51 protein-coding genes and 2 pseudogenes (1 of these 53 cut by a window edge) are annotated in these 55,872 nt (G+C 71.9%); 23 read left to right on the plus strand and 30 right to left on the minus strand.

Translation table 11 applies throughout. The features are described 5' to 3' along the window. Window positions 1–11 precede the first annotated feature (11 nt). Window positions 12–986: a pyridoxal-phosphate dependent enzyme gene (locus ABZT12_RS18030; protein WP_356384762.1), complete on the minus strand. Its 975-nt coding sequence runs from the start codon at window positions 984–986 to the stop codon at window positions 12–14. 128 nt (window positions 987–1,114) lie between these two features. Between ABZT12_RS18030 and ABZT12_RS18035 the strand changes: the two genes are divergently transcribed. Beyond that, window positions 1,115–1,816: an SDR family oxidoreductase gene (locus ABZT12_RS18035; protein ID WP_356384765.1), complete on the plus strand. Its 702-nt coding sequence runs from the start codon at window positions 1,115–1,117 to the stop codon at window positions 1,814–1,816. 280 nt (window positions 1,817–2,096) lie between these two features. On the opposite strand, the gene ABZT12_RS18040 is transcribed toward ABZT12_RS18035, so the two are convergent. The 4 genes from ABZT12_RS18040 to ABZT12_RS18055 form a co-directional block, all read right to left on the minus strand. Beyond that, complete coding sequence (locus ABZT12_RS18040) at window positions 2,097–2,423, minus strand: hypothetical protein (RefSeq protein ID WP_356385024.1); 327 nt, start codon at window positions 2,421–2,423, stop codon at window positions 2,097–2,099. Between the two features lie 402 nt (window positions 2,424–2,825). Continuing rightward, window positions 2,826–4,229, minus strand: coding sequence for a HupE/UreJ family protein (locus ABZT12_RS18045; RefSeq protein ID WP_356384768.1), 1,404 nt, complete (start codon window positions 4,227–4,229; stop codon window positions 2,826–2,828). Continuing rightward, complete coding sequence (locus ABZT12_RS18050) at window positions 4,226–5,233, minus strand: DUF3500 domain-containing protein (RefSeq protein ID WP_356384771.1); 1,008 nt, start codon at window positions 5,231–5,233, stop codon at window positions 4,226–4,228. The genes ABZT12_RS18045 and ABZT12_RS18050 overlap by 4 nt, the downstream gene beginning before the upstream one ends. A gap of 253 nt (window positions 5,234–5,486) precedes the next feature. After that, the gene (locus ABZT12_RS18055; protein ID WP_356384774.1) at window positions 5,487–7,169 is read right to left on the minus strand and encodes a carboxylesterase family protein; all 1,683 of its coding nucleotides are present in this window, start codon (window positions 7,167–7,169) and stop codon (window positions 5,487–5,489) included. A gap of 452 nt (window positions 7,170–7,621) precedes the next feature. Between ABZT12_RS18055 and ABZT12_RS18060 the strand changes: the two genes are divergently transcribed. Continuing rightward, window positions 7,622–8,362: a class I SAM-dependent methyltransferase gene (locus ABZT12_RS18060; RefSeq protein WP_356384777.1), complete on the plus strand. Its 741-nt coding sequence runs from the start codon at window positions 7,622–7,624 to the stop codon at window positions 8,360–8,362. 156 nt (window positions 8,363–8,518) lie between these two features. On the opposite strand, the gene ABZT12_RS18065 is transcribed toward ABZT12_RS18060, so the two are convergent. Next, window positions 8,519–9,559 (minus strand): epoxide hydrolase family protein, encoded by a 1,041-nt coding sequence (locus ABZT12_RS18065; protein WP_356384780.1) that lies wholly within the window; start codon window positions 9,557–9,559, stop codon window positions 8,519–8,521. A 48-nt stretch (window positions 9,560–9,607) separates the two neighbouring features. Here ABZT12_RS18065 and ABZT12_RS18070 point away from each other — a divergent pair, with 48 nt between their 5' ends. After that, entirely contained in the window at window positions 9,608–10,168 is a 561-nt protein-coding gene (locus tag ABZT12_RS18070) for a helix-turn-helix domain-containing protein (RefSeq protein ID WP_356384783.1), read from the plus strand. A 165-nt stretch (window positions 10,169–10,333) separates the two neighbouring features. After that, a pseudogene (locus tag ABZT12_RS18075) lies at window positions 10,334–10,495 on the plus strand (chloramphenicol phosphotransferase); the annotation flags it as partial. Between the two features lie 52 nt (window positions 10,496–10,547). Here the strand turns inward: ABZT12_RS18075 and ABZT12_RS18080 are convergent. Further along, on the minus strand, window positions 10,548–11,111 hold the full coding sequence (locus tag ABZT12_RS18080; protein ID WP_356384786.1) for a dihydrofolate reductase family protein: 564 nt from the start codon (window positions 11,109–11,111) through the stop codon (window positions 10,548–10,550). Window positions 11,112–11,244: 133 nt separating this feature from the next. Further along, a complete protein-coding gene (locus ABZT12_RS18085; RefSeq protein WP_356384789.1) occupies window positions 11,245–12,120 on the minus strand; it encodes a helix-turn-helix transcriptional regulator in 876 nt (291 codons plus the stop codon). A gap of 113 nt (window positions 12,121–12,233) precedes the next feature. Between ABZT12_RS18085 and ABZT12_RS18090 the strand changes: the two genes are divergently transcribed. Beyond that, a complete protein-coding gene (locus ABZT12_RS18090; protein ID WP_356384792.1) occupies window positions 12,234–12,932 on the plus strand; it encodes an SDR family NAD(P)-dependent oxidoreductase in 699 nt (232 codons plus the stop codon). A gap of 153 nt (window positions 12,933–13,085) precedes the next feature. On the opposite strand, the gene ABZT12_RS18095 is transcribed toward ABZT12_RS18090, so the two are convergent. Both ABZT12_RS18095 and ABZT12_RS18100 read right to left on the minus strand, forming a co-directional pair. After that, window positions 13,086–14,438, minus strand: a complete 1,353-nt coding sequence (locus ABZT12_RS18095) for a VWA domain-containing protein (protein ID WP_356384795.1) — start codon at window positions 14,436–14,438, stop codon at window positions 13,086–13,088. Then, window positions 14,435–15,292: a MoxR family ATPase gene (locus ABZT12_RS18100; protein WP_356385027.1), complete on the minus strand. Its 858-nt coding sequence runs from the start codon at window positions 15,290–15,292 to the stop codon at window positions 14,435–14,437. Before ABZT12_RS18100 ends, ABZT12_RS18095 begins: the two co-directional genes overlap by 4 nt. 143 nt (window positions 15,293–15,435) lie before the next feature. On the opposite strand from ABZT12_RS18100, the gene ABZT12_RS18105 reads away from it, so the two are divergent. Further along, complete coding sequence (locus ABZT12_RS18105; RefSeq protein WP_356384798.1) at window positions 15,436–16,044, plus strand: TetR/AcrR family transcriptional regulator; 609 nt, start codon at window positions 15,436–15,438, stop codon at window positions 16,042–16,044. 179 nt (window positions 16,045–16,223) lie between these two features. On the opposite strand, the gene ABZT12_RS18110 is transcribed toward ABZT12_RS18105, so the two are convergent. Further along, window positions 16,224–17,534 (minus strand): FtsX-like permease family protein, encoded by a 1,311-nt coding sequence (locus ABZT12_RS18110; protein WP_356384801.1) that lies wholly within the window; start codon window positions 17,532–17,534, stop codon window positions 16,224–16,226. Between the two features lie 3 nt (window positions 17,535–17,537). Further along, the gene (locus ABZT12_RS18115) at window positions 17,538–18,326 is read right to left on the minus strand and encodes an ABC transporter ATP-binding protein (RefSeq protein ID WP_356385030.1); all 789 of its coding nucleotides are present in this window, start codon (window positions 18,324–18,326) and stop codon (window positions 17,538–17,540) included. Window positions 18,327–18,607: 281 nt separating this feature from the next. Here ABZT12_RS18115 and ABZT12_RS18120 point away from each other — a divergent pair, with 281 nt between their 5' ends. Further along, the gene (locus tag ABZT12_RS18120) at window positions 18,608–19,186 is read left to right on the plus strand and encodes a hypothetical protein (RefSeq protein WP_356384804.1); all 579 of its coding nucleotides are present in this window, start codon (window positions 18,608–18,610) and stop codon (window positions 19,184–19,186) included. A 180-nt stretch (window positions 19,187–19,366) separates the two neighbouring features. Here ABZT12_RS18120 and ABZT12_RS18125 read toward each other — a convergent pair whose 3' ends face one another. From ABZT12_RS18125 to rhaI, 6 genes are all read right to left on the minus strand, one after another. Continuing rightward, window positions 19,367–20,014: an LUD domain-containing protein gene (locus tag ABZT12_RS18125; RefSeq protein ID WP_356384807.1), complete on the minus strand. Its 648-nt coding sequence runs from the start codon at window positions 20,012–20,014 to the stop codon at window positions 19,367–19,369. Further along, on the minus strand, window positions 20,011–21,525 hold the full coding sequence (locus tag ABZT12_RS18130; RefSeq protein ID WP_356384809.1) for a LutB/LldF family L-lactate oxidation iron-sulfur protein: 1,515 nt from the start codon (window positions 21,523–21,525) through the stop codon (window positions 20,011–20,013). The genes ABZT12_RS18125 and ABZT12_RS18130 overlap by 4 nt, the downstream gene beginning before the upstream one ends. Before the next feature lie 25 nt (window positions 21,526–21,550). Next, window positions 21,551–22,306, minus strand: a complete 756-nt coding sequence (locus ABZT12_RS18135) for a (Fe-S)-binding protein (protein WP_356384812.1) — start codon at window positions 22,304–22,306, stop codon at window positions 21,551–21,553. Between the two features lie 73 nt (window positions 22,307–22,379). Next, the gene (locus ABZT12_RS18140) at window positions 22,380–23,843 is read right to left on the minus strand and encodes a rhamnulokinase family protein (RefSeq protein WP_356384815.1); all 1,464 of its coding nucleotides are present in this window, start codon (window positions 23,841–23,843) and stop codon (window positions 22,380–22,382) included. Continuing rightward, window positions 23,840–25,879, minus strand: coding sequence for a bifunctional aldolase/short-chain dehydrogenase (locus ABZT12_RS18145; protein ID WP_356384818.1), 2,040 nt, complete (start codon window positions 25,877–25,879; stop codon window positions 23,840–23,842). The genes ABZT12_RS18140 and ABZT12_RS18145 overlap by 4 nt, the downstream gene beginning before the upstream one ends. 75 nt (window positions 25,880–25,954) lie before the next feature. Then, window positions 25,955–27,115: an L-rhamnose isomerase gene (rhaI, locus tag ABZT12_RS18150; RefSeq protein ID WP_356384821.1), complete on the minus strand. Its 1,161-nt coding sequence runs from the start codon at window positions 27,113–27,115 to the stop codon at window positions 25,955–25,957. A 260-nt stretch (window positions 27,116–27,375) separates the two neighbouring features. Here rhaI and ABZT12_RS18155 point away from each other — a divergent pair, with 260 nt between their 5' ends. The 9 genes from ABZT12_RS18155 to ABZT12_RS18195 all read left to right on the plus strand — a co-directional run bounded on the left by ABZT12_RS18155 (window position 27,376) and on the right by ABZT12_RS18195 (window position 36,486). Beyond that, the gene (locus ABZT12_RS18155) at window positions 27,376–28,893 is read left to right on the plus strand and encodes a sugar ABC transporter ATP-binding protein (protein WP_356384824.1); all 1,518 of its coding nucleotides are present in this window, start codon (window positions 27,376–27,378) and stop codon (window positions 28,891–28,893) included. Then, entirely contained in the window at window positions 28,890–29,930 is a 1,041-nt protein-coding gene (locus ABZT12_RS18160; protein ID WP_356384827.1) for an ABC transporter permease, read from the plus strand. Before ABZT12_RS18155 ends, ABZT12_RS18160 begins: the two co-directional genes overlap by 4 nt. Then, window positions 29,923–30,909 carry an ABC transporter permease gene (locus ABZT12_RS18165; RefSeq protein ID WP_356384830.1) on the plus strand — a complete coding sequence of 329 codons (987 nt, stop codon included), beginning with the start codon at window positions 29,923–29,925 and terminating at the stop codon, window positions 30,907–30,909. Before ABZT12_RS18160 ends, ABZT12_RS18165 begins: the two co-directional genes overlap by 8 nt. Window positions 30,910–31,003: 94 nt before the next feature. Then, window positions 31,004–32,089, plus strand: a complete 1,086-nt coding sequence (gene rhaS, locus ABZT12_RS18170; protein WP_356384833.1) for a rhamnose ABC transporter substrate-binding protein — start codon at window positions 31,004–31,006, stop codon at window positions 32,087–32,089. Window positions 32,090–32,106: 17 nt separating this feature from the next. After that, window positions 32,107–32,427: an L-rhamnose mutarotase gene (locus ABZT12_RS18175; protein WP_356384836.1), complete on the plus strand. Its 321-nt coding sequence runs from the start codon at window positions 32,107–32,109 to the stop codon at window positions 32,425–32,427. A gap of 19 nt (window positions 32,428–32,446) precedes the next feature. Beyond that, complete coding sequence (locus ABZT12_RS18180; RefSeq protein ID WP_356384839.1) at window positions 32,447–33,862, plus strand: BNR repeat-containing protein; 1,416 nt, start codon at window positions 32,447–32,449, stop codon at window positions 33,860–33,862. A gap of 79 nt (window positions 33,863–33,941) precedes the next feature. Continuing rightward, the gene (locus tag ABZT12_RS18185) at window positions 33,942–34,967 is read left to right on the plus strand and encodes a LacI family DNA-binding transcriptional regulator (protein ID WP_356384841.1); all 1,026 of its coding nucleotides are present in this window, start codon (window positions 33,942–33,944) and stop codon (window positions 34,965–34,967) included. 53 nt (window positions 34,968–35,020) lie between these two features. After that, window positions 35,021–35,650, plus strand: a complete 630-nt coding sequence (locus ABZT12_RS18190; RefSeq protein ID WP_356384844.1) for a hypothetical protein — start codon at window positions 35,021–35,023, stop codon at window positions 35,648–35,650. A gap of 20 nt (window positions 35,651–35,670) precedes the next feature. Then, a complete protein-coding gene (locus ABZT12_RS18195) occupies window positions 35,671–36,486 on the plus strand; it encodes a pentapeptide repeat-containing protein (protein WP_356384847.1) in 816 nt (271 codons plus the stop codon). Here the strand turns inward: ABZT12_RS18195 and ABZT12_RS18200 are convergent. Beyond that, a complete protein-coding gene (locus ABZT12_RS18200) occupies window positions 36,454–37,977 on the minus strand; it encodes a cytochrome P450 (RefSeq protein ID WP_356384849.1) in 1,524 nt (507 codons plus the stop codon). The genes ABZT12_RS18195 and ABZT12_RS18200 overlap by 33 nt on opposite strands. A 108-nt stretch (window positions 37,978–38,085) precedes the next feature. On the opposite strand from ABZT12_RS18200, the gene ABZT12_RS18205 reads away from it, so the two are divergent. Together ABZT12_RS18205 and ABZT12_RS18210 are read left to right on the plus strand one after the other, a co-directional pair. Next, window positions 38,086–38,694, plus strand: a complete 609-nt coding sequence (locus ABZT12_RS18205) for a TetR/AcrR family transcriptional regulator (RefSeq protein ID WP_356384852.1) — start codon at window positions 38,086–38,088, stop codon at window positions 38,692–38,694. Window positions 38,695–38,801: 107 nt separating this feature from the next. Next, on the plus strand, window positions 38,802–39,524 hold the full coding sequence (locus ABZT12_RS18210; RefSeq protein ID WP_356384855.1) for a DUF2470 domain-containing protein: 723 nt from the start codon (window positions 38,802–38,804) through the stop codon (window positions 39,522–39,524). Here the strand turns inward: ABZT12_RS18210 and ABZT12_RS18215 are convergent. The 3 genes from ABZT12_RS18215 to ABZT12_RS18225 all read right to left on the minus strand — a co-directional run bounded on the left by ABZT12_RS18215 (window position 39,492) and on the right by ABZT12_RS18225 (window position 42,768). Next, the gene (locus tag ABZT12_RS18215) at window positions 39,492–40,691 is read right to left on the minus strand and encodes a lactonase family protein (protein WP_356384858.1); all 1,200 of its coding nucleotides are present in this window, start codon (window positions 40,689–40,691) and stop codon (window positions 39,492–39,494) included. The genes ABZT12_RS18210 and ABZT12_RS18215 overlap by 33 nt on opposite strands. Before the next feature lie 227 nt (window positions 40,692–40,918). Further along, window positions 40,919–42,166 (minus strand): FUSC family protein, encoded by a 1,248-nt coding sequence (locus ABZT12_RS18220; protein ID WP_356384861.1) that lies wholly within the window; start codon window positions 42,164–42,166, stop codon window positions 40,919–40,921. 107 nt (window positions 42,167–42,273) lie between these two features. Beyond that, on the minus strand, window positions 42,274–42,768 hold the full coding sequence (locus ABZT12_RS18225; protein ID WP_356384864.1) for an FBP domain-containing protein: 495 nt from the start codon (window positions 42,766–42,768) through the stop codon (window positions 42,274–42,276). 135 nt (window positions 42,769–42,903) lie between these two features. Here ABZT12_RS18225 and ABZT12_RS18230 point away from each other — a divergent pair, with 135 nt between their 5' ends. From ABZT12_RS18230 to ABZT12_RS18245, 4 genes and pseudogenes are all read left to right on the plus strand, one after another. After that, a complete protein-coding gene (locus tag ABZT12_RS18230) occupies window positions 42,904–43,875 on the plus strand; it encodes a DUF3626 domain-containing protein (protein WP_356384867.1) in 972 nt (323 codons plus the stop codon). Window positions 43,876–44,104: 229 nt separating this feature from the next. Continuing rightward, window positions 44,105–44,293: pseudogene (locus ABZT12_RS18235) on the plus strand (aminoglycoside phosphotransferase family protein); the annotation flags it as partial. Between the two features lie 194 nt (window positions 44,294–44,487). Then, complete coding sequence (locus ABZT12_RS18240; RefSeq protein WP_356384870.1) at window positions 44,488–45,780, plus strand: ROK family transcriptional regulator; 1,293 nt, start codon at window positions 44,488–44,490, stop codon at window positions 45,778–45,780. Between the two features lie 74 nt (window positions 45,781–45,854). Beyond that, the gene (locus ABZT12_RS18245; RefSeq protein WP_356384873.1) at window positions 45,855–46,529 is read left to right on the plus strand and encodes a M15 family metallopeptidase; all 675 of its coding nucleotides are present in this window, start codon (window positions 45,855–45,857) and stop codon (window positions 46,527–46,529) included. On the opposite strand, the gene ABZT12_RS18250 is transcribed toward ABZT12_RS18245, so the two are convergent. From ABZT12_RS18250 to otr(A), 6 genes are all read right to left on the minus strand, one after another. After that, a complete protein-coding gene (locus ABZT12_RS18250; RefSeq protein WP_356384876.1) occupies window positions 46,526–47,485 on the minus strand; it encodes an SDR family NAD(P)-dependent oxidoreductase in 960 nt (319 codons plus the stop codon). The two genes, ABZT12_RS18245 and ABZT12_RS18250, sit on opposite strands and share 4 nt — an antisense overlap. A gap of 317 nt (window positions 47,486–47,802) precedes the next feature. Next, window positions 47,803–48,825: a PHP domain-containing protein gene (locus ABZT12_RS18255; protein ID WP_356384879.1), complete on the minus strand. Its 1,023-nt coding sequence runs from the start codon at window positions 48,823–48,825 to the stop codon at window positions 47,803–47,805. A 126-nt stretch (window positions 48,826–48,951) separates the two neighbouring features. Then, the gene (locus tag ABZT12_RS18260; protein WP_356384882.1) at window positions 48,952–50,193 is read right to left on the minus strand and encodes a family 16 glycosylhydrolase; all 1,242 of its coding nucleotides are present in this window, start codon (window positions 50,191–50,193) and stop codon (window positions 48,952–48,954) included. Between the two features lie 132 nt (window positions 50,194–50,325). Next, complete coding sequence (locus tag ABZT12_RS18265; RefSeq protein ID WP_356385033.1) at window positions 50,326–50,814, minus strand: VanZ family protein; 489 nt, start codon at window positions 50,812–50,814, stop codon at window positions 50,326–50,328. A 312-nt stretch (window positions 50,815–51,126) separates the two neighbouring features. Continuing rightward, a complete protein-coding gene (locus ABZT12_RS18270) occupies window positions 51,127–51,792 on the minus strand; it encodes a DUF4230 domain-containing protein (RefSeq protein ID WP_356384885.1) in 666 nt (221 codons plus the stop codon). Window positions 51,793–51,974: 182 nt separating this feature from the next. Then, window positions 51,975–53,861 (minus strand): tetracycline resistance ribosomal protection protein Otr(A), encoded by a 1,887-nt coding sequence (otr(A), locus tag ABZT12_RS18275; RefSeq protein WP_356384888.1) that lies wholly within the window; start codon window positions 53,859–53,861, stop codon window positions 51,975–51,977. 196 nt (window positions 53,862–54,057) lie between these two features. On the opposite strand from otr(A), the gene ABZT12_RS18280 reads away from it, so the two are divergent. Then, the gene (locus tag ABZT12_RS18280; protein ID WP_356384891.1) at window positions 54,058–55,017 is read left to right on the plus strand and encodes a ribose-phosphate diphosphokinase; all 960 of its coding nucleotides are present in this window, start codon (window positions 54,058–54,060) and stop codon (window positions 55,015–55,017) included. A 57-nt stretch (window positions 55,018–55,074) separates the two neighbouring features. Here the strand turns inward: ABZT12_RS18280 and ABZT12_RS18285 are convergent, their stop codons facing one another. Both ABZT12_RS18285 and ABZT12_RS18290 read right to left on the minus strand, forming a co-directional pair. Continuing rightward, window positions 55,075–55,455: an anti-sigma factor antagonist gene (locus ABZT12_RS18285; RefSeq protein WP_356385036.1), complete on the minus strand. Its 381-nt coding sequence runs from the start codon at window positions 55,453–55,455 to the stop codon at window positions 55,075–55,077. A 158-nt stretch (window positions 55,456–55,613) separates the two neighbouring features. Beyond that, window positions 55,614–55,872 carry the 3' portion of a MarR family transcriptional regulator gene (locus ABZT12_RS18290; RefSeq protein WP_356384894.1) on the minus strand. It continues 191 nt past the right edge of the window, so 259 of the gene's 450 nt are visible here — the last part of the coding sequence; its start codon lies off the right edge, out of view; its stop codon occupies window positions 55,614–55,616.

Genomic DNA, 55,872 nt, shown 5'->3' on the forward strand with positions numbered 1-55,872 from the left:
CTAGGACGCCGTCATACCTCGAAGGGGACGACCTGTCCCTCCGCGTGAGCGACGGCCTCCGCGTGCCCGAACAGGCCGGGCAGGCCGCCCGTGTGGACGAAGACGGTCCGCTCGCCCGGCCTGACGTCACCGTCCCGGACGGCCGCGATCAGGCCCGCCATCGCCCGTCCCGTGTACGTCGGGTCGAGCACCAGTCCGGCGGTCCGGGCGGCCAGGGTCACGGCGGTCGCGGTGGCCGCGGTGAGCGTGCCGTAGCCGTCGCCCACCTGGTCCCGGCGTACCCGCAGCGACTCCTGCGGCACCGGCGTCGACACGAGCGGCTGCGCGAACTCCCGTACCGCTGAAGCGGGTTCGGGCAGGGCACCCACATCGACCCCCAGCACCGCGTCCGTGCCCAGCGACGCCACGAGCCCGGCCATCGTGCCGCCGGAGCCGAGCGCCACGACGGCCGTACGCAGACCGGGCACCTGCCGGAGCAACTCCTCGCCGCACCGCGCGTAGCCCCGAGCGCCCAGCGTGCTGGAGCCGCCGAACGGGATGAGCGCGGGCCGCGCGCCGCGACTGCCCAGCACCTCGCAGACCTCGGCCGCGACGCGGTCCAGTCCGGCCCGGTCCACGTTTCCGGCCCAGGCGATCCGGGCGCCGAACAGGCCGTCGAGGGCCAGGTTCCCCGAGCGCGCGCCGGCCGGTGACCCGCGCAGCACCAGCACCACGTCCAGTCCGAGCCGGGCGCCGGCCGCCGCCGTCAACCGGGCGTGGTTGCTCTGCGCGGCGCCCGTGGTCACCAGGGTGTCCGCACCCTCGGCGAGGGCCGCGCCGACGGTCCACTCCAGTTTCCGGATCTTGTTGCCGCCGCCCCCGAGGCCGGTCAGGTCGTCGCGCTTGACCCAGAGGTCGTCGGGGTTCAGCCCGATCGCGACGGCCAGCCTGGGCGCCGGTTCGACGGGGGTGGGGAAGGTGGCCAAGGCCACATGCGGCTCGTTCATGGCATACATCCTCGCGCGCTTGCTCGCGGAAACCGATCGGTTTACGGTGGGACAAGAACGGAAACCGATCGGTTTCCGATCCGGTCCGCTGCGTTCCGATCGCCGCGCCTCGCCCTCAGGAGATCTCCATGACACGCATCGAAGGTTCCGTCGTCCTCGTCACCGGCGGCAGCCGCGGCATCGGCCGCGCGCTGGTCGCGGACCTGTACGAGCGGGGCGCCAAGAAGGTGTACGCCACCGCCCGCGACCCGCGCACCGTCACGCACCCCGACGCGATCCCGCTCGCCCTGGAGGTGAGCGACCCCGCGTCGGTCGCCGCCGCCGCGGAGCGGGCGCAGGACGTCACGATCCTCATCAACAACGCGGGCGCGTCCGTGAACGCCAACTTCCTCGACTCGCCCGTCGAGGACGTACGACGCGAGTTCGAGACCAACTTCTACGGCCCGCTGTTCGTCACCCGCGCCTTCGTGCCGATCATCGAGCGCAACGGCGGCGGCCACCTCCTCAACGTCCACTCGGTGGCGTCGTGGCTCGGCATCCTCAACTCCTACAGCGCGTCCAAGGCCGCCCTCTGGTCCCAGACCAACTCCTTGCGCCTGGACCTGAAACCGCGCGGCATCGACGTCACCGGACTGCACGTCGGCTACGTCGACACCGACCTGGCCGCGGGTGTCGACGGCCCCAAGTCCACTCCCGAGAGCGTCGCGTCCCAGGCCCTGGACGGCATCGAGTCCGGCGCCTTCGAGGTACTGGCCGATGACCTGACCCGCCAGGTCAAGGCCGGCCTGGCGGCGGATCCGGCCGCGCTGTACCCGCAGTTGGCGGCCTAGGCGGCGCCCGCGAGGGCGACGCCGGACGGCGCGTTCACCTCGCGGGACCCGTCCGAACAACCGGTCAGGAGCGCTTCAAGGCGTCGGTCAGAAAGGGTGGTGCACGCGCGGCGCAGCGAACTCCGCTGGCCGGCGCCGAGGTTGGTCGCCTGGGGGCTCCCCGTTCAGCGGCGGCGCATGTCCGCCGAGAACGAAGGCGGCCTCGACCACCGCCAAGTCCGCTGTCCGCAGGGCCCGATGAGCCCGCACCGTCCTCGCGATGGGGGCCGCGACCCGCAGATCAGACTTGGGCGGTGCCGGGACCTTCGAGGAAGCGGAGCAGCACGGCGGCCTCCGCGCGGAGCCGCGCAGCTCGGTCGGCGTGCGCGGGCGCGGTGAACTGCGCCGCGACCTCCAGCCGTTCGGTGGCCTCGGCTCGTACGACATCGACTACGTCGTCCTCGCTCAGTTCACGCCGGGCCGCTTCGGTGGTGCCGACACCGACCGGCGACTGCTCAAGGGCGACCCCGCGAAGCTGTGTCTCGTCGGCGGGCACCGCCTCGGCGTTGTCCAGCGCCGCGAGGGTCGAGCGCAGGGCGCTCACCGCGGCCTTGTCGCGGGCGCGCATCGCTTCCGGCAGTGCTTGACGCATACGTAGACGTAGAGACATGTAGGTGACCTTATGGCGGTGCCCCAGGACCCACAACGCGGTATGCGAGCGGTACCGGACCGCTGACTGTCAACCGGGATGCGATATGGCCGGTTTACGTAGAATTGCACCCTCGGTGCGAGGGGCGTGACGGGAACTGCCGTATCCGCGAACCGAGTTGCGGGAGTGGGCCACCGTCACCACCTGTACCTGTACGACGTCCTACGACGTCCTCGGCATCGTAGGAATATGCCGATCGGGTAGGCATGAGGCCGGAGGGCCGGGGTACCCGTCCGGAGCCGGCCAGGGAAGGGCGATGAAGCCTGGGGAGGTCGAAGGGTCTTTCCCTGGCGGCCACCTCGGTTCCCCTTCCTCCTTCGGTCAGGTCTTGGCGGTGCTGATCGGGTGTGCCTCGCGGTGAGGTTCGGCGGCTGCGGTGTCGTTCCCCGGCCTGCCGGTTCGTAGGCCCGGTACCGACCAGCTGGCTGCCGCGACGGCCGCGAGCGCTCCGGCGACGAGGAACGGGTGCCTGATGAGCGCGTCCGGGATGGGGCTGAGCGGGTTGCTCGGGAGCAGCGTGGTGCGTTCGGCGAGCCACGCCGCGGCCAGCACGATGCCGACCGTCGCGACCGTGAGACGCGCCGCCGGGTAGACCCGGGTTCGGCTGAGGACCAGCAGCGACGGCATGAGCAGGGCGACGACCATGAGCTGGGTCAGTTCGATGCCGAGGTTGAAGCCGAGCAGGGTCGCTACCAGCGATCCGCGGCCGAGGTCGAGGCCGTTGAGCAGTGCGGCGAAGGCGAGGCCGTGCATGAGCCCGAAGCCGGCGGCGATCCACGCCTCACCGCCGGGGACCAGTGGCCGGATGGCGTGGATGCCCGAGACCAGGATGGACAGGGCGATCAGGCTCTCCACCACTCGGGTGGGGGCGCTGACGTAGCCGAGGGCGGCCAGGGCGAGGGTGATCGAGTGTCCGATCGCGAAGGCGGTGACGACGTGGATGACCCGCCCACAATTGCGGCGCAGATCAGGGGCGTTGGTCCATCGGCCGGTGCGGGCGAGGAGCGGCGCGGGCAGCAGGAGCATGACCAGGAAGAGCAGGTGGTCGGCGCCTTCGGCGATGTGCCGGATGCCCAGGTGTACGGCGGCGGCGAACCCGTGCTCGGTGGAGGCGCCCGCGGCGGGTACCGCGATGGTGTGCTGCTGCCAGTCGAGCACGCCCAGGGTGGTGTAGCCGTGCGAACCGTCCGGGCGCAGTGAGACGAGGATCTGGTGGGACAGCAGGTGGTGGACGATCGCGTCGTAGGTGAGCCGGAAGTCGTGCACCGTGCCGTTCGGCGGCCGGAAGGCCAGGCTGAAGACCAGGTGGTCGACACCGTCGATGTTCTCGACGCGCCCGCCGGTGACGCGGGTGGTCCACCGCGTGCCGTCGGGGTCGGCCGCGGAGGTGTGGCTGAGCACGTAGCGGCGCAGCTCCGCGAGTTCGGCCGGTTCGACGACGGTCTTCGCGGTGAGCGGCTGGTCCAGGGCGAGGGCGAGCCGGTCGATGGGCAGTTCCACCTTGCCGGTCACCTGGTCGGGTGCCGCGTCGAGCAGGATGGCGGTGGTGCTGAGCGGGTGGGCGTCCGCGCGGGTCGGTGCCATGACCGTCACCGCGGCCGTCAGGGCGGCGAGACAGGCGAGCAGTGTCCCGACGCGGGCCGCCCACCTGCCGAGCGGGCCGCGCCCGGGGGACTGCCTGGGGCGGGGCGCCGCTCGGGGAGGTGTGAGGGTGTGCGTGCTCACTTCGGCTTGCTGCTGCCGTAGTCGTTGGTCTTGTCCCGGTACACCGAGTGGTAGTGGATGTCGGGTGTGCTCTGGCTGCGGGTGTTGATGAACTCGATCCACACACTGGGGCCGTCGATGCGGATGTAGCTGTTCTCGTCGGTCGGGCCGGTGTTGTTGGACCAGCCGATGCGGGTCTTGTCCAGCTCGGACTCGTACTTGGCCATCAGCTCGGTGGCGGCCGTGCTGTTGAGGTCGCCGGCGTACGTCTTGATCGCGGCGGTCACCAACTTCTTCTGTGCGGCGGTGAGTTGGGACGCCAGTAGCCCCTCGGAGGTGGGGAAGGTTCCCGAGTCCTTGCCGGGGCCCATGACCAGGTCGTCGAAGGTCCCCGAGGTGATCTCCGCGGCCTTCTTCTGCTGGGAGGTGAGCCCCGCCAGCATGCCGAACATGGCCGTCGACTCGGCCTTGACCGGCGCGACTGTGGCATCGCCGGACTTGAACGACGCGGGCTCGGAACCGACGAACTGCGGGGTCTGGCTGACCTTGTCGCCGTTGTAGGTGAGGTTGCGGGCCAGGTGATGGCCACCGAACTGGACCATGAACGGCTGTGTCGTCGACGGCGTCCCGTACACGGCGAAGTAGTAGTCCTTCAGGCTGCCGAAACCGTCGGCGCCCTGGCCTCCGAGGCTGTTCAGCTTGTTGTCGGCCTTGCGGATGTCGGCGTCCTCCTGCGCGCCGCTGGGGCTCAGCGCCACCTTGAGTACCGCGTCGGCGGCCGTCTGCTGTGCGGTGCTGAGGCTGGACATCTCGATGCCCTCGCGCGGCACGGTCGTCGCGGGGAAGTTCGACCAGGTCTGGCGCGCCTTGTTGTCCGAGAAGTCGTACTCGACCTTGTCCCGCGCGGTGTCGTCGAGCGTGGCAAGGAACGCCTTCACCGCCTTCACTACCGCAGCGGTGTTGGCGCCGCCGGGGCTCGCCCCGTCGGTGTTGAGATCGACCGCCGTGACCTGCTGCATACCCATGCCCCCTGGGCCCCCTTGACCGGCGCTCTGCTGCGACGAAGGGCTTGAGGACGACGACGACGTCGAATCGCCTGCACCGCAGCCGCCGGCGACGAGAGCCGCCGACAGTACGGTGCCGGTTGTGAGGGCCAGGTTCTTGCGCATGGTCGGGAAGATCTCCAGCTGTCGTGGGGGAAGGGCAGGGGGAGGGCAAGGAGGAGTGGATCGGTTCTCCGTGCTCGCGACGGAGGGGCCGATGCCGCGGCGGTGAGGATCACCAGGCGGTGCCGCCGGGGAAGTACTCCCTGACGTAGAAGTCCAGTTGGTCGCGGGGGGCGTCGGCGACGGGGCCCCAGCTGTCGCCGAGCTCCATCGTGGTGTACGCGTCCCGGCGGGCGGGTGCCCAGTGCGTGAGGCCCTTGCCGTTGGGGTCGCCGTGGGTAACGAAGTTGACCACGTAGTCGGAGAGCGTGTCCGCGATCTCCTGGTCGGTGTCGGTCCAACCGCTGCCGCTGGAGTAGAGGTTGTCGAAGACGTACTGGATCTCCGAGCCGTGGAAGGCACCCCTGTCCTGTCCGGGCGGGGCGTGCGTCCAGAAGTAGGTGAACACCGGGCTCTTGGCCTTGCTCAGCCACTCCGTGGCCCACAGCGAGGTGGAGATCCGGGAGCTGTCCCGGGCGGAGGCGTTGGTCTGCTCCCAGGCCTCGGTGTCGGTGCTCGCCGGGTACAGCGCGAGGAACTGTGACTCCAGGGAGCCGTACTTGGTCTTGGCCATCGCCTGGTACGCGGCCAGTGTCGTGTTCGCGGTGGGAGTGGCGCCGCTCTCGTCCTTGTTGTTGCCGGTGATGATCGGGACGTCGTTGTGCCGGCCGAGAGAGAGCGCCTCCTGGTAGCTGCGGGGCTGCACATAGCCGTCCAACACCGGCCGGAACAACGGGGGGTTGCCGTTCATCGGCGCGGACACCGTGGTGTCGTTGGCGTTCTCGCCCGCTATCACCTTCGTGTAGTCCAGGGCGCGGGCCTCGGCGATGGTGGTGACGCCGAGCTGCTGGAGATAGGCGCTGCCTTGCGTCTCGGCGCCGGAGAGGGTCGGGCGGTAGGAGGTGGCCAGTCCGGCGGTCTCCGGGTCGCGCGGGTAGCGTGCCCCGCTCTCCGCGATGGCCCCGTGGAACAGTCCCCTGCCCAGTGGGGAGTACACCAGCTCCAGGACGGAGGCGGAGCCCGCCGACTGCCCGGCGATGGTCACCTGGTCCGGGTTGCCGCCGAAGGCGTGGATGTTGCGCTGGACCCATTGCAGTGCCGCGATCTGGTCCAACAAGCCGTAGTTCCCGGAGGAGTTGTGCTCGTCCTCGGCGGTCAGTTCCGGGGTGGCCAGGAAGCCGAGGGCGCCTTCGCGGTAGTTGAGGGTCACGACGACCAGACCCTTGGCGGCCAGGCCCGCCCCGTCGAAGGTGGGGTCCGCGCCGGAGCCGAGGGCGAAGCGGCCGCCGTAGATCCAGACGAGGACCGGACGGCGCTCGTGCGAGGACGTGGCCCCGGTCCACACATTGAGGTTGAGGCAGTCCTCGCTCTGCGCCGGGCCGGAGGAGGAACCCCCCGGTCCCATCGACTTCTGCGGGGGGATGTCACCGAAGGCGTCGGCCTTGCGTACGCCCGACCAGGCGGCGGCCGGCCGCGGCGGTCGCCAGCGGTTCGCCCCGGCCGTGGACGCCGCGTAGGGGATGCCCAAGTAGGCGCTGACGCCCGAGAGTTGGGCGGTGGTCCCGGAGAGCAGGCCGTTGTCGATCCGCACCGGGCCGGGCAGGGGCCCGGCGCCGCTCGACGTGGTGGCGGCGACGGCCTGGTTCGCGCCTCCGGCGAGTGCGCCCACTCCCGCGGCGGCGGCCAGCGTGCCACCGAGGAACCGGCGCCGGCTCACCAGGCCGTCACGGAAACGCTGCGTGTTCTCCGAGGTCAAGGAATTCTCCTAGTAGTAGGTGCCGGTCGGTGTGAACAGACCGTGATTTCCTAATGTTCTGTGCGGACAGAGAGGATTGGCTGAATTCAATGCAGGGTCTTGAAGCCTTCCCGGGACGGTAGACCCGTCGGCGGCACGGAGCAAGCTGAAAGCCGGGGGATTTCTGTATTCTCAGGAAATCGATAACTACTTCACAGGATGGCGTCGGAGAAGCCGCTACCAGGCCAGCGTTCTGTCCCGCGAATCAACATCGGTGAGCCATTGCGAGTGATGCGCGACACGCAAGCTTAGGTTTCGGGAAATGCCGGAGTACCTGGTCGAGCCGGAATGGGCAGGGAGAATCCATGTCCCTACGAGTCGCGCTGTCCGCCGCCGGTGTCGTCGTCCCGGCGGCGACGTGGAGCGGCGAAAATCAGGTGCGCGCCAGTGGAAGGTGGTGGCACGCTGCGCCGATGAATCGCGAAGAGATCTCCCGAATCGCTCATGCCGAGCATCCGATAAAGGCTCCGCTCGATGACGACTCGGTGCGCCGGCTGCTGGAGCGTTGCGTTCAGCGCGGCGACGAGCGTGTCCTTGACCTTGGCTGCGGTGGCGGGGAGTGGCTGCTGCGCGCCCTGTCCACGTGGCCGCGCCTACTGGCGGAGGGCGTCGACCTCTCCGAGGAAGCCCTGGCGCAGGCCCGGCAGGGAGCCGAACGCCTCGGGGTGCGGGAGCGCCTCGTTCTCCATCACCAGGACGCCGCGGAGTTCGCCTCCCCCCGGTCGTTCGACCTGGTGCTGAGCGTCGGTGCCACGCATGCTTTCGGCGGACTGCTTCCCACACTCGCCGCAGCCGGCCAGAACCTGGCCCCCGGCGGCCACCTACTCATCGGTGACGGGTTCTGGGACCGCGAGCCTTCCCGGGAGGCTGTCGACATGCTCGGCGACTTCACCGACCTGGCGACCACCCTGGACAGGATCGCCGCCGAGGGGTGGACACCTGTCCACGGGCATGTCAGCACGCGCCACGAGCTGGATGACTACGAATGGAACTGCTGGGGATCACTGGCCACTTGGGCCCTCGATCGCCCAGCCGGTCCCGACAGCGCGCACGTGCTGGAGACGGCCGCGGTCCGGCGCTCCGAATGGCTGCGGGTCTACCGGGACACCTGGGGGTTCGTCAGCCTGGTCCTGCGTCGTACGGCGTCCGCCTGACCCGGCCCAGCCGGGGACACCCGACGGATGGCCGACTTCCGGTCGGTGCAGCACGACGGAACTCCCGGGCGGGCATAACGAGTTCGCGGACATGGCCAGGAGCAGAACATGGGCAGGACATGGGCAGGGGTGGTGTATCCACCCCCAAGTTCCAGGTCAGACGCCCAACTTGACCGCACGGAGTACGTCGTCGGCGTAGGCCTCGGGCTGTTCCCAGGCCGCGAAGTGGCCACCGGCGCTGTGTTCCACGTAGGCGCACACGTTCAGGAACGCCTCGGCGTAGCTTCGCGGCTCCGGTTTGAGGTCGCGCGCGAACACGGAGAGCACCGTCGGCGTCTCGATCCGGGCGGGGAGGGCGGCCGGTTCGGCGTAGGCGGTGAAAGAGGTGCCGATCGTGCCGGTGACCCAGTAGGCGCTGACCCAGGTGAGAAGCTCGTCCGGCGTGAAGGCCGACCCGTCGGACCATGCCTCCAGTTTCTCGACGATCCATGCCGCGAGGCCGGCCGGTGAGTCGCCGAGGGCGACGGCGAGCGTGTTCGGCCGGGTCGACTGCTCCGCGATGTACCCGCCCTCGGACCGGAACCACTGTGCCGACCGGCGGAGGTAGGCCGCCGCGTCCGGTGCGAACATCGACGGGTCCGCCGTGAGCGCACGCTGCGGGGCGACGTTGGTGAGGTGCAAGGCGGCCACCCGGTCCGGGTGTTGGGCCGCGAGGATCTCCGCGACGGTGCCACCGACATCGCCGCCGGAGACCGTGTACCGCGGATGGCCGAGCTCATCGAGGGCGTCCGCGACGATCCCGGCCATCCGGTCGACCGACATGCCGGGGCCGGTGAGCGGGGCCGCGAACGGGAAGCCCGGCAGTGCCGGCACCACCACGTGCGCCTCCGTCAGCAGAGGCAGGACGCGTTCGAACCGCAGCACCGAGTCCGGCCAGCCGTGCAGCAGTACGACCACGGGGGCGCCGGGGTCCGCGGACCGCTGGTGGATCAGCCGCAGGTCGGTGTCGCCCGCCCGCACCGTGACCCAGGGGTACTCGCCGATACGGCGCTCGTGGACGCCCCAGTCGTACCCGCTCGCCCAGTGTTCGAGCAGTGCGTCAAGGCGGTTACCGGTGATGCCGCGTGTCTCGTCGTCACTCCACGGGGTCGTGACGCGCCGCGTCCGCTGGAGTCGTTTCCGCATCTCATCGTTCATGTGTATCAGCGTACACATGAACGGGACGTGATGTGTATGCTGATACACATGACTCTGCGCGACGCGACCGCCACCCGGCAACGGATCCTGGAACACGCGCGACGCCAGTTCGCGCGGCACGGGTACACGGCGATCACGGTCAAGGGCGTGGCTGACGCGGCCGGTGTGTCGCCGAACCTCATCACGCGGTACTTCGGCGGCAAGGAAGGGCTCTTCCTGGCGGCGACGCGGGTGGAGATCCCGGTCTCCACCTCCTTCGACGGCGAACGTTCCGAGCTGGGTGCGCGCCTCGCGGCGAGCATCGTCCAGCGCTGGTTCGGCGCGCCGGGGGAGGACCCGCTGCTCGTACTGCAACGCGCCTCAGGCGAACGTCCGGAGGCGGCGGAGGCGCTGGCGGCCTTCCTCGACGCGAACTCGCTGGAGCCGCTCCACCGCTACCTGCGCGACAGCGGCCTGGACGACGCGGACGCCCGCCGCCGAGCCGCCGCGATCGACGCCTTCGTGCTCGGTGTCTCGACCCGCCGCCGGGTCCTGCGTGCCGAACTCGGCGACCCCGCTGATCTCCAGGCCTGGCTGAGCGCCACCATCCAACGCCTCGCCGACGGGTGACACACGACAGCGAGCAGGACCGCGACTCCCCGTCCGGTCAGCACCTGCGGTCCCGTGTCCGCCCGTCATGGACAGTGGCCGGCCCGCCGGCCGTCGCGGTCACGGCGTGGGGCCGGGGAGAACCCGTTTCGAGCGCCGCCCCGGTGCCCTCACTGCGGCGCGGTGATGACTCAGGTGATCGTTGTCAGCGGCGGTTCGAGCTCGGGGAAATCCGCGATCGTGGGGTGTCCGCAGGCGGTGCTGCCGGAGCCGTGGCCGGCCCTCGGGACGGACACGCTGGTCGAGGCGATGCCCGCGTCCATGCGGGCGTCGGACGGCGGGACCGAGTGCGCGCCGGACGGCGATCCCCTTCTCCCCCGGGGCACGGCGGACGAGCCCGCTAACGCACCACGCGGTGGCGGAAGCAGACGACGTTCGAACCCATGGTGCGGCTCTCGAGGAGTTCGAGATCCACCCGGCGTTCGTGCCGTGGAAAGAACGGGATGCCACCGCCGAGCAGTACCGGGTAGACCCTGGGCCGGTACTCGTCGATCAGATCCAGAGCGGCCGCCTCGGCGGCGAGGGTGGCGCCACCGATCGCGATGTCGCCCGTTCCCGGCTCGGCACGCAACCGCTCGATCTCCTCCGCCAGGCCGCCGGAGGCCAGGCGGGCAGTGCCCCGCACCGCCGACAGCGTGGTGGAGAACACCACCTTCGGCAGCGGGTTCCAGAGCTCGGCCCACTCAAGCATCGAGTCGTCGAGCGACGCATCCTGGTCGGCGGTCTCCCAGTACAGCATCGTCTCGTACAGCCGTCGTCCCATCAGGTGGACGTCGACCTGCCGGATCTCGTCGGTGGCGAGGCGGAGGATCTCCTCGTCGGGCGCCGTCCAGTCGAAGCCGCCGTCCGGCCCGACGATGTAGCCGTCGAGTGAGACGCTCATCGAATAGGTCACGCTGCGCATCAGAGGTCCTCCTCGGTAAGGGGTTCGACGGTAGGACCGCCGGACGTCGCCGAACTCATCGCGGCGCGCGGTTCCTCCTGGGGAGAGTCGCGTCGGTACGGGCCCACTGATCGAAGAGTCGACCCGTGCCGGATCAGGAGTGCATGGGGTACGGGTGGGCCGCCGGGCCGGTGACGGCGGTGAGGCGGAGTTTTGTCTCGTCGTCGCTGCCCGGCACGCAGGTCAAGATGACGATCTTGAGTTCGGAGTCGCCGTCGGTCAGGGTGTCGCAGTCCACCGTGACCGGTCCCACCGAGGGATGGTCGATCGTCTTGTGGTCCTCGCGGTGCGTGGCCACCGCTCCGGTCGCCCACAGCTCCGCGAACCGCCGGTTGCCCGCGGTCAGTTCGCGGATCAGCCCGGCCAGTCGGCGGTCCTCGGGGAAGCGGCCGGTGGCCCGGCGCAGATCGGAGACGACGGCGGTGTCGGTGGCGTCGCGGTCGGCTTCGGTCACCGGCCACCGTGCGAGGCTCGCGGGGGTGCCGTTCACCGGGAACCTGTCGCGGGCGAAGTTGCGCAGCCGTGGCGGTGCGGCCGAGGGGTCACCCAGCAGGGCGGCCCAACCACGGTTCCACCACACCAGCTGCCAGTCCGCCGCGAACACGGCGACCGGCACGTCCCCGAGGCGGGCCAGCACCCGCTGCACACCCGGCGGCAGATGGTCGGAGACCGTGCCGTCGGCCGGTGGCACGAGCCGGGCCAGCCGGTACAGGTGGTCCCGCTCGGCGCGGGAGAGTTGCAGGGCGCGTGCCAGGGCCGCCACCACCGACGCCGAGGGTGTCGTCGCCCGGCCCTGTTCCAGGCGTACGACGTAGTCGACGGAGACTCCGGCCAGGTCGGCGAGTTCCTCGCGGCGCAGTCCGGCGGCCCGGCGGCCCCGGGCCGCCGGCAGTCCGGCGGCCGACGGGGGCAGTCGCTCCCGCCAGACGCGGATCATGGCGCCCAGGCCGGTTCCGGGTGTCGTAGGCATGATCCCCATCCTTCCGCATCCCCGGCCGGGCGGGCGGCGCGAAGGTGGTACTGGTCCTCCTACCGTCGGGACGTCCCTGGCCCCTCCGTCCGGTCGGGACCAGTATCTAGGCCATGACGATCACCTTCATCACCGGAGCCAACAAGGGTCTCGGCCGCGAGACCGCCCGCCGCCTGATCGAGTACGGCCACACCGTGCTCGTCGGAACCCGCGACCGCGAGCAGGGCGAGGAGGCCGCCGCCGTGCTCGGCGCGCGCCATGTCCTCATCGACGTGACCGACGACGCCTCCGTGGCCGCCGCCGCGGCGGACGTCGCCGCCCACGAGGGCCGGATCGACGTCCTGATCAACAACGCCGGGGTGCCGGGTCCCTTGGGCGACCCCAGTGAGCTCACCGCGGCCGACGCCCTCGCCGTCCTCGACGTCAACGTGATCGGCGTCGTCCGCACCACCACCGCGTTCCTGCCGTTGCTGCGCCGCTCGGACGATCCGGTGATCGTCAACGTCAGCAGCGGCATGGGTTCGCTCGCCCTCACCCACGATCCCGGCCGGCCGGAGTCGCGCGTCGTCGCGCCGCTCTACACCTCCTCCAAGGCGGCGGTGACGATGCTGACCACGCAGTACGCGAAGGGCCTCAAGGACATCCGCGTCAACGCCGCCGACCCCGGTTACACCGCGACCGATTTCAACGGCCACAGCGGGCACCAGACGGTCACCGAGGGCACGGACGCGATCGTCGCCCTCGCCACCGAGGAACCCGGTGCCGGCAGCGGTCGGTTCGTCTCGCGGGACGGCGAGATCACCTGGTCCTGACCGCCTGACCGCCTGACCGCCTGACCGCCTGACCGCCTGACCGCCTGACCGCCCGACCGCCCGACCGCCCGACCGCCCGACTGTCTGCCCGCCTGGTCCCGACCGTCTGCGTCCGGTCGCGAGGGCGGCTTCACCGGGTACGCCCGAGCCTGGTCAGATGGGCAGCAACCGCCCGATCAGCGAACCGAGTTGGCGGGCGTTGCGGCACTCGTGCATCTCGGCCAGTTCCGCGTAGGCGAGGGCGGCCGAGTCGCCCGTGCCCCACTGGGAGCGCTGCTCGGGGTTGAACCAGTAGACGCGGCGGGCCCGTTCGGTCAGGTGCCGGACGGCCGGCAGGTTCGGGTCGCTCATGTTCGTACGGGCGTCTCCGAGGACGAAGACCGTCGTGCGCGGGCCGACCGTGTCGCCGTACCGCTCGGTGAACTCGCCCAGGGCGACGCCGTAGTCGCTGCTCCCGTGCCAGCCGGTGAGGGTGGCCTCCGCGCGGATGCGGGCGCCGAGGCCCTCCGGATCGGCGCGGCCGTGCACGAGGAGGCCGGTCACCTCGTCGATCCGGTTGACGAAGGCGAAGACCCGCACCTTGCTGAACTGGTCGTGCAGCGCCTGCACCAGCAGCATCGTGAAGTCCGAGAAACCCGCCACCGAGCCCGACACGTCGCAGAGCAGCACCAGTTCGGGCCGGACCGGGCGGCGCCGGCGCAGCACCGGCCGCATCGGCACCCCGCCCGTCGACAGCGAGCGGCGCAGGGTGCGCCGCAGGTCGATGGTGCCCCGGGCGGCCCGGCGGCGGCGCGCCGCCAACCGGGTCGCCAGCTTGCGCGCCAGTGGCTGAACTGTCCTGCGCAGCTCGGCCAGTTGGGCCCGTCCGGCGATCAGGAAGTCGACCCGGTCGGTGGTCGGCGCCACCGCGCGCCGGGCGATCTCGTCGGTGCCGCGCCGCTCGGCGACCCGGCGCCGGGCCTCCGCGGCGACCTGTCGGCGGAATCCCTCGATACGCTGCCGGATCTCGTCGTCGAGCAGCCGGTCGGTGAACCCCGTGTGTCCGCCACGGGCCCGGATGTCGGCCCGGACCCGGGCCAGCAGCGTCCGCGGTCGCAGCCGGTCCAGCGTCTGGTACGAGGACCAGCCGTCCGACGCGGGCGAACTGCCGTAGCCGCCGAAGCCGTCGACCGCCTCGGCCGCCAACTGCCCGAGCAGTGCCGTGTCGTTGGCGACGAGCGCCGCCGCGAGCCGGTCGCGGAGGTTCTCCCGGTCGGCGGGCTCGCCGCGCGGTGCCCCTGTGCCGCGCGGGAAGTAGAGGTCGAAGACCGGGTCGAACACCGGGCGTTGGGCCACGCCGTGCAGCAGGGTCGCGGCCAGCCCCTCGCGCAGCAGTTCGCGGTCGGCCAGGCCGAGCGCGGCCACGGCCCGCGCCGCGTCCACGGTCTCGCCGGTACCGATCCGCAGCCCGTGCGCGCGCAGCGCCCCGACCAGCCCGGTAAGCCGCTCGCCGACACCGGCGGTCACACGGCGTCCAGGTCGAGCTTCGCAGACGCCTTGAGGACATCGTCCTGGTGCTTGAGCAGCACGCCCAGGGTGTCCCGTACGACCTTCTCGTCGAGGGTGTCGGCGCCGAGCGCCAGCAGGGTGTGCGCCCAGTCGACGGTCTCGGCCACCGAGGGGACCTTGCGCAGGTCCATCTCCCGCAGTGCGCCGACCACCCGGACCACCGACCCGGCCAGCGCCTCGCCGAGCTCCGGCACCTTCAGCCGTACGATGCGGCGCTCCAACTCCTCGTCGGGAAAGCCGATATGGAGGAAGAGGCAGCGGCGGCGCAGCGCCTCGGAGAGTTCCCGGCTCGCGTTGGAGGTGAGGACCACGAAGGGGCGGCGGGTTGCGGTGATCGTGCCCAGTTCGGGGACCGTGACCTGGAAGTCGCTGAGCACCTCCAGCAGCAGGCCCTCGACCTCGACGTCGGCCTTGTCGGTCTCGTCGATCAGCAGGACCTTGGGGTCGTCGCCGCGGATCGCCGTGAGCAGCGGGCGGGGCAGCAGGAACTCCTCGCTGAAGATGTCGGTGCGGGTCTCGTCCCAGCTCTCATCGCGGCCGGCGGTGATGCGCAGCAGTTGTTTGGCGTGGTTCCACTCGTACAGCGCCCGGGACTCGTCCACCCCCTCGTAGCACTGCAACCGGACCAGTCGGGCCCCGGCGACCTCGGCGACGGCCTTGGCCAGTTCGGTCTTGCCGACGCCCGCCGGGCCCTCCACCAGGAGCGGTTTGCCGAGCCGGTCGGCGAGGAAGACGGTGGTGGCGACCGCGGGCGAGGCGAGGTAGCCGGTCTCGGCGAGGCGCGCGGAGACGTCGTCGACGGAAGTGAACAGCAACGGGGCCTCCAGCGCGCACGGACGTGATCGGTACCTGCCCACCCACTCGGCACTCACTATCTAAGCGCTTGTTCACCACCTCTGTCACCCTGGTACACCGATCGGTTTCCTCTCCGTCCGTTCCGCGCTAACCTGGCTGCATGGCCACGACAGACAGGGCGTCCACCCGCGACCGGCTGCTCGACGCAGCCGCCGACCTCTTCTACCGCGAGGGTGTCTCCATCGGCGTCGAGACGCTGTGCCGGACCGCCGGCGTCTCCAAGCGGTCGATGTACCAGCTCTTCGAGAGCAAGGACGACGTCCTCGCCGCCAGCCTGGAGCGCCGCGCTCCCGGCTACGCGGCACAGCTGACGCCGGCGGAGCCGGACGCCGCGACACCCCGCGAACGGATCCTGGACACCTTCGCTCGGGCCGAGCGGCTGTCGGCCGCGCCCGAGTACCGGGGCTGTCCCTTCCTCGCCGCGCTGGTGGAGCTGAAGGACCCCGGCCATCCGGCCAGCGTCGTCGCCCGGGCCGCCAAGGACCGGCTCAAGGACGCCTTCCGGGACCAGGCGGAGCTGGGCGGGGCGCGCGATCCGGAGCTGTTGGCCCGCCAGTTGATGCTGGTCTTCGACGGCGCGAGCGCTCGGGCCGGCGCCGGGATCGAGACACTGGACGGACTGACCACGGCGACCGTGACGACCCTGCTGGACGCGGCGGGCGTGGCCCAGCCGGTCGAAAGCGACCGCGGACGGACCGGCGTGGCGTAGCCGGCCGGGAATCGGCGCGGTGGGGGAATCGGCGTGGGCGGCGTGGGCAGCGTCACGGGTTGTCACGGGATACGGCCGAGAGGTGGTCACGGCCGAGAAGGGCGTCCGCCGTGGCGACCGCCCCACCTCGTGCCGCAGGGGCGTCCGCCGTGGCGAACGCCCCCATCCTGACGCCTCGTTCAGGCCGCCAGGGTCACCGCCGCCACCGCCGGAGTGCGTAGCACCCGCCAGGCTGTTGCCAGGCTCGTGCCCAGCGTCACGGCTGTCGCGACCGCGATCACCGCCAGCCAGGTGCCGAGGCTCTGGTGGGGCAGGACCGTGCCGGCACGGACGACCGTGAAGGGGACGATGCCCGCGAGTGCCGCCAGGGTGCCCAGCACGATCCCGGTGAGGGTCAGGACAGCGCCCTCGACCGCCACCGCGCCCAGCACCTGGCCGGGCGTCGCGCCGGCCAGCCGTTGCTGCCCGAACTCCCGGGTGCGGTAAGTCGTCGCCGCGTAGAGGGAGTTGATCAGCATGACGCAGACGAAGGCGACGATGATGGCGACGACCGTGAAGTTGAGCGTCTGGAGGTTCTTGGCGTCGACCGACTTGGTCAGGCCGGATGCCGCGACGGCGTCCGATTCCACCGCCTGCATGGACAGCGTCGCGGTGGCGACCGCGGTGAACAGGATCAGCGACATCAGGATCCCGGCGAGGTGCTCGGCCCGCTCCCGCAGATTGCGTACGGCCAGCCAGCCGCTCGCGCCGTCCGGGCGCAACCGGTCCAGCACCCCCTTCATCAGCCGTGAGGCCAGCAGCGCGAACCCCACCGAGAGCAGGATCGCCCCGTAGGCCGGCGCCGCCATCAGCCACTCGTCCGTGGCCTTGAAGGTGAAGGTCGCCAGCACCGACACCGCGCCGGCGAGCAGCGCCGCGTAGGCCAGGAACCGCCGGGCGCCGGCCGGCCGCCGGCCGTCGTGCCGGGCCCGTCGCAGGGCGAGGAAGGCGGCGCCCGCCGCGGCCACCAGGGTCACGCCGACGCCCGACACGAGCGCGACCGGACCGAAGGAGTAGCCGACGGAAGCGGCGACCTGGCCGCTGTCCCGGAACATCCCCAGCAGCGCCCGCCCGCAGAGCATCGCCGGGCCGATCGCCAGCGCCGTGCCCGCCAGTGCCACGGCCACCGCCTCACCCACGACCATCCGCCCCAGCTGCCCCGGCGTCGCCCCCGAGCAGCGCAGCAGCTCCAGTTCGGCGGCCCGCTGGCGGACGTTCACCGTCAGGGTCGAGGCGACGGCGAAGAAGACCAGGAGCGTGCCGTAACCGCCCACGACGCTCGCCGAGACGGACAGCGTCTGCGCACTCACGTGGTCGACCCCGGGGCCGGCCGCCGTGTCGTGCAGCGAGTTGAACGTCATGATGACCATGGCCCCCAGGAACGCGGAGAGCAGGGTCGCGAGAAAGCGTCCCGGACGGTGCCGGACCGAACGCATCGCCAGTGTGAACATCGCTCACACCCCCGCCAGCACGTCGTCGCCCAGGTGCGCGAGGCGCTCGGCGACCGCGTCGACGGTGGGCGTCCGCAGCCGGCCCGCGAGCCTGCCGTCCGCCAGGAAGACCACCGAGTCGGCGAAGGAGGCGGCGACCGGGTCGTGCGTCACCATCACCACGGTCCGGCCGTGCACCCGCACCGCCTCCTGCAACAGCAGCAGCACGTCCCGCGCGCTGCGGGTGTCCAGGGCGCCCGTCGGCTCGTCCGCGAAGATCACCCGCGGTTCGGTGACCAGGGCGCGGGCGATCGCCACCCGTTGCCGCTGACCGCCGGAGAGCTGGTCGGGCCGGTGCCCGAGCCGGTCGCCGAGCCCCACCGCCGTCAGCACCTCCTGGACCCGCCGACGGTCGACCCGCCGTCCGGCGAGCTTCAGCGGAAGCACCGTGTTCTGCGCGACGGTCAGCGTCTCCAGCAGGTTGTACTGCTGGAACACGAACCCGATCCGCTCCCGCCGGAACCGGGTCAGCCGCGCCTCCGAACTCCCCGTCATCTCCGCACCGTCGACCATCACGATCCCGCTGTCGGGCCGGTCGAGACCTGCCGCGCACTGCAACAGCGTCGACTTGCCGGAACCCGACGGCCCCATCACCGCCGTGAAGGTGCCCCGCTCCAGACTCAGCGTGACGCCGTCCAGCGCGGTCACGGCGCCGTCGCCGCTGCCGTAGGTCTTGCCGACCTTCACCAGCCGCAGCGCCTCGGCGGAGGCCGGTCCCATGTCGTACGGCCGCTGTGTGTCCCTGCGGAACATCGTCATCACCCTCTTCGACGGCACGCCCTGCGCCGTACCCATGACGCTACGGAGCCGGCGGCCGCAGCACACGGGGCGCAGAACCCGTATCGCGGGGTGTACCCAGCGACACCCCGTCGGACGGGTTCAACTCCGGTCTAGCACCGTCTACTTGACGCCCACGCGCCAACGGGTGTGCGGGCGGCGCCGGTTGGCACCCCGGGCGCTGACCTGCCTCCGGTACAGGGGACTGCCGAAGTGGGCCGGCGGGCGTTGTCAGAGGCGGCTTGTACCGTGCGGGCATGGGTGTCTATCTGGTCGACGTCGACGCGGGGGAGTGGTCCGGTGCGGACGCTGGGGAGGGGGGAATGGGCGCGATCGCCAGGGGGCTCGACGCGGAGCTGGCCCGGCGCGGGCTGCCGCCGTACCGGCCCGTGCCGCGGCGGACGACGGCGGCGGGGTTCGAGGAGAAGCTGAGCCCCTCCATGCTCGGCTTCGACGCCCTGTGCCGGGCCCGACTGACCCCGGCGGAGCACGACTTGATCGGCAACTGGTCGGTCCTGGTGCCGCTCTCCCTCGACGAGGTGGTACGGCTGCCGGTCGGCTCCGCCTACACCGACGAGACGGTGATCGCGGGGGCGCCCCAGGTGCTCGCCCTCGCCGAGCGGCTGGCCGCGGCGGCCGGACTCCCCGACGACGTACCTGAGGCGTCCGGGAACCTCGCCCTCACCTTCTGGTTCCTGGAGGGCGAGGCGGAGGAACTGGCCGCCGCCCGCCCCGGCCGCTGGAGCGAGGACCTCGACACGGCCTTCTACGTGGCCCTCTACCTGCGGGCGGCCCGGTACTCGCTGCGGCGGGGGTGCCCCATGACCTACGCGTGAGCCGTGGAGCGCCGCGCAGGCGGTACGCCACCCCGAGCCGAACTCCCGCTTCCGGTGCGGCACTTCGCGTGTTCGCGTCCGCGTCCGAGTCCACCGGCCGTCGCGGGTGCCGGCACCGGCACCGGCGGCACCCGGAGCGAGGACCGGACCGTCCCGCTCCGGGTCGTCAGGTCCGGCTGCTCACCGGTCGCTCACCAGCACCACTTCGAGGGTGCGCGGGCCGTGCACCCCCTCGACGCGGTCCAGTTCGATGTCGCTGGTCGCCGACGGCCCGGAGATCCAGGTCAACGGACGCGTGGGATCGAGCTGTTCGAGGGCCTGCGGCACCGAGGACACGACCTGGTCCGGAACCCGTACGACGCAGATGTGGTGGTCGGGGACGAGCGTGATCCGGCGGCGGCCCTGGTCCGATCCGCCGTCCAGCACGAGGGTCCCGGTCTCGGCGACGGCCACCGCGCAGGCGGTGACCACGCTGTCCACGCGGTCGAGTTCGTACGGGGTGCTGTCGGCGCGGTCCTCGACCCGCTCGGCACCGGTGGAGGTGAGCCAGTCCGGCTCCAGCCCCTGCGGCACGAGAACCGTCCTGGAGCCGCGCGCCGCGAGCAACTGGCCGATCACCCCGGCCAGTTCACCCGCCGTGCAGCGGTGCACCAGCGCCCGGTAGTCGGCCAGGTTCTCGGCCAGCAGCTCCACCGTCTCCTCGGTGCTCCGCGCGCCGTGCTCGCGCAGATAGCCGCGCTCGACGGCCCGCTCGTACGGGGTGTCGTCCGGCGGAACGTCGGCGAGAGCGCGCCGTACGCGGCCCAGAATCCGTTCCCTGTCGCTCACTTGACGTCTCCCCTCGCGCTGTTCCCGCCGGTCCGGCTGTCCCCGCCGTGGGTGCGCTGCCACCAGTCGCGGAACGGCTCGGCGGGGAGCACGGGCAGGTCCCGGGTCGCCGTCCACGCGGCGCCGGGGCCCGGCAGGGTGCGCGGCCGGAAGCGCCGTCCGCGCGCGGCGAGCCGCTGACCGGCGCGCAGCGCGCCGGGGTGGGTGAACGTCCAGCGGGCCGCCCGCATCGCCGCGCGCTCCGCCGCGTGCCCCTTGGCGGGCCGCAGCACCACCTTGTTGCCCTCCCGGGTCGCCGGGCCGCCCTGGACGACCCGCTCGCGCAGGTGCACCAGCACCTCGGGGATGTCGATGGCGACCGGACAGACCTCGTAGCAGGCCCCGCAGAGACTGGAGGCGTACGGCAGCGAGGCGTCGATCTCGCTCGCGGTGCCCCGGAGTTGGGGGCTCAGGATCGCACCGATCGGGCCGGGGTAGACCGAGCCGTAGGCGTGCCCGCCGGCCCGCTCGTACACCGGGCAGACGTTGAGACAGGCCGAGCAGCGGATGCAGCGCAGGGCCTGGCGGCCGACCTCGTCGGCGAGGGTGTCGGTGCGGCCGTTGTCGAGCAGCACCAGGTGGAAGGTGCTCGGGCCGTCGCCGTCGGTCGTGCCGGTCCAGGTCGAGGTGTAGGGGTTCATGCGCTCGGCGGTCGAGGAGCGGGGGAGGGTCTGAAGGAACACCTCCAGGTCTCCCCAGGTGGGCACGATCTTCTCGATGCCGACCACCGAGATGAGGGTCTCGGGCAGGGTCAGGCACATCCGTCCGTTGCCCTCCGACTCCACGACGACCAGGGTGCCGGTCTCGGCGACCATGAAGTTGGCGCCGGAGACGCCGACCTTGGCGCGCAGAAACTTCTCGCGCAGGTGCAGGCGCGCGGCCTCGGCGAGTTCGGCCGGGGTGTCGGTGAGGCCCTCGGGGGCCGGGCGGCCCCACTCGCCCATCTCGCGGGCGAAGATGTCGCGGATCTCGCCCCGGTTGCGGTGGATCGCCGGGACCAGGATGTGCGAGGGCCGGTCCTTGCCCAACTGGACGATCAGTTCGGCGAGATCGGTCTCGTAGGCGCGGATGCCCGCCGCCTCCAGGGCCTCGTTGAGCCCGATCTCCTGGGTGGCCATCGACTTGACCTTGACGACCTCCGACTCCCCGGTCGCCCGCACCAGTTCGGTGACGATGCGGTTGGCCTCGTCGGCGTCGGCGGCCCAGTGCACCACACCACCGGCCGCAGTGACCGTCTCCTCCAACCGCACCAGGTAGCGGTCGAGATGGCGGAGGGTGTGGTCCTTGATCTGCTTGCCCGCCTCGCGCAGCGCGTCCCAGTCGGACACCTCCGCGACGGCCTTCGCCCGCTTGGCGCGGATCGTGTGGGTGGCGTGCCGCAGATTGCCCCGCAGGGTCTGGTTGCCCACCGCCTCGCGCGCGGCCTCCGGGAAGGCCGGGAACGCCGGCATGCCGACGAACGTGCCGCTCACGTGCCCGCCTCCGTATCGGTGCCGCTCATACGCCCGCCTCTTCTTCCGTGCCGGCCAGGATCTCCGCGATGTGCACCGGCCGCATCTCCGTCTCCAGCCGGGTCATCGTCCCCCCGATGTGCATCAGACAGGAGTTGTCGGCCGCGCACAGCACCTCGGCCCCCGTCGACTCGGCGTTGCGCACCTTGTCGGCGCCCATCGCCGCCGACACGTCCGCGTTCTTCACCGCGAACGTGCCGCCGAACCCGCAGCACTCCTCGGCACCCGGCAGCTCGACCAGCTCCAGCCCCTTCACGGCCTGGAGCAGCCGCCGGGGCCGGTCCCCGAGCCCGAGACCGCGCAGCCCGTGGCAGGTGGGGTGGTAGGTCACCCGGTGCGGGTAGTACGCGCCGACGTCCGTCACCCCGAGCACGTCCACGAGGAACTCGGTCAGCTCGTACGTCTTGGGGACCACCGGCGCCAGGGTCGCGGCGAGGGAGTCGCCGCGACCTTCCGCCCGGGCCCGCTCGCCCATGCGCGGGTACAGCTCCCGCACCATCGCGCCGCAGGAGCCGGACGGGGTGACGATCGCCTCGTACTCCCCGAATACATCGGAGAAGTGCCGGGCGAGCGGCTCCGCCTCATGGCGGTAGCCGGTGTTGTAGTGCGCCTGGCCGCAGCAGGTCTGAGCCATCGGGAAGTCGACCTCGACACCCAGTCTGGTCAGCAGTTTCACCACGGCGCGCCCGGTGTCCGGATAGAGCGTGTCGTTGACACACGTCAGGAACAGGGCGACACGCATCGCGGCTCCTAGAGTTCGGTCATCGGATGAGTGAAGGGTAGTCGGCGGGCAGCGTCTCCGGGGAGACCCCCGTTCACCGCGCGGCGAGCCGGGACTCGGCGGCCCGCCAGCGTGCCGTGTCGCCCCGGGGTTCGTACCGCGTGAGCGGCTGGGTGGCGGTCAGCAGTCGCCGCATGTCGGCCCGGTCGCCGACGAGTCCGTGCGCGCGGGCCTGGACGAGCACGTTGCCGAGGGCCGCGGCCTCCGCGGGGCCGGCCACGACGGGCAGTCCGCAGGCGTCCGCCGTCAGCTGGCACAGCAGCGCGTTGCGGGTGCCGCCGCCGACCACGTGCACGGTGTCGACCGAGTGGCCGGCGAGCCGCTGCGCGTCCAGGACGGCTTTGCGGTGGGCGAGGGCGAGCGAGTCGAGGACGCAGCGGGTGACCTCCGCGCGGGACTCGGGCACCGGCTGCCCCGACCGGCGGCAGGCCTCGGCGATCCGCTCCGGCATCCGGCCCGGCGCGAGGAACGCCGGGTCGCCCGCGTCCACCACCGACCGCAGCGCCGGCACCTCCGCCGCCCCGCGCAGCAGCTCGCCCAACTCCGGGTTCCCCCAGGCCCGTACGGACTCCTGGAGCAGCCACAGGCCCATGATGTTGCGCAGATAGCGGACCGTGCCGTCCAGCCCGAGTTCGTTGGTGAAGTTGGCGGCGCGGCTCTCCTCCGTCAGTACCGGTGCCTCCAGTTCCAGCCCGGCCAGTGACCAGGTGCCGGTGCAGATGTAGGCGAACCGCTCCCCGGTGGCGGGCACGGCGGCTACCGCGGACGCCGTGTCGTGCGAACCGACCGCCGTCACCGGTACGGGACCGCGCAGACCGGTCTCGTCGAGCACCTCCGGCAGCAGGACACCCGCCGGGTCGCCCGGCCGCCGCAGCGGCGCGAAGAGCCCGAGGTCGATCCCGAGCCGCTCGGCGACGCCGTGGGCCCAGTCGCCCGTGGCGGGGTCGACGAGCTGGGTGGTCGAGGCGTTGGTCAGCTCGGTGCCCTGCTCGCCGGTGAGCCAGTAGGAGAGCAGGTCGGGGATGAGCAACAGCCGTGTCGCGTACCGCAGTTGGGCGGAGTCGCGGGCCGCGGTCAGCTGGTACAGGGTGTTGAAGGGCGCGTACTGGAGTCCGGTCGCCGCGTACAGCTCGGCGGCGGGCACGGTGGCCCACACCTTCTCCGCGACGCCCTCGGTGCGGGCGTCGCGGTAGTGGACGGGGGCGCCGAGCAGCGCCCCGTCCGCGTCCAGCAGGCCGTAGTCGACGGCCCAGCTGTCGAGGCCGGCCGAGTCGAGCCGGCCGCCGGTGAGCGCCCCCGCCGCCCGCAGCCCGTCGAGGACGCCGGCGTAGAGCGCGAGGATGTCCCAGCGCAGCCCTTCGGGCACCCGCACGGGCCGGTTGGGGAAGCGGTGTGCCTCGGTCAGCTCCAGGGTGCCGGGTCCGACGCGGCCGACCATGACCCGCCCGCTGGACGCGCCGAGGTCGACCGCCGCGTACGACTTCACGGGCGCGCTCACCGCAGGAAGGCGGCCGCAACGCCGGCGTCGACCGGGATGTGCAGCCCGGTGGTGTGCGTCAGCTCTCCGCCGGTCAGGGCGAAGACGGCGTTGGCGACATGCTCGGGCAGCACCTCGCGCTTGAGGATGGTCCGCTGGGCGTAGAACTCCCCCAGCTTCTCCTCCTCGATGCCGTAGGTCGCCGCGCGCTGGGCACCCCAGCCGCCCGCGAAGATGCCGGAGCCGCGTACCACGCCGTCCGGGTTGATCCCGTTGACCCGGATCCCGTGCTCACCCAACTCGGCTGCCAGCAGCCGGACTTGATGGGCCTGGTCGGCCTTGGTGGCGGAGTAGGCGATGTTGTTGGGGCCGGCGAAGACCGCGTTCTTCGACGCGATGTAGATGATGTCGCCGCCCAGGCCCTGCGCGGTCATCACCCGGGCCGCCTCGCGCGAGACGAGGAAGGAACCGCGCGCCATGATGTCGTGCTGGAGGTCCCAGTCCCGGGCCGTGGTCTCCAGCAGGGGCTTGGAGATGGAGATCCCGGCGTTGTTGACGACGAGGTCGACCCCGCCGAACGCGAGCAGCGCCGCCTTGAACGCGTCGGCGATCTGCTCCTCGGAGGTGACGTCCACGGAGACGGCCACGGCCTTGTCCGGACCGCCGAGTTCCTCGGCGACGGCGGCGGCGTTCTCGGCGTTGAGGTCGGCGATGACGACACAGGCCCCCTCGGCGACCAGCCGCTGGGCGATGGCCCGGCCGATCCCGCTGCCCGCGCCGGTCACCAGCGCCACCCGGGTGGCGAGGGGCTTCGCCTTGGGCATCCGCTGGAGCTTGGCCTCCTCCAGCGCCCAGTACTCGATGCGGAACTTCTCCGACTCCTCGATCGGCGCGTACGTGGAGACGGCCTCCGCCCCGCGCATCACGTTGACGGCGTTGACGTAGAACTCGCCGGCCACGCGCGCGGTCTGCTTGTCCTTGCCGAAGGAGAACATGCCCACGCCCGGGATCAGCACGATCGCCGGGTCGGCGCCGCGCATCGCGGGGGAGTCGGGCAGGGCGTGCCGCTCGTAGTAGGCGGCGTACTCCTCGCGGTAGGCGGTGTGGAGTTCCCTCAGGCGGGCGATCGCCTCGTCCAGCGGGGCGCCCGGGGGCAGGTCGAGGACGAGCGGCCGGACCTTCGTCCGCAGGAAGTGGTCGGGGCAGGAGGTGCCGAGCGCGGCGAGCCGGGGGTGTTCGGCGCGGGCGAGGAAGTCGAGGACGACGTCGGTGTCGGTGAAGTGCCCCACCTGCGGCCGGTCCTGGGAGGCGAGAGCCCGGACGTACGGCGCGAGAGCCGCCGCCCGCTCCCGGCGCCCGGCCTCGGACAGCGGCGCGTACCCCTCGACGACGGGTCCGAACGGCTCCGGCCTGCCACGCTCGGCGAGGAACGCCTCGGCGGTCCGGATGATGTGCAGCGAGTTGCGCTCGCACTCCTCGGAGGTGGCACCCCACGCGGTGATGCCGTGCCCGCCGAGGACACAGCCGATCGCCTGCGGGTTGGCCTCCTTGACGGCCGCGATGTCCAGCCCGAGCTGGAAGCCGGGGCGCCGCCACGGCACCCACACCACCGTGGAGCCGAAGCACTCGGCGGTCAGCTTCTCCCCGTCCGCCGCGCACGCCAGCGCGATACCGGAGTCGGGGTGCAGGTGGTCGACGTGGGCGGCGTCGACCAGACCGTGCATCGCGGTGTCGATGGACGGGGCCGCGCCGCCCTTGCCGTGCAGGCAGTAGTCGAACGCGGCGACCATCTCGTCCTCGCGCTCCACCCCCGGGTAGACGTCGACGAGCGCCCGCATCCGGTCCAGCCGCAGCACGGCGAGCCCGGACTCCGTCAGGGTGCCGAGGTCGCCGCCGGACCCCTTCACCCACATCAGCTCCACGTCGCCACCGGTCACCGGATCGGTGTCGCTGCCCTTGGCGGACGTGTTGCCGCCGGCGTAGTTGGTGTTGCGCGGATCGGCGCCGAGCCGATGGGAGCGGCCGAGCAGGGCGGCGGCTTCGGGGTGGGGTGCCATGAACGTTCGGTCCTTACTTCCAGAGAGGGCGACTGCGTGCTGGGGGAGGCGTGTCCTACGGAATCCGGCGGAGGCTCAGGCGCCCCACCCCGCCTGCTGCCCGCCCACCCGCTCGGCGGTGATCCGCTCCTGCCACCCGGTCGCGCGGTACGCGGCGATCGGATCTGCGTCCAGACCCATCTCCTCGCGCACCTCGGCGAGCAGCGGCCGCACATCGGTGTTGTAGGCGTCCATGATCACGGCGTTGGCGCCGAGCACATCGCCGGACCGCTGAGCGACGGCGAGTGCTTCCCGGTCCACCAGGAGCGCCTTCGCCGTGGCCTCCTGCACGTTCATCACCGAGCGGATGATCGCCGGGATCTTCGCCTCGATGTTGTGGCACTGGTCCAGCATGAACGCGACGTCGGCCGTGAAGCCCCCGCCGCGGAGCACCTCGTACATGATCCGGAACAGCTGGAAGGGGTCCGCGGAGCCGACCATCAGGTCGTCGTCGGCGTAGAAGCGGGAGTTGAAGTCGAAGGCGCCGAGCTTCCCCTCCCGCAGCAGGGTGGCGACGATGAACTCGATGTTGGTGCCCGGCGCGTGATGCCCGGTGTCGACCACGACCTGCGCCTTCGGCCCCAGCTTCAGGCAGTGCGCGTAGGCGGTGCCCCAGTCGGGCACGTCGGTGGCGTAGAAGGCCGGCTCGAAGAACTTGTACTCCAGGAGCATCCGCTGCCCGTCGCCGAGCCGCTCGTACACCTCGGCGAGTGCCTCGGCCAGTCGGTCCTGCCGCTCGCGGATGTCGTCCTGGCCGGGGTAGTTGGTGCCGTCGGCGAACCAGAGCTTGAGGTCGGCGGAGCCCGTCGCGTCCATGATGTCGACGCACTCCAGCAGATGACCGATGGCCTTGCGCCGTACCGCCGCGTCCGGGTGGCAGACGCTGCCGAGCTTGTAGTCGTCGTCCTGGAACGTGTTGGAGTTGATCGCGCCGAGCCTGACCCCGCGCTCCTCGGCGTACTTCGCCAGCGCCCCGAAGTCCTCGACCCGGTCCCACGGGATGTGCAGGGCGACGGTGGGCGCCACGCCGGTGACGGCGTGCACCTGCGCCGCGTCGTCGAGCTTCTCCCGCGGGGTGCGGGGCACGCCCGGCTGGGCGAACACCTTGAACCGGGTCCCCGAGTTCCCGTACGCCCATGACGGCGTCTCGACTGCCTGGGTCTTGAGAGCGGCCTTCACCGCGGCGAGATCGGTCACTTGAGGCTCCTGTGACATGCGACGGGACAACGTGAGTATGAAACGATTCAGAAAGGGAAGCTATGAGCCTCCCCGAGGGGTGTCAAGCCCTACGGCACAGTCGGTCCTCCGTGACTCCAATGTGACCTTTGGCTATCGAAACTTTTTCGATCCGGACCCATTGACGCGACAAGGCGGACGCGCCTAACGTCCCGGCAACCAAGTTGAAACCTTTCACGACGCCGTGATGGTCACCCGCCGGTGTCGTCGAGGAGCCCCTCATGACCCACCCGTCCGACACGGGTCCTGCCCCGGTGCTGGCGCTCAAGGGCATCTCCAAGTCCTTCGGCGCGGTGCGCGCTCTACGAGAGGTGTCCCTGGAACTGTTCCCCGGCGAGGTGCACGCGCTCGCCGGTGAGAACGGAGCCGGTAAGTCGACTCTCATCAAGACCCTCGCGGGGGTCCATCGGCCCGATGCCGGGCAGGTGCTGCTCGACGGCGAGCCCGTCGTGTTCCACGGACCGGGCGACGCCCGGGACGCGGGCATCGCCGTCATCTACCAGGAACCCACGCTCTTCCCCGACCTGTCGATCGCCGAGAACATCTTCATGGGCCGCCAGCCGCGGCTCACCCTCGGCCGGATCGACCACAAGGCCACCCGGGCGGCCACCGCCGCCCTGATGGCACGCCTCGGTGTCGCACTCGACCCCGACCGCCCGGCGCGTGGACTCTCCATCGCCGACCAGCAGATCGTGGAGATCGCCAAGGCGCTCTCCTTCGACGCCCGCGTCCTCATCATGGACGAACCGACGGCCGCCCTCACCGGCAGCGAGGTGGCCCGTCTCTTCGGCGTGGTCAGCACCCTGCGCGACCAGGGCGCGGCCGTCCTCTTCATCTCCCACCGTCTGGAGGAGATCTTCCGCATCTGCCGACGCGTCACCACCCTGCGCGACGGCGCCTGGATCTCCAGCGAGCCGGTCGAGGGCATGACCGAGGACGACCTCGTACGCCGGATGGTCGGCCGCGACCTCGACGAGCTGTACCCCAAGCAGGACGTGGAAGCGGGCGAAGTCGCGCTCAGCGTGCGGCGGTTGACCCGCGAGGGAGTCTTCACCGACGTCTCCTTCGACGTCCGCCGCGGCGAGATCGTCGGTCTCGCCGGGCTCGTCGGCGCCGGCCGGACCGAGGTGGCGCGCGCCGTCTTCGGCATCGACCGGTGGGACGCCGGCGAGGTCGAGATCGACGGCCGGGCGCTCACCAGCGGCGCGCCCTCCACGGCGATGGCCGCCGGACTCGCCCTCGTCCCGGAGGACCGGCGCGCCCAGGGTCTGGTGATGGACATGTCCATCGAACGGAACATCGGCCTGACCGGGCTGCGCACCACCGTCCGGGCCGGCCTGATGGACCGGACCGCCGAACGCAGCCGCTCCCTCGACTGGGCCGTCAAACTCCACGTCAAGTACGCCCGGATCGCCGACACCGTCAACACGCTCTCCGGCGGCAACCAGCAGAAGGTCGTCCTCGCCAAGTGGCTCGCCACCGGGCCGAAGGTGCTGATCGTGGACGAACCGACCCGGGGCATCGACGTCGGCACCAAGGCCGAAGTCCACCGGCTGCTCAGCGAGTTGGCCGCCGACGGGGTGGCCGTCCTGATGATCTCCTCCGATCTGCCCGAGATCCTCGGCATGGCCGACCGTGTGCTCGTGATGCACGAGGGCCGGCTCACCGCCGAGATCCCCCGTTCCGAAGCCACCGAGGAAACCGTGATGGCCGCAGCCACCGGGAGGGCCGCCGCATGACGGTGACCGCGCCCAATCCCGCGCCCGCCGCCGAGGCGCCCGAGTCCAGCGGCGCCCGCCTGGTCGACCGGGTCTTCAAGATGCGCGAACTCGCCATCCTGGTCGTCTTCCTGGTGATGATCGGCGTCACCCAGGCGGGCAACAGCGAGTTCCTCTCCGAGCAGGGCATCAAGGACCTGCTGCTCAACGCGACCATCCTGGTCCTCGTCGCCACCGGCCAGTCGCTGGTGGTCATCACCCGCAACGTCGACCTGTCGGTCGGCTCGACGCTCGGCATCAGCGCCTTCGCCACCGGCCTCTACCTCCAGGGCGGCGGCAACCCGGTCATCGCCATCGTGCTGGCGGTACTGCTCGGCATCGGCCTCGGCCTGCTCAACGGACTGCTGGTCAGCCTCGGCCAGGTGCCCGCGCTGGTCGTCACGCTCGGCACGCTCTACATCATCCGCGGCGTCGACTCCATCTGGGTCGGCTCCCGGCAGATCACGGCGGCCGATCTCCCGGGCGGATTCGTCGACTTCGGCTCCGGCGGCCTGTCGGCCGTCCCCTGGCTGGCCCTCATCGCCCTCGCCGTACTCCTCGCCACCGCCTACTACCTCAAGCACTTCGGCAGCGGCCGCGAGCTGTACGCGCTGGGTTCCAACCCGGAGGCCGCCCGGCTCGCCGGCATCCCCGTCCGCAGGCGGACCCTCGCCGCGTACACCTTCTGCGGCGGCCTCGCCGGCCTCGCCGGCGCCATGTACCTGGCCCGCTTCGGCAACGTCGACTCGGGCACCGGCACGGGGTACGAACTCACCGTCGTCAGCGCGGTCGTGGTCGGCGGCGTCGTCTTCACCGGCGGCTCGGGCAGCGTCTACGGCGCCGCCCTCGGCGCCCTCCTGCTGACCTCGGTCAACAGCGTGCTGCCCGCCCTCGGCGTCAGCTCCGTCTGGGTGCTCGCCATCAACGGCGTCCTGCTCATCCTCGCCATCGCGGTCGACCGGGTGGTCGCGCTGCGCGTCGCCACCGCACTGAAGAAGAGGAACGCCCGCCATGCCTGAGTCCGCGTCGCTTGCGAACCGCGCGATCCGCTGGGACACGGTCGTCGGCGCCCTCCTCATCGTCCTGCTGCTGTTCTCCTTCTCCTTCGTGGACGGCTTCGGCAACGCCCTCAACCTGTCGTTCCTGATCGGCAACACCCTGCCGATCGCCCTGGTCGCCCTCCCGATGACGCTGCTCGTCGTGGCCGGCGAGATCGACCTGTCGGTCGCCTCCACGGCGGGCCTGTCGGGCGCGGTGATGGGCAAGCTGTGGGACGGCGGCATGACCATCGAGATGATCATCCCGCTCTGCCTGCTGCTCGGTGTGGTGTGCGGGCTGGTCAACGGAGTGCTGGTGACCCGCCTCGGGCTGCCGTCCCTCGCCGTCACCATCGGCACCCTCGCCGCCTACCGGGGTATCGCCCAGATCGTCCTCGGCTCGGACGCGGTGACCGACTTCCCCACCCAGTACCTGGACTTCGCGTCCGGGCGGCTCGGCGACACGTTCCTGCCGCAGGCGCTCCTGCCCTTCCTCGTGCTGCTCGCGATCGCCGTGGTCGCCCTGCACGCGACGCCGTTCGGCCGGTCGCTCTTCGCGATCGGCGCGAACGAGGAGGCCGCCAGGTTCGCCGGGATCAGGGTCAGGCGGCAGAAGCTGATCCTCTTCGCCCTGACCGGAGTGATGGCCTCGCTCACCGGTGTCTTCTGGGCCCTGCACTACGCCAGCGCCCGCTACGACAACGCCACCGGGCTCGAACTCTCCGTCGTGGCCGCCGTGCTGCTCGGCGGCATCGACTTCGACGGCGGCCGGGGCACGCTGGGCGGCGCGATCGCGGGAGTCTTCCTCCTCGGCGCGCTGCAGAACGTGATGAGCCTCCTCAACGTCTCCGCGCAGTCGCAGATCGTCGTGACGGGTGTGCTGCTCGTGGTCTCCGTACTCGGCCCCCGGGTCGCCCAGCAGATCTCCGTGGCCAGGGCCGCGGCCCGCTCCACCGGATAGGCCGTCCGGCGCCCGCGCGGACTTCCGCGCACCGACCGACCCAGTCCCGCGCCCCCTCGGGGACGCGCCAACCGCACCTCGTAAAGGATTCGCCATGCGTAAGTCGTCCCTCCGCCGCGCCTGTGTGGCCCTCGCGGCCGTCAGTTCCCTCGCCCTCGCCGCCACCGCGTGCGGCGGCACCACCAAGAACGACGTCAAGAGCGAGAACACCGGCGCCGCCGCCGCGGGCGGCAAGGCCGACCCGAGCGCCGCCCTGAAGAAGGGGCTGACCGTCGGGTTCCTGCCCAAGCAGGTCAACAACCCCTACTTCACCTCCGCCGACAAGGGCGGCCAGAGCGCCCTCACCGCGCTGGGCGAGAAGTACAAGGAGGTCGGGCCGAGCAGCGCCACCGACACGGCCGGCCAGGTCAGCTACGTCAACACGCTCACCCAGCAGCAGGTCAACGCGATGGCCGTCTCCGCGCAGGACCCGGGTGCCCTGTGCACCGCGCTCAAGCAGGCCATGAAGAACGGGATCAAAGTCGTCACCTACGACTCCGACACCCAGGCCGACTGCCGCAACGCCTTCGTCTCCCAGGCCAGCGCCGAGGACCTGGGACGCACCGAGGTGCAGCTGCTCGCCAAGCAGATCGACTACAAGGGCGAGATCGCGATCCTGTCGGCCGCGCAGACCGCGACGAACCAGAACACCTGGATCGGCTTCATGAAGGAGGAGCTGAAGGACCCGAAGTACAAGAACGTCAAGCTGGTGAAGGTCGCGTACGGCAACGACGACGCCCAGCAGTCCTTCCAGCAGACCCAGGGCCTCCTCCAGGAACACCCGAACCTGAAGGGGATCATCTCCCCGACCACCGTCGGCATCAAGGCCGCGGCCCAGTACCTGTCCGGCTCGAAGTACAAGGGCAAGGTCAAGCTGAGCGGCCTCGGCACCCCGAACGACATGCGCAAGTACGTCAAGAACGGCACCGTCGACGGCTTCGAGCTGTGGGACCCGGCGAAGCTCGGCGAGCTGGCCGCCCGCACCGCCGTGGCGCTGTCCTCGGGCCAGATCACCGGCGCGCAGGGGGAGACCTTCAAGGCCGGCGACATGGGCACGTTCACCCTCGGCAAGGACGGCGTGATCAACCTCGGCAAGCCGACCGTCTTCGACGCGAAGAACATCGACCAGTTCAACTTCTAGCACCAGCAGGAGTGTTGATGCAGCGCGTGTGCTTCCTGCTGAAGGTCCGGGCGGACCGCCTCGACGAGTACCGCGAGCGGCACGCCGCCGTGTGGCCCGAGATGCTCGACGCACTCTCGGCCACCGGCTGGCACAACTACTCGCTCTTCCTGCGCGAAGACGGCCTGCTGGTCGGCTACTTGGAGACCGAGGACTTCGCCGCCGCCCAGACCGCCATGGAGGCCACCGACGTCAACGCCCGCTGGCAGGCGGGGATGGCGCCGTTCTTCGAGTCACTGGACGGCGCCCGGCCCGACGAAGCGATGCAGCCCCTCACCGAGGTCTTCCACCTCGCCTGACCCCCCACGGGAGCCGCACATGAGAAGACGCGCCGTGCTCACGACCGCCCTGCTGGCCGCCGTGGCCGCGCCGGGCACCACCGCCCGGGCGGCCACCCCCGGCCCGTCCGTCACCGAGAAGGGCACCACTCGACTCGACAGCCAGGCCGTCTACTTCGTCTCCTACGACGGCTTGGTCAACAACAACTCGTTCCAGCAGAACGGGCTGTTGACCTACAAGGGCTACCAGTACGCGGTCTGGTACACCGCCACGCGCAACGCGGTCGTCGGCCGACGTGCCCTCGGCGCCACCACCTGGTCAAAGGCCACCCTCTCGCACACCCTGAAGAGCGACGACTCCCACAACGTCATCTCGATGGGCGTCTCCAGGACCGACGGCCGCCTGCACCTGAACATGGACTCCCACAGCGACGGCTTCTTCTACGTCAAGTCGGCCGCCGGCCTCGTCGACAACCCGGCGTCCACCGCCTGGAGTTCGGGCGTCTTCGGCGCCGTACAGACGACACTCGACGGCGTCGCCCCCACCACCCAGTTCACCTACCCGCAGTTCATCGCCACCCCCGAGGGCAGGCTCCAGCTCGGCTACCGGGCGGGAATCTCCGGCAACGGCCGCAACGCCCTTGCCGAGTACGACGGTTCGGCCTGGACCGCGCTGGGGGAGTGGACCTCCTCCACCGGCACCTACACCAGCGCGCACGGCTCCAGCACCGCCCGCAACATGTACCTGCACGGCATCGACTACGACATCAACGGGCGGCTGCACGCCTTCTTCACCTGGCGGGAGCAGTCCGCCGCCGTGATGTGCGGCGCCGGCGGCATCACCAACCACGACACCGGCTACGTCTACTCGGCCGACCGGGGCCGCACCTGGCGCAACGACGCCGGCACCGTCGTGGGAACGACCGGAAGCACCGACCGGGTCGCCGTCACCGACGCGGGACTCGTCGTCGACCCGCTCGACCCCGACCACTCGCTGATGAACCAGGAGAGCCAGGCCACCGATTCCGCCGGGCTGCCGCACGCGGTCATCAGCTACGTACCCGGCCGCTTCGGCCAGTGCACCACCGACTACGTCGCCGACCGCACCGCCAACGGCCGCGCCTTCCACCTCCGCAAGAACGCCGCCGGCAGCTGGCGGAAGACCGAGATCCCCGTCGCCCTCGGCTCCAGCCAGCGCACGAAGCTCGTCCTCGACAGGTACGACAACGTCTACGCCGTCCTCCCGTTCGGGCGGATCGCCGCCGCCTCGAAGTCCTCCGGGTACACCGACTGGGCACTTCTGTACGACGCGAGCGGTCTGAACGCCTTCGGCGAGGTCGTCGTCGACGCGACACGGGTGGCACAGGACGCCGTCCTGTCCTTCATGTACCAGGAGAAGTCCAGCGGTACGACCCCCTCGGCGCTCCGCGTCATCGACTTCGCGCTCCCCGCGTGAGGGGCGCGGACGTGCGCGGACATGACGGTACTGTGAGGGCCTTCCCGCCGCCTGATGTCACTTTGGAGGTCTCCGCCTGATGGCCCAGTCGGTGGGTATCAAGGACGTCGCCCGCGCCGCCGGAGTCTCCGTCGGCACGGTGTCGAACGTCATCAACCGTCCCGAGAGCGTGGCCACCGAGACCCGCGCCCGGGTGCAGTCCGCGATCGACCGGCTCGGCTACGTCCGCAGCGAGTCCGCACGCCAACTGCGCGCCGGCCGCAGCCGGATCATGGGGCTGCTCGTCCTCGACATGGGCAACCCCTTCTTCGTGGACGTGGCCCGGGGCGCCGAGCGCGCCGCCCGTGACGCCGGACTCGGAGTGATGGTCTGCAACAGCGGCCAGAGCCCCGGCGAGGAGGCCGAGTACCTGTCGCTCTTCGCCGAACAGCGGGTACGGGGCGTCCTGTTGAGCCCGGCCGACGCGACCGGACGGAACATAGACTCCTTCCGTCGCCACCACATCCCGTTCGTCCTGGTCGACCGGGTCGGTGACGGCACCACCGAGTGCTCGGTCTCCGTGGACGACGTCGCGGGCGGCGCGCTGGCGGTACGGCACCTGATCGACGCCGGGCACCGCTCCCTCGCCTACGTCAGCGGACCGCCCGGATTCACCCAGGTGCGGGACCGCCGTACGGGCGCCCTGAGCGCGCTCGCCGAGGCGGGGCTCGGCCCGGACCGGCTGCGCGAGCTGCCCACCGAGCGGCTGGACGTGGCCGCCGGCCGGGACGCCGGAGCGCGCCTGCTGGGCCTCTCCGACCGGCCCACCGCCGTCTTCTGCGCCAACGACCTCCTCGCTCTCGGCGTCCTCCAGGCCCTGTACGCGGCGGGGGTACGGGTCCCGGAAGACCTGGCGATCGTGGGCTACGACGACATCGAGTTCGCCGCCGCCGCGGCCGTGCCCCTCACCTCCGTCCGCCAACCGGCCGTCACCATGGGCGCCCTCGCCGCCGGGCTGCTGCTGGAGGAGACGGAGGCCGAGACCGCCTCCCGCCCCCACGAGCACCGGCGGGTGGTGCTCCAGCCGGAGCTCGTGGTGCGCCGCTCCAGCCTGGCGGCCCGCTGATCGGGCGAGCGACGACATGCCGGGGCCGGAATCCCGGCATATGGTTCATTTCGATGAACCTCATGTCGCCCCGCAGGGGCCGCCCAGCCGCCGTGACCCTGGCCGCCGCCCTCGCCGCCGCGGGCACGCTCACCCTCGTGTCCTGCGGCGACGGCAGTGGCAGCAACGGTTCCGGCCCGACGGTGAGCACCCGGCCGTCCGCGCCCGACACGGCGTCCTTCTCCGGGATGCCACCGTCCGCCCTCGCCTCCTCCGCCGCGTCGGCCGTCGCCTCCGCACGCGCCGCCGCGTCCTCGGCGGCCTCCTCGGCGTCGGCCGCCGCGTCCTCCTTCGACGCCTCGGTGTCGGCGGCGACCGCCCGCGCGAACAAGGACGCCGAGAACGAGCTGAAGAAGGTGCCGGGCCGGGGCGACGCGCTCTCCGACGTCACCATGACCGGGGCACCGCGCGCCCGGACCGGCGGCCTGCTCGCCGTTGTCGTCACCATCACCAACAAGACGTCGGAGAAGGCGAGTTACGCCGTCCAGGTCGACTTCCTCGACTCCTCGGGCAAGGCGGTCGAGACCCGGTACGTCGGCGCCGAGAACCTCGCTCCCGGCGCGCGGGCACAGCCGATCGCGATCAGCCGCAAGCCGCCGCAGCCGGTGCTCACCCCGAAGCTGGCCAAGGCACAGCGCTACTGAGAGGTCAGTAGGCTGGTGCCATGGACGAACACCCGGCCGACCTGCGCGGCGACTGCGAACAGTGCGTGGGGCTGTGCTGTGTCGCGCTGCGCTTCGCCGCCTCCGCCGACTTCGCCATCGACAAGGACGCCGGACAGCCCTGCCCGGAACTGCGCCCGGACAACAGGTGCGGCATCCACACCGAACTGCGGCAGCGGGGCTTCGGCGGCTGCACGGTCTACGACTGCTTCGGCGCCGGGCAGAAGGTCTCCCAGGTCACCTTCGCGGGCCGGGACTGGCGCACGGCGTCCAGGGCACACGCCCGGCTCATGTTCGACGTGTTCCCCGTCGTCCGCCAGCTGCACGAACTGCTCGTCTATCTGACCGAGGCCGTCGCCCTGCCCGCGGCCGGCCCGGTCCGGGCGGAGCTGCGCGGCGCCCTGGACAGGACCGAACGGCTCACGCGCGGGACGCCCGCGGAGCTGGGCGCGCTCGACGTCGGCGCGCACCGGGAGGAGGTCAACGTCCTGCTGCTGCGGACCAGCGAACTGGCCCGGTCCGGCGCGAAGGGCAGGAAGAAGGACCGCCGGGGCGCCGACCTCTTCGGCGCCCGCCTCAAGGGCGCCGACCTCAACCGGGCCAGCCTGCGCGGCGCCTGTCTCATCGCCGCCGACCTCACCGGCGCCGACCTGCGGGGCGCGGACCTGATCGGCGCGGACCTGCGTGACGCCGACCTCACCGACGCCGACCTGACCGGTGTCCTCTTCCTCACCCAGCCGCAGGTGAACGCCGCCCGCGGCAGCGCCGGCACCAGGCTCCCGGCGTCAGTCACCCGCCCCGCGCACTGGACAGCGTGACTCCGCCGGGCCCTCCTCGGTGACCGCGGCCGGCGCGGGAGTGCCCGCCGTGCGCCGGTCCAGACGCAGCCGCAGTCCCTCCGGCATGAGGGTCAGCCGCTCGGCCACCCGCAGCCGGTACGCCGGGTCGGGGCGGAGTTCGTAGCGGCGCAGCAGCAGGCCCAGCACCAGCGTCGCCTCGTGCAGCGCGAACTGCCGGCCGATGCAGGCCCGTGCCCCGGTGCCGAACGGCTTGAAGGTGTGCGGGGGACGGGAGCGTACGGCCCCGGCGTCGAAGCGGTCCGGGTCGAACTCCTCGGCGTCGGGGCCCCACGCCTCGGGGTCGCGGTGCAGCATCGGCGTCAGGACCAGCGCCCAGGCGCCCCGCCGCATCGGGTGGGTGCCGGCCAGCACGGTGTCCCGGGTGGCCTCGCGGGCGTAGGCGGGCGCCGTCGGCCACAGCCGTAGCGACTCGTCGAGCACCCGCCGTACGTACCGCAGCCGGGCCACCCGGTCGTAGGCCGGGGCCTCGGTGCCGCCCCACACCTGGTCGACCTCGGCGCGGGCCCGGGCGGCGACCTCCGGGTGGCGGGAGAGGTAGTGCAGGGCGAAGGAGAGGGCGCCCGAGGTCGTCTCGTGACCGGCGACGAGGAAGGTGATGACCTGGCGGCGGACGTTCTCGGGGGAGAGCCGCTCGCCGGTCGTGGGATGGGACGTCTCCAGCATCCGGTCGAGCAGGTCCCCGCTCCCGTCCCGGCCGCCCGCGCGCCGGGTGCGGACGAGGTCGTCGACCGTGCGGTCGAGGTAGGCGATGTCGGCGGTGTTGCGCCGGACGGCACCGCGCAGCAGCAGCGGGGCCAGCGCCGAGGGCACGCTGTTGAGCCGCTGCGCGTGGCTGAGGGTGCCCACCATCGCTGTCACGAAGGGGTGCGGACGGGCGCGTTCGAAGGAGCCGAAGTCGTGCCCGAAGCCGGTGCGGGCGATCGTCTCCAGGGTCAGCTTCGTCATGTCCCCGGGCACGTCGACCGACCGCCCGGCCGCGAGCGCCCGGTCCCAGCTGTCCGTCAGCCGTTCGGCCACGGCGAGCATCATCGGGTGGTAGCCGGCCATCGCCTCCCGGCTGAACCCGGGGGCCAGGACGTCGTGCGCCCGTCGCCAGTTGGGCTCGTGGTTGTACGCCGTGAAGAGCCCGTCCCCGGCGACCGGCCGCAGATTGGCGACCCCGAGGCCGACGTGTTTGGCGAACCGCTCCTCGTCCGCCAGGTCGGCGACCAGTCCGGTGCCCCAGACGAACACGAACTCCTTGCCGAACGCCCGGCGCCGGAAGATCGGCCCCAACTGCCGGGCGTAGCGCAGCGAGTCCTGGACCGGGGTGCGCCGGTCGACGCCGATCACGTCACCGAGGAGCGGCAGCCGGTGCGGGGGGCGCGGAATCAGGTCGAGCCGGGGCCAGCCCGCCTCGGCACCGCGGAATCCCCTGGGCAGCGCGGCCCCCGTAGCCGTCTCCGCCATGCGCGATCTCCCTTGCTGCCGCCGCACGTCGAGCATGTTGTACGTGGGTTCAATAGCGTGCCGTCAGTCTGGTCCCGCTGTTGAACCGACGTCAAGTAAAGTGCGGGGATGGCCGCGAACCCGGGCGAGCGCACCCGCCGCAGACTCAGCACGGGGGAGCGCCGCGACCAGCTTCTGACGGTCGGCGCGCGGCTGTTCTCGGAGAGTCCCTACGACGAGGTCTGGATCGAGCGGGTCGCCGAGATCGCCGGAGTCTCGCGCGGCCTGCTCTACCACTACTTCCCGACCAAGCGGGACTTCTTCGCGGCCGTCGTCGAGCGGGAGAGCGAGCGCATGCTGCGGATGACCGCGGCCGTACCGGGCGTTCCGGCGCGCACCCAGCTCGGCGCGGGTCTCGACGTGTACCTGGAGTACGTGCGGACCCACGCGCACGGCTACCGCGCCTTCCATCGCGCCGACGCGGCGGGCGACCGGAGCGTACGGCGCGTCTACCAGCGGGCGTTGGCCGCCCAGGAGCGGCAGATCCTCGCCGCGCTCGCCGCCGACCCCGAGTTCGGTCCGGCCGTCGGGGCGCGGCCCGGGACGAAGCTCGCCGTGCGCGGCTGGCTCGCCTTCACCACCGCGGTCTGCCTGGAGTGGCTGCGCGACCCGGAGTTGAGCCAGGAACAGGTGCGCGACCTGTGCGCCCGGGCGCTGTTGGGTGTCATCTCTCCCTGAGTCCCCTTGCGTAGGGAGGAAGGCGTCGCGGAGTGCGCGGGGCGCGGTTGGCGTGCGCCCCGGTCTCGGATAGGTTAGGTGAGGCTTACCTAATGAGGAGGTTCGGGATGGGTGACAGCCAGACGTGGACGGCCGCGCCTGCCGCGGCGCAGCGGGCCCGCTCGGTGCTAGCGTCCGCATGGTCCTGCGCGGTGACGGCGGCGGGCGGTCGCGAGGAGTTCGTCGGCGCGCACAGCGTCGAGGCGGACGGCCGGGTGCTGAGGGTACCCGACGACAGCGCCCGGCACACGGCCGCGATCCTCGCCCCGCGCGGCGAGCCGTCCGCCGTCCTGGAGTTCGCGGACGTCGCGCCCGTCCCCGTCCGCGACCGCATCCGCGGCCGGCTCTGGCTCGCGGGCCGGTGCGTGCCCGAGGACGGGCGGCTCGCGTTCCGGGCGACCCGCGTGGTGCTGCGCCCGCCGTCCGGCGCGGTCGTCGTCGCTCTCGACGACTTCGCCGCCGCCGCACCCGACCCGCTCGCGTCGGCCGAGGCAGGCGTGCTGACCCACCTCGCCGACCGCCACTCCGACGCGGTCGAGCGGCTCACCCGGCTCGTCCCGCCCGAGACCCTGCACGGCGCGGTACGCGTCCAGCCGCTCGCCATGGACCGGCACGGACTGACGCTGCGCATCGAACGCCGCCGCGCCCACGGCGACGTACGCCTGCCCTTCCACACGCCCGCCGACGACCTCGGACAGCTCACCGAGCGGGTGCACGCGCTGCTCGCGCAGGCGACCGCCGCCGGCTGCCCCCGCGCCCTACAGCGGCAGCGCGCAGACGGCGACCGGTGACGCGAACGGCTCGCCCGCCAGGCGCAGTCGGCCACTGGCCGGGTCCACCCGGAAGACGCTGACGGTGCCGGAGCGCTGGTTGGCGGCGAACAGCAGCGATCCGTCCGGCGAGAAGGCGATCTGCCGGGGAAAGTCGCCGGAGACGGGCACCGTGTCGAGCAGCCTGAGACGGGCACCGTCCGCCTCCACGGCGTACCGCGCCAGGCTGTTGTGGCCGCGGTTGGCGAGGTAGGCGTACGCGCCGTCCGACGTCACCAGGAACTGTGCCGGGTAGTTGGTGCCCTTGCCGCTGCCCGTCGACTGCGGTGTCCCGATGGTGAGTTGGCCGCTCGCCGGGTCGTACCCGCACACCGTCGCCGTGTCGTCGACCTCGTTGGCCAGGTAGGCGTGACGGCCCCCCGGATGAAAGGTGAGGTGGCGCGGGCCCGCGCCCGGACGGGCGTGTGCCCGCGCCACCTCGGTGAGCGTGCCGTCGGTGGTGTCCAGGCGGTAGCTGTAGACGGTGTCGGTGCCCAGGTCGACGGCGAGCAGGTGGCCGCCGTCCGGACTGGTCACGAACTGGTGCGCGTGCGGCCCCTGTTGACCCGGGCCGGGCCGCGGGTCGGAGTGCGTGACCAGGTCGGTGTGCTCGCCGAGCGCGCCCGAACCGTCCACCGGGTGCACGGCCACACTGCCCGACCCGTAGTTCGCGCTCAGCAGCCAGCGACCGCCGGGATGCACCGACAGATGACAGGGACCGGCCCCGCCGGTGGACCGCGCCCCCAGGATCTTGCGGTCCGCCAGACGTACGGCGGTCACCGCGCCGGAGGTCCGCTCGTCGACCGCGTAGAGCGTGCGCCCGTCGGGGTGGACCGCGAGATACGAGGGGTCGCCGATCCCGGTGAGCGTGCCCGCCGCGGTGATACGGCCGGTCGAGGGGTCGTAGGTCGCGAGGCCGATGCCGTTGCCGCCGCCGTCGACCGAGGTGTACGTGCCCAGGAGGAGCGGGCGGGGGCCGGGCGGGCCGGCCTTGCGGCGGGGCGCGGACCGTTCGACGGCCGGCGGGGCGGCGGCGCGGTGCGGGGCCGCAGGTGCCGGGACCGTCGCCACCGCCGCGGCTCCCGCCAGCGCGCCGACGAAACGGCGTCTGCTCCAGCCGCCCCGCGGCGCGTCCGTACCCCTGTCCATGCCCACACCTCACGGTCGTCGCCCGTCCCGGTCGTCACAGCCACCTTGACGCGGACCGGCGGTCCGGCGCAAACAAGCGAACGCGACAGGCAGGGCAAGCAAGGCAGGCAGCGCAAGCAAGGCAGGCAACGCGAGCAAGGTAGGCAGCGCGAGCAAGGCAGGCAACGCGAGCAAGGCAGGCGAGGCGGGCCCGCTGGCGGGTCGTGCACGCGGGTGGCGGGCGGGGGCTAACGTCCGCGCGGTGTGACCCGGCTCCTGCGCAGCCGGTCCGGCACGCCGACGCGCTCCCGCACCCAGGTCAGCCGGGGCATGCGTTCCCGCTGTTCGCGGGCGCAGCGGTCCAACTCCTCCAGGAGGCGGTGCGAGCGGTGTTCGGTGTCCATCTCGTCCAGGATCCGGTTCACCTCGGCGAGCGTGGCGCCGAGCAGCTGCCACTGGGCCGCGTCGTGCTGGACCTCCTCCAGGAGCAGCTGAGCCAGCTTGTCGCGGGTGGCCGCGGCGGTGTGCAGTTCGGCGGCGAGCCGGGACTCGGCCGACTCGGCGCTCACGCTGACATCGGTGGTCACCAGCACCGCGAAGCTGACCACGGCGTCGGCGATCTCGGAGAGCAGCTGCTCCACGGCGGCGCCCGTCGCCGGACCGAACAGCGGCTCGGGGTCGCGCTCCTTGGCCAGGTCGGTGAAGGTGCGCGCGAGGACCCGCAGGACGACCGTACAGATCTCCAGTGTGTCCAGGCCGGTCCGCAGCACGATGCGGTGCAGCAGCCCCTCCCGCACCCGCGGATTGAGCCGCAGGCTCTCCTCCGCCTGCCGCAGGTCCGCGTCCACCGCGACGATGTCGTGGTCGAGACGGCGCGCCTCGTGCAGCCGGGCGGTGGCATGGTCGACGGACGTACGTCCCGCCGCCTCCTCGCCCATCCGCAGCATGAGCCGGCGCAGTCGCCGGGCCAGCTCCTCGATCGACTCCCCGGCCTCGTCCACCCACACGGGGGGAGCGAACAGCAGATTGCATCCGAGCCCCACGACCGCGCCGATCAGGGTCTCCAACACCCGTGCCCAGGCCGTGTTCCCGACCGAGGTCACCCCGAGGACCAGCATCGCGCTGATCGCGACCTCGGGCACGTACTCGTCGACCCGCACCAGATGCCCCACGCCCAGCGCCGCCACGATCACCAGGGCCAGGCTCCACCAGGTGAGCCCGACCAGCAGGCTGAACGCGATGGCGACCAGGACACCGGCGACCACCGCGGTCACCCGGCGGATGCCGTTGGTGATGGTGGCGTACAGGGTGACCTGGACGACGAGCAGGGCGGTCAGGGGCGCGGTGAGCGGCGCCGGTTCGGGGCTCAGCCGTACCGCGACGACGTAGGCGACCGTCGCCGCGGCCGTCGAACGCAGCGTCCGTGCGACCACAGGGTCATTGCGGCGCCCCAGCAACCGCGTCAGGGGCGCCGTCCATTCACTTACCTCTCGCATCCTCTGGCTCATTCCCTCCGGTGGATGCGCTGAACGTACCCGTCCGGAACCATCGCGCTCCGCAACGGCCCGGAAGCGGTGGGTCAGCGGGCAAGGGGCGCCCGGAGTCAGCCGAGGAGCTTGTCGAGGAACCCGTTCAGGTTGCCCACGGCCCGCTCGATCTGCTGCTCGGTCGTCAGGCTCTCCTCGATCCGCAGGCCCGAGTCCGGGACCTTCCTGCCCCGTACATAGAGGGAGCAGGCCAGGTCGGTGCACATGTACAGGCCGACGGAGTTCCCCTCGCGGCCCGCCGGCCCCGCCTTGCGCGCGGTCATCAGGGAGACCCCGCCGCCGGGATGGGTGGTCAGGCAGAGCGAACACATGCTGCGGTGCAGGAAGCCGCGGTGCGCGGACGGGAAACGCAGCGTGATCCCGACCGGGCCTTCCGCCCGCTCGGTGACCAGATAACTGCGGTCCGGTGCCCCCGGATCCCGCCAGCCCAGGAAGTCGAGGTGGTCCCAGGGGCGGGTGTCGAGATCGCGCGGTATCGCCAGCCGCTTGGCCTCGCCCTTGGAGCAGTTGATGAACGAGGCGCGGATGTCCTGCTCGGTGAGTGATCTCATGGGGAGTAACTCCTGGGTCTCGCCCGGCACTTGGCTCTCCGGAACCTAGGGATCCTAGGTTTTGGCCGGCCCAGGGTAAGCACGCGAGGCAGGAGGGGGCCAGTGGATTTCGGAGGGGTGGGAAGCGTGGGAAGCATGGGAGGTGTCGCAGGCGTCGGCGGTCTGGGCGTGCGCCAGGCACGGGCGCTGCGGGTGGTGGCGGCGCGCTCCTCCGGGCCGGCCGTCGCCGCCCGCCTGCGGGTCACGCTCAACTTCCATCCGGACCGTACGGCACGGGGCCGGCCGATCCTGGAGGCGCTGGCCCGGGACGGCGGCTACCACTCGCAGTTCGTCACCGGCACCGGCAACGGCGGTCTGACCGCGCACCCGGGCGGTGACCGCCGGCGCTGGGAGAGCCGGATCTTCGCCGGTGCGTACGACGAGGCGCCCGCGGCCGAGCGCCCGGTCTACGGCGCGCTGAACTTCCGGGGCCAGGTGGTGGGCGCGGCACCGCGGTTCGGCTCCTCGCACTTCCGGCTGACCGGCGCGGCCCTCGCCCGCTCCACGTTCTGCTACCCGGACAGCGCGGCCGAGCCCACCGACTTCGGTGTCGCCGCGGGCATGTCGCTGATCGCGCTCGCCGAGGCCGACCAACGCGACGCGCTCGACGACTACATCGAGGCGCAGGTGCACGGCGGTGTCGTCCTCGCCCGAGACCTGGAGGCGCTGGTGCTGGACGCGAGCTACCGCGGCTCCCCGGTGGAACGGGCTGCCCGGAACCTGCCCTGCCCGGTCGAGTGGCACCCCGGCTACCGGCTCACCGTGCCCGAACTGCGCCGGTACGCGCACTACCGGGGCCAGGAGTACGCCGACCTCGGCGCCCTGATCGCCGAGCGGGGCGCCGTCGACCCCCGGGTCATCGGCGACGCGGCCCGCACCGGCCGCTACCCGGTGCAGGACCTCAAGAAGGTGTGGCACACGGTCGCCCGCTTCGGGGCGCCGGAAGGGGCGGGGACGGCGCGCGCGGCCGGGCCGCACCGGCTCACCGGCACCGCCTGCCTGTCGCCGTCGTCCGACCCGGCCGGCACCGGTGGTCACTCCCCGGGCGCCCCCGACGGCCGACGGTGAAGCCGGTCGCGGGTAAGCCCGCGGCGACGAGGTAAGGACGGCGCCCGGCGCACGCGTGACCTTCCGTACCCTGGACCGGGACCGCGCGCCGGCCGCCGACGACACGGACGCCGGGGGAGCGGCTCGGAGCTGCTCGGAGTGGCTCAACGAACCGACCACCGCCGGGCGTTGCCCCCGGGGACGACGGGTGCGCGGTCGGGCGGAGCGAGAACGGAGAGGCGGGCGTACGGTGACGGACTCCTGGGAGCGGGCCCGCTCCCTCCTCGCGGCGGCGGGCATCCCGCCCGGCCGCCTCGCCCGCCTCCGACCGATGGGCGGCGGCACCTACAACACCGTCGAGGAACTCCTCCTCGCCGACGGCAGCCGCCTGGTGGCGAAGACCGCGCCCACCGCACCCGGGCCGACCCACGAACGCCAACGACCGCTGGGTGCGGGAGGCGGTCACCCCCGAACTGCTCGCGGCCCTGAGGGAGATCGACGCGACGGCCGCCACCCCGTAGTCTGTTCCTCTGCCCCTTAGTTCATAGCGTGAATTAAGCGGGTGGGGAGAGTCGCGCCCGGCCGGCCCGCAAGGGTATGTTGCAGGTCGGGGCAGGGTTCGAAGGGAGCCACATGGCGGCGGGGCGGAACGGGCGCACGGTACGCGACCTCAGGCGGGCCAACCGCACGGCCGTGCTGCAACGGCTGTACTTCGAGGGACCCCTCAGCCGCTTCGAACTCGGCCCAGCGACCGGCCTCAGCTCCGGCTCGGTGAGCAACGTCGTCGCCGACCTGGTCGCCGACGGACTGGTCGAGGAGGCCGGCAGCGTCGACTCCGACGGCGGCCGGCCCCGCACCCTGCTGCGGGTCGCCCCGCGCAGCGGCCACATGATCGGCGTCGACGTCGGCGAGACCCGGGTCCGGGTCGAGCTGTTCGACCTGACCCTCACCGAAGTCGCCCGCGCCGAACGCCCGTTGGAACAGCAGCGGTACGCCGTCGAAGGCATCGTCGAGCGCATCCGCGACGGCATCGCCGAGGTGCTCGACGCCGCCGACATCGTTCCGGAACAGCTGCTGGGTGTCGGCATCGGCGTTCCCGGCATCGTCGAACACACCCAGGACCGGGGCGCCGTCGTGCACGGCCAGACCATCGGCTGGAACGCGGTCCCGCTGGAGGAGCTGCTCCGCTCGGCCCCTCAACTCCCGGACAGCGTGCCCTACTTCATCGACAACGGCGCCAAGACGCTCGGCCAGGCCGAGATGTGGTTCGGCGGCGGGCGCGGCGCCCGGAACGCGATCGTGGTCCTCTTCGGCTCCGGCGTCGGCGCCTGCCTGGTCACCCCCGATGTGGAGCACGGCCGGGCCGTCGAATGGGGGCACCTGACCGTACGGGTCCGGGGGCGCCGCTGCCGCTGCGGAGCCCTCGGCTGTCTGGAGGCGTACGCGGGCGCCGAGTCCCTGCTGGACCGCTGGCGCGAGCAGGGCGGCCGGCCGCCCGCCGGCACCGACGAGGAGACCGCGCTCACCGCGATGCTGGCCGCCGCCTACCCGCCCGAGGGCACCGAAGCCGACCCGGTCGCGCTCACCGTGCTGGAGGAGACCGCCGAGTACCTCGGCGCCGGCCTCTCCGACCTGATCAACCTCTTCCAGCCCGAGCGCATCCTCATCGGCGGCTGGGCCGGCCTCGAACTGGGCTCCCGTTTCCTGCCCGCCGTACGCCGGCACGCCACCGCCTACGCGCTGCGTCACCCCGCCGGACGCGTCACCATCGAGCTGGGCCGGCTCGGGCCCGACGCGGTGACCGTCGGCGCCGCGATCCTGCCCCTCGCCGACTTCTTCACCCGGGGCGGACGCCGTGCGCAGCCCGAGCCGCAAGGGCCACCGCCCGCCTGGCGCACGGCACTTGAGGAGCGGGCCCCGCACTGAGCGGCACGACCCCGGAAGCAGCCCACCCGGCGCTCGCTCAAACTTCCTTCGCACGGCCGGGAGATGATGGCCTCATGAGCGAGATCATCCTGATGTCGGACCCCCGCGTCGCGGCCGTCCCCGTCGAGGAGTGCGGGGAGCCCCTCGTCGACGTACGCGACGCACTGCTGGTCGACGACCGCAAGCACGGGGACGCCGAGGGGGCCGAAACGCACCTGCGCCGGGGCGTCCTGGACCGGCTGCTGCGAGCGCAGGACCTGCTCCCACCGGGCCTGCGGCTGCTCTTCGTCGAGGGCTACCGCCTGCCGGACCTCCAGCGGCGCTACTTCGAGGAGTACGCGAACGGCCTGCGCACCGCCCACCCGGAGTGGACCTCCGACCGGGTGAGGGCCGCCGCCAGTCGCTATGTGTCCCCGCCCGGGATCGCCCCGCACAGCGCCGGCGCGGCGGTCGACCTGACCCTCGCGGACGCCGACGGCCGCGAACTCGACCTGGGCACACCGATGAACGCCAACCCCGAGCAGAGTCAAGGGGCTTGCTACACCGACGCCGGCAACGTCACCCCGGACGCCCGGGCCAACCGCGCCGTCCTGGGCGACGCCCTCGGCGCGGCCGGCCTGGTCAACTACCCGACGGAGTGGTGGCACTGGTCGTACGGAGACCGCTACTGGGCTCTGACGACCGGCGCCCCGGCCGCCCTCTACGCGGCGACACACCTGCCGGTGACCGGCCGTACGTGGGCCGGTTAGGCGAACGCGTTCACGCCCGTCAGCTCGGCCGACAGCTCCCACAGGCGGGCCGCCTGCTCGGGGTCGATCGCCCAGTCCTTGACGCCGACGCGTGCGCCGTCGGCCGGGGCGGGCTCGGCGATGTCGCAGTCCTCCAGGTACACGGCGCCCTTGTCGGCCAGTTGGGGAGAGGTCGCGGCCCAGACCTGGGTGGCCGCGCCCTGCTCGGGGGTCTTGAAGCCCTCGGGGTTGAGCGGCGTGCCGTTCTCGTCGATCCAGCCCCGGTCCACCATCTCCTGCTGGGGGAGGTGGCGTTGGAGCGGTGTCAGGATGCCGCCCGGGTGCAGTGCGAAGGCCCGTACCCCGTGGTCGGCGCCGAGCCGGTCGAGGTGGACGGCGAAGAGGACGTTCGCCGTCTTCGCCTGCCCGTAGGCCTCCCACTTGTCGTAACCCTGGCTCCAGTGCACGTCGTCCCAGCGGATCCCGGAGTAGTGGTGGCCGGCGGAGGAGACCGAGACGACCCGGGCGCCGCCCGGCGCGATCGCCGGCCACAACCGGTTGACCAGGGCGAAGTGACCGAGGTGGTTGGTGGCGAACTGCGCCTCCCAGCCGGGCCCGACCCGGGTCTCCGGGCAGGCCATGATGCCGGCGCTGTCGATCACGAAGTCCACGGTCCGGCCGGAGGCGAGGAACCGCTCGGCGAAGTCGCGCACGCTGTCCAGGTCGCCGAGGTCCAGCGCGTCCGTCTCGACGCCGTCGAGGCCGGCCAGGGCCTCCCGCGCGGTGCTGGGGCGGCGGGCCGGGACGACGACCTGTGCGCCCGCCCTGGTGAGCGCGCGGGTGGTCTCCAGGCCGAGGCCCGAGTAGCCGCCGGTGACGATCGCGAGCTTTCCGGTGAGGTCGATGCCCTGGAGGACGTCGTCGGCGGTGCTCCGGGCGCCGAATCCCGAACCGATCTTGTGCTGTGCAGTACTCATACCCGGAACGCTACGGATTGGAGTGCTCTCCAAGTCAAGCGGACCGGGCGGCCGCGGACAGCGAGAAGCCCCGACCGCGACGGGGGAATCACGGCCGGGGCGGCCAGGTGGCGGGGGCGGACGGCGGTCGCCTCGCGGCGAAAGGCTCCACAGGGCTTCAGCCGAACGATCTTCCCTGTGGGCGGAGGTTGAGGCCCGGGGACACTGTTCCGTCCGCACCCACAGTCTGTTCAACGGAGAACCACCGCTGTGTGTTCCGGGGGCCGCCCCGTACCCCGGTGATGTGAGTCACCCGCCTTCCCGCGTCCGGGCACGGGTCACGTTCCGTGGGTCCACTCCAGCAGTCGCTCCGCCGGCCAGGTGTTCACCACCCGTCCGGCGGGCACCCCGCACTCCTCCGCGCGGGCGCAGCCGGCGAGCTGCCAGTCGAGCTGCCCGGGAGCGTGCGCGTCGGTGTCGACCGAGAACAGCGCGCCCGCCGCCACCGCCCCGCGCAGCAGCCGTCGGGGCGGATCGAGCCGTTCGGGGCGGCTGTTGATCTCCACGGCGGTGCCGGACTCGGCGCACGCCGCGAACACCTCGTCCGCGTCGAACTCCGACTCCGGCCGCGCGCGCCCGCCGTCCCGCCCGATGAGCAGCCGCCCGGTGCAGTGGCCCAGGATGTCCGCGTGCGGATCGCGTACGGCGGCCACCATGCGGCGGGTCATGGCGCGGGCGTCCATGCGCAGCTTGGAGTGGACGGAGACCACCACCACGTCCAGCCGCTCCAGCAGCTCGGGCTCCTGGTCCAGCGAGCCGTCGTCGAGGATGTCGCACTCGATGCCGGTGAGCAGCCGGAACGGCGCCCAGCCGGCGTTCAGGTCCGCCACCACCGCCAGCTGTTCGCGCAGCCGCTCGGGGGAGAGGCCGCGCGCCACGGTGAGCCGGGGCGAGTGGTCGGTCAGCACCGCCCACTCGTGGCCGAGCAGGGCGGCGGTCCGCCCCATCTCCTCGATCGGGCTGCCACCGTCCGACCAGTCGGAGTGCAGATGGCAGTCCCCGCGCAGCAGCGCCCGCAGGCTCTCGCCGCCGGGCGCGCGCGCCGGCGGATCCGCGCCCTCCAGTTGCTCCAGATAGGCGGGCGTGCGCCCGGCCACGGCCTCCGCGACCACCTGCGCGGTCTTCGGCCCGACGCCTTTGAGGGACTCCAGCGTCCCGGCCGCGGCCCGCTCGGCGATCTCCCCGTCGGGCAGCGCCGCGAGGATCCTGGCCGCCGTACGGAAGGCGCGGACCCGGTACGTCGGGGCCAGGGACCGTTCCAGCAGGAAGGCGATCCGCTCCAGCGCCGCCACGGGCTCCATCGCGGCCTCCTTCTTCCGTCCGGGACCGGCTGCCGCCCTTCTGGCTCCATTTCATGACCGAAAGCGCCGGTCCGCATCTCCCGGAGCGTCGATCAGGGTGCCGGTCCCGGCGGAGTCCCTACGCGCTCAGCCGACCGTCCACTTCTGGTTGGCGCCGCCCGTGCAGGTCCAGAGCTGGAGGCGGGTGGAGTTGGCCGAGGTGTTGCCGGTGACGTCGAGGCACTTGTCGGCCTGCGGATTGACGATGTCGTTGGCGGCGGATACCGCCCATTTCTGGTTGGGGGTGCCCGCGCAGTCCCAGAGCTGGACGGTGGAGCCGTCCGCGGTGCCGTTGCCCGTCACGTCGAGGCACTTGCCGAGCGCGCGGATCGTGCCGTCCGAGCCGACCGTCCACTGCTGGGCGGCGGTGCCGTTGCAGTCGTAGAGCTGGACCGGGGTGCCGTTGGCGGAGTTGGCCCCCGCCACGTCCACGCACTTCCCGGCCAGGCCGTGGATCGCCACCCCGGCGGCCGTGTCACTGGTGGTCACGGAGACCGAGTCCACGACCAGCTGTGCGGGGAACGCGGTGGAACCGTCGGGGTCGCCGGGCCAGTAGCCGCCGACCGCCAGGTTGAGGATCAGGAAGAACGGCTTGTTGAACGCCCAGGTGTTCCCGCCTACGTCGGCGGGCGTACGCGTCTCGTAGACGGTCCCGTCGACCGACCAGCGGATCGAGTTCGGCGCCCAGTCGACGGCGAAGGTGTGGAAGGCGTCCGCGAACGCCTGGCCGTTGGGCAGCGAGTAGGCGGCGCCGATGCCGGCCGAACCGGAGTAGCCGGGTCCGTGGATGGTGCCGTGCACGGTGGACGGTTCGAAGCCGACGTTCTCCATGACGTCGATCTCGCCCGAGTTGGGCCAGCCGACCTGTCCGATGTCGTTGCCGAGCATCCAGAACGCGGGCCACATGCCCTGTCCGCGCGGGATCTTCATCCTGGCCTCGACGTGGCCGTACTGGGCGCTGAACTTGCCCGAGGTGTTGAGCCTGGCCGAGGTGTACTGGCAACTGCCGTACCAGCACTGGTAGTTGGCGGGGTTCTCCTTGCGGGCGGTGATCACCAGATGGCCCTGGCCGTCGAGAGCCGCGTTGTGGGTGCCCGAGGTGTAGTACTCGCGCTCGTGGTTGCTGACGTTGTCACCGGTCTCCATCGTCCACTTCGAGGAGTTGACGGCGCTGCCGGCGCCCCCGTCGAAGGTGTCGGAGAAGGTGACGGCGTCCGCCTGGGCGGCGCCCGAGCTGTCCGCGTGGGCGGGACCGATCGCGGCCGACGCGACCAGCGCGGCGGACAGGGCGGCGAAGAGGCAACTGCGGAGCAGGCGTGGGGAGGCCACGGCTCTCCCTTCCGTACGGCGCTCCGGGGGGAGCGGAGCGCCGACTCAGGTGGGGGGTGAAAGCGTCGCCTCTTGATTTAAGGAGTGAGGTAAGCCCCCGTCAATACTTTGGTCCGGACCAGTGAGTGATCGTCACGAGGTCGCTTCGCGGGCCTCCGTGGCCTCCACCGTCCTGGTCACCTTCCGCGCGTGCACGGCACGGCCGAGCCGCCGCCCCAGGAAGAGGTAACCGAGCAGCGCGCCCGTGGTGTTGAGGATGACGTCGTCGATGTCGAAGGCGCGGCCGGTGATCAGCGCGCCCTGCGCGAACTCCACCGCGAGCATCACCAGCGCGGTCAGCAGCAGCACCCGCAGGATGCCCCGGGCGCGCGGCGCGAGCACCGGGACGAGGATGCCGAAGGGGACACCGAGCAGGACGTTCCCGCCGACCTGCTTCACGGCGCTCCGCAGTTCGGGCTGGTCGAGATAGGCCTTCAGGGAGCGGCCCGGATGCAGGTTGGTGTGCACCAGCGACACGGAGGCGGGGGACGGCTCCAGGGTGACCTTGGCCAGGGCGACGGCGAACGCCACCATGAAGCCGAAGGCGAGGAGCATCGCCAGGATGCGCAACGGCCAGGCCATCGGCCGTCGTTCGACCCGGGTGACGGTCGGCTTCGGCCGGCGCGACGCGAACCTCCGCCCCGTCTGCGGCTCGGGCGCGGTCTTCGCCCCGGTCCCCGCCGCGGTGTCCGGGGCGGTCTTGGGCGCGGTCCTGGTCCAGGGACCGCGCAGGCGCGAGACGACGGTACGGGCCATGCGGTGGGGCCTCCAGTCTGGGAAAAACTGCGTGGCAGGGCGGATACCCGGGAACCGGCCGGCGATGCGTCGCCGGCCGGAGAATCCCCGGCGCGAATTCGGGTTCTGTACGGCGTCGGTGCGTGTACGGCGGGCGGGTCACGTCTTCTTGTACGAGACGTGCACCTCCTTGAAGCCCAGCGAGCCCAGCAGACCCTGGAGCATGCTGGTGGTGTTCGTCTCGGCGCGTGCCGTCAGCCCGCTGTCCTTCGCCGCCTCGCCGATGTGCTTGACCGCGAGCTGCTGCACGGCGTGCTCGCTGTTGGGGTTGTCGGAGAAGACGTCACCGAGCCGGTCGAGCAGACCGCGCTGCTTGGAGACCGTGTAGGAGTGGTCGGCGTCGAGAGCCGGCTTGCCGAGCGCCGCGTGCGGCAGCCGGATCGTGGCCGAGGTGCGGTCGGAGTTGACCGTCACGTCCTGCTTGCCGAGCTTTCCGAGGTCGACGTACGCCTCCACGGTGCCCGCCCCCACGTACAGGGTCCGGGTGCCCCGGATCGCGCTGGGCAGGTACTTGGCGTCCTTCTCCAGGTCCACGACGACCTGGAAGTTGCCGGACGCCGCGTCGTAACGGCTCATGTCCTGGATCGACTGGAGCAGCGCGGGCCCCGACCGGTCGTGGGTCTCGGTGCCGAACAGGTCCCGCAGGCCGGGGAGCACGGCGAGCCGGATCCCGGCGAACAGTACGGCGATCACCAGGACGACGGCAGTCACCACCTTCGCCCAGCCGGGCATGCGCCTGGGCAGACGCCGGATGGATGTCGTCATGTGCACGGTCCTCTCTCTCCTACGGACCGGATGCCCGCCAAATGCCTTGCCAGACTGCATTATTGGCCTCTTGATGAAACCGGGCGGCGGTGAGGGGGGCGTACCGGCGCGAAGTCCCCTGCCACGCCCGCCGGTGCGCGCTGGTTCCTGGCGTTTCCTGACCGTATCTCCCGCGACGTGCGCTAGCGAGGCCGTACTTCGCGGTCGCCCGACGGCCGGGACCACCACACGCCCTCGCCGTGGGTGAGGCCGGGCAGCCGTAGCTCCAGGTCGCGCACCCGGCGGGCCGGCAGCTCGCCGGTGATCACCCACGCGGTGGTGCCGCCCGTCGTACCGCCGAACTCGGCCTGGGCAGCGGCCAGTTCGGCGGTGACGGCGGCGAGCGCGTCGAGCGGGACCTCCGCCTCGAACGTTACGCAGGGCTCGTACAACCGTGTTCCCGCGCGCCGTAGCGCCCGGCGCAGCACGACCGGCGTGAGACCGCGGAAGTCGGCCGCCGTGCTGAGCGGGCCGACGAAGCCCGAACGGGTCAGGGTGACGCGGTAGTCCGTGACGGGCGCACCGGTCGGACCGGTCAGCAGGGTCGCGTGGACGGTGTCCTCGATCGCCTGGTGGAAGGCGCGGGGGAGCGCGCCGAGCTCCGTCTCGTAGCGGAACTCCCCGCCGGAGCCGCGCTCGCCCGGCTCGACGCGCAGCCCGATCGTGGCCCAGTAGCGGATGCCTTCGTGCCAGGGCAGCTCGGCGCGGTGCTCGCCGGTCCCGGCCGGGCGCTCCAGGAGACGGACCCGACTGGGCTCGAAGTCCGCCTCGACACCGTAGTCCTGGGCGAGGGTCGCCGCGAGCACCTCCTTCTGGACCTCGCCGTACAGCAGCAGCACGGTGGCCCCGGCGGCGGTGGGACGCGCGTGCAGCAGCGGGTCCTGGTCGGCCAGTGCCAGCAGGGCGGTACGCAGCGCCGCCGCCTGTCCGGGGCGGCGGGCGAGTACCACGGTCTCCAGCGTCGGCGGCGCGAACTGCGGTGTCCCTTCGGTGAGTTCGCCGAGGCGGTCACCGACACGGATGTCCTTGAGCCCGGTCAGCGCCCCGATGTTCCCGGCGGTCAGCGGGCCCGGCCGCCCGACGACGTCGAGCCGGGTGACCCGGCCGGAGACCTCGCGGGCGCGGCCGTCGGCGCCGAGCCGGCGGAACGTGAGCCGCTGACGGGGGGCGACCACCCCGTCGTAGAGCCGCAGATACGCCGTCCGCTCGCGGCCCGGGCCGGGGCGTACGGCGAAGACGGTGCCCCGCGGGGTGGCCGGGCCGGAAGCGGTGGCCGGGGCGCTGGTGGCGGGGAGCAGCCGGAGCAGGCCGTCGACCAGTTCGGGGACGCCCTGGCCGCCGAGGGCGGAGCCGAAGTAGAGCGGGTGGCAGGAGCCGTCGGAGGTGCGGGCGGCGAGGACGGCGCGGACGGTGTCGGGGGCCGGTTCGGGGCCGTCGACGACCGCCGCGAGGAGACCGGGGTCGACCTCGGCGAGCGCCTCGGCCGTGGCCGCGCGCACGACGGGGTCCGTCAGCGGGCGCGGCAGCACCCGGGCGGCGGCGGTGCCCAGGCCCGTGACGTCCGTGAGCGGCACGATGTGCGGGGTCAGCAGGCGCCGGACGTCGGCGAGCAGCCCCTCGGCGCGGGCGCCCGCGCGGTCGATCTTGTTGACGAGGACGAAGGTGGGCAGCCGCAGCCGTCGCAGCGTCCTCATCAGGACCCGGGTCCGGGCCTGCACGCCCTCCACCGCGGAGAGCAGCAGCACCGCGCCGTCCAGCACCTCCAGGGCCCGCTCCACCTCGGCGACGAAGTCCGAGTGGCCGGGGGTGTCGATGAGGTTGATCTGGGTGCCCCCGACGGTGAACGCGGCGACGGCGGAGCGGACGGTGATCCCGCGCTGCCGCTCGATCGCTCCGTCGTCCGTGCGGGTGTCACCGGCGTCGACGCTGCCGAGCCGGTCGATCGCGCCGTGGTCGAAGAGCAGCCGCTCGGTGAGGCTGGTCTTACCGGCGTCGATGTGGGCGACAATTCCGATGTTCAGGGTGCGCATACGCGGTCGAGTCCTCAAGAACCGTCATCCAGTGGGGTCGCTGGTGGATTCCGAGGAGTCGGCGCATCTGGAGCTCCTGACAGGGGGAACGTACGGGCCGGGCCATCATGGCGCGCCCGCATGGGCGGTCCGCAACCTGTTTTCCCGGGTCAGTAGCATGAGGCACGGCCGGGAATGATCATGCGAGGAGCAGATCGTGCGAGACATCGCCGTGTTCAGCGGGAGTGCCCACCCCGAGCTGGCGAAGGAGGTCTGCGCGCATCTGGGAGTGCCGCTCAGCCCGACCCGCGTCAGCCGGTTCGCCAACGACTGCCTGGAGGTACAGCTCCAGGCGAATTGCCGGGAACGGGACGTCTTCATCATCCAGCCGCTGGTCAAGCCGGTGCAGGAGAACCTCGTCGAGCTGCTGCTGATGTGCGACGCGGCCCGCGGCGCCTCCGCCGGGCGGATCACCGTCGTCATGCCGCACTACTCGTACGCCCGCTCCGACAAGAAGGACGCCCCGCGCATCTCGCTGGGCGGCCGGCTGGTCGCCGACCTCATGGTCGCGGCGGGCGCGAGCCGGGTGCTCGCCATGACCCTGCACTCCCCGCAGGTGCACGGCTTCTTCTCGGTGCCGGTCGACCATCTGCACGCGCTGCGCGAACTGGCCGCGCACTTCCGGCGCTACGACCTCTCGCGCACCACCGTCGTCTCCCCGGACCTCGGCAACGCCAAGGAGGCCGCCGCGTTCGCCCGGCTGATCGGCGCCCAGGTGGCCGCCGGCGCCAAACAGCGGTTCGCGGACGACCGGGTCACCATCAGCTCCGTCATCGGGGACATCGCCGACCGGGACGTCATCGTCCTGGACGACGAGATCGCCAAGGGCAGCACCGTCCTCGAACTCCTGGACCGGCTCCGTGAGTTGGGGCCGCGCTCGATCCGGGTCGCCTGTACCCACGGGCTGTTCGCGGCGGGCGCGCTGAAGCGGATCGGCGAGCAGCCGGACGTACTGGAGATCGTGTGCACCAACACCGTGCCGGTGCCGGAGGAGGAGCGCACCGACAAGCTCCGGATCCTGTCCATCGCCCCGGCGCTCGCCGAGGCGGTGCGGCGCATCCACAACGGGGAGTCGGTCAGCGCCCTCTTCGACGAGCCGGCGAGCCGAGGTGTGTGACCGTCCGCTCCTGAAGCGGTGGTGGTGGGTGACGGTCCGCCGTCAGCCGCCGCGCGGTCAGAACGTGCCGGAGGTGGTCTCCGGCTGCGCCAGGGCGGCGTCCAGGCTCGGCCGGGGCGGCAGCAGCCGGTTCAGCCCGGTGACCCGCAGGACGCGCAGCGTCAGCGGGTCCGTGCAGAGCAGATGCAGCCGGCCGTCGTGGGTGAGCGCCCGCTGCCGCGCCCGGTACAGCAGCCGCAGTCCGGAGCAGTCGAAGAACTCCACCGGCCGCAGATCGATCACGACCCGCGCGCCCGGCCGCCCCGTCACCCGGTCCAGGTACGGGGCGATCTCCATGGCCGCTGCGATGTCGATCTCGCCGCGGAACTCCAGCACCGTGCACCCCCGGTCCTGATGGACTCGGAGATGCCGGGTGAGCGGTGCGGGATCATGCTGCACGGCCACATCGCCTCCAACCGGGTCTCGTTGCTGGGGTGTTGAGCGCCAGAACGGCTCCCCGCACTGCAAGTTACCCTCGATGGAGTGAATCTGAGCAAGTTCGATTGACATATGTCTGCTAAACGCGGGCGCACTTGGCTGTGAATCGCCGGACCGGACTAGGACAAGGCGTGCCAAGTCCTGGAGAGTGCCTGGCGGAGCTGGTCCGCCTGGCGCGCTGTGAGATCGCGCACCATCCGCGCTTCCAACTGTCGCACGGGCTCCGCGCACCCCGCCAGCACCTCGCGCCCCTCTGCGGTCAGCGAAATCAGCAGCTCGCGGCGGTTGCGCGGGTTGCGCTCCCGGCGGATGAGCGTCCGGCTCTCCAGGGAGCGCACCAGATCGGCGGTGGACTGCGCGGTGACGAAGGAGTCCCGG

The sequence above is a fragment of the Streptomyces sp. NPDC005423 genome, from assembly GCF_040606415.1.
Classification (GTDB): Bacteria; Actinomycetota; Actinomycetes; order Streptomycetales; family Streptomycetaceae; genus Streptomyces.

Bases quoted from the DNA above. Each gene is read 5' to 3' on its own strand.
- ABZT12_RS18030 (WP_356384762.1), bottom strand. From the start codon at position 986: ATGAACGAGCCGCATGTGGCCTTGGCCACCTTCCCCACCCCCGTCGAA.
- ABZT12_RS18035 (WP_356384765.1), top strand. From the start codon at position 1,115: ATGACACGCATCGAAGGTTCCGTCGTCCTCGTCACCGGCGGCAGCCGC.
- ABZT12_RS18040 (WP_356385024.1), bottom strand. From the start codon at position 2,423: ATGCGCGCCCGCGACAAGGCCGCGGTGAGCGCCCTGCGCTCGACCCTC.
- ABZT12_RS18050 (WP_356384771.1), bottom strand. From the start codon at position 5,233: ATGGGTATGCAGCAGGTCACGGCGGTCGATCTCAACACCGACGGGGCG.
- ABZT12_RS18060 (WP_356384777.1), top strand. From the start codon at position 7,622: ATGAATCGCGAAGAGATCTCCCGAATCGCTCATGCCGAGCATCCGATA.
- ABZT12_RS18065 (WP_356384780.1), bottom strand. From the start codon at position 9,559: ATGAACGATGAGATGCGGAAACGACTCCAGCGGACGCGGCGCGTCACG.
- ABZT12_RS18070 (WP_356384783.1), top strand. From the start codon at position 9,608: ATGACTCTGCGCGACGCGACCGCCACCCGGCAACGGATCCTGGAACAC.
- ABZT12_RS18080 (WP_356384786.1), bottom strand. From the start codon at position 11,111: ATGCGCAGCGTGACCTATTCGATGAGCGTCTCACTCGACGGCTACATC.
- ABZT12_RS18085 (WP_356384789.1), bottom strand. From the start codon at position 12,120: ATGCCTACGACACCCGGAACCGGCCTGGGCGCCATGATCCGCGTCTGG.
- ABZT12_RS18090 (WP_356384792.1), top strand. From the start codon at position 12,234: ATGACGATCACCTTCATCACCGGAGCCAACAAGGGTCTCGGCCGCGAG.
- ABZT12_RS18105 (WP_356384798.1), top strand. From the start codon at position 15,436: ATGGCCACGACAGACAGGGCGTCCACCCGCGACCGGCTGCTCGACGCA.
- ABZT12_RS18110 (WP_356384801.1), bottom strand. From the start codon at position 17,534: ATGTTCACACTGGCGATGCGTTCGGTCCGGCACCGTCCGGGACGCTTT.
- ABZT12_RS18115 (WP_356385030.1), bottom strand. From the start codon at position 18,326: ATGTTCCGCAGGGACACACAGCGGCCGTACGACATGGGACCGGCCTCC.
- ABZT12_RS18120 (WP_356384804.1), top strand. From the start codon at position 18,608: ATGGGTGTCTATCTGGTCGACGTCGACGCGGGGGAGTGGTCCGGTGCG.
- ABZT12_RS18135 (WP_356384812.1), bottom strand. From the start codon at position 22,306: ATGCGTGTCGCCCTGTTCCTGACGTGTGTCAACGACACGCTCTATCCG.
- ABZT12_RS18145 (WP_356384818.1), bottom strand. From the start codon at position 25,879: ATGGCACCCCACCCCGAAGCCGCCGCCCTGCTCGGCCGCTCCCATCGG.
- ABZT12_RS18155 (WP_356384824.1), top strand. From the start codon at position 27,376: ATGACCCACCCGTCCGACACGGGTCCTGCCCCGGTGCTGGCGCTCAAG.
- ABZT12_RS18160 (WP_356384827.1), top strand. From the start codon at position 28,890: ATGACGGTGACCGCGCCCAATCCCGCGCCCGCCGCCGAGGCGCCCGAG.
- ABZT12_RS18165 (WP_356384830.1), top strand. From the start codon at position 29,923: ATGCCTGAGTCCGCGTCGCTTGCGAACCGCGCGATCCGCTGGGACACG.
- rhaS (WP_356384833.1), top strand. From the start codon at position 31,004: ATGCGTAAGTCGTCCCTCCGCCGCGCCTGTGTGGCCCTCGCGGCCGTC.
- ABZT12_RS18175 (WP_356384836.1), top strand. From the start codon at position 32,107: ATGCAGCGCGTGTGCTTCCTGCTGAAGGTCCGGGCGGACCGCCTCGAC.
- ABZT12_RS18180 (WP_356384839.1), top strand. From the start codon at position 32,447: ATGAGAAGACGCGCCGTGCTCACGACCGCCCTGCTGGCCGCCGTGGCC.
- ABZT12_RS18185 (WP_356384841.1), top strand. From the start codon at position 33,942: ATGGCCCAGTCGGTGGGTATCAAGGACGTCGCCCGCGCCGCCGGAGTC.
- ABZT12_RS18190 (WP_356384844.1), top strand. From the start codon at position 35,021: ATGAACCTCATGTCGCCCCGCAGGGGCCGCCCAGCCGCCGTGACCCTG.
- ABZT12_RS18195 (WP_356384847.1), top strand. From the start codon at position 35,671: ATGGACGAACACCCGGCCGACCTGCGCGGCGACTGCGAACAGTGCGTG.
- ABZT12_RS18200 (WP_356384849.1), bottom strand. From the start codon at position 37,977: ATGGCGGAGACGGCTACGGGGGCCGCGCTGCCCAGGGGATTCCGCGGT.
- ABZT12_RS18205 (WP_356384852.1), top strand. From the start codon at position 38,086: ATGGCCGCGAACCCGGGCGAGCGCACCCGCCGCAGACTCAGCACGGGG.
- ABZT12_RS18210 (WP_356384855.1), top strand. From the start codon at position 38,802: ATGGGTGACAGCCAGACGTGGACGGCCGCGCCTGCCGCGGCGCAGCGG.
- ABZT12_RS18215 (WP_356384858.1), bottom strand. From the start codon at position 40,691: ATGGACAGGGGTACGGACGCGCCGCGGGGCGGCTGGAGCAGACGCCGT.
- ABZT12_RS18220 (WP_356384861.1), bottom strand. From the start codon at position 42,166: ATGCGAGAGGTAAGTGAATGGACGGCGCCCCTGACGCGGTTGCTGGGG.
- ABZT12_RS18225 (WP_356384864.1), bottom strand. From the start codon at position 42,768: ATGAGATCACTCACCGAGCAGGACATCCGCGCCTCGTTCATCAACTGC.
- ABZT12_RS18230 (WP_356384867.1), top strand. From the start codon at position 42,904: ATGGGAGGTGTCGCAGGCGTCGGCGGTCTGGGCGTGCGCCAGGCACGG.
- ABZT12_RS18240 (WP_356384870.1), top strand. From the start codon at position 44,488: ATGGCGGCGGGGCGGAACGGGCGCACGGTACGCGACCTCAGGCGGGCC.
- ABZT12_RS18245 (WP_356384873.1), top strand. From the start codon at position 45,855: ATGAGCGAGATCATCCTGATGTCGGACCCCCGCGTCGCGGCCGTCCCC.
- ABZT12_RS18250 (WP_356384876.1), bottom strand. From the start codon at position 47,485: ATGAGTACTGCACAGCACAAGATCGGTTCGGGATTCGGCGCCCGGAGC.
- ABZT12_RS18255 (WP_356384879.1), bottom strand. From the start codon at position 48,825: ATGGAGCCCGTGGCGGCGCTGGAGCGGATCGCCTTCCTGCTGGAACGG.
- ABZT12_RS18265 (WP_356385033.1), bottom strand. From the start codon at position 50,814: ATGGCCTGGCCGTTGCGCATCCTGGCGATGCTCCTCGCCTTCGGCTTC.
- ABZT12_RS18270 (WP_356384885.1), bottom strand. From the start codon at position 51,792: ATGACGACATCCATCCGGCGTCTGCCCAGGCGCATGCCCGGCTGGGCG.